This window comes from Ruegeria sp. AH7 (genome assembly GCF_056541325.1).
Map to the genome: position 1 here is coordinate 335,873 of NZ_JBQFYF010000001.1, position 56,774 is coordinate 392,646.

At 57.6% G+C, this 56,774-nt stretch carries 55 protein-coding genes and 1 tRNA gene (2 of these 56 running past the window's edge); 33 read left to right on the forward strand and 23 right to left on the reverse strand.

Going from position 1 to position 56,774, the window contains the following annotated elements; translation table 11 throughout:
- The 3 genes in view from ACR0JX_RS01710 to ACR0JX_RS01720 are tightly spaced (each overlapping or abutting the next) and all read left to right on the forward strand, a layout consistent with a single transcriptional unit that may run on beyond the window.
- Positions 1-152, forward strand: the 3' end of a protein-coding gene (locus tag ACR0JX_RS01710; protein ID WP_480540856.1) for an RNA polymerase sigma factor. It extends 463 nt beyond the left edge of the window; the window shows 152 of its 615 coding nt (coding positions 464-615); its start codon lies beyond the left edge, outside the window; the stop codon is at positions 150-152.
- Positions 145-498, forward strand: a complete 354-nt coding sequence (locus ACR0JX_RS01715) for a hypothetical protein (protein ID WP_480540858.1) — start codon at positions 145-147, stop codon at positions 496-498. The genes ACR0JX_RS01710 and ACR0JX_RS01715 overlap by 8 nt, the downstream gene beginning before the upstream one ends.
- The gene (locus tag ACR0JX_RS01720; protein ID WP_480540860.1) at positions 495-968 is read left to right on the forward strand and encodes a periplasmic heavy metal sensor; all 474 of its coding nucleotides are present in this window, start codon (positions 495-497) and stop codon (positions 966-968) included. Before ACR0JX_RS01715 ends, ACR0JX_RS01720 begins: the two co-directional genes overlap by 4 nt.
- Positions 969-970: 2 nt before the next feature.
- On the opposite strand, the gene ACR0JX_RS01725 is transcribed toward ACR0JX_RS01720, so the two are convergent.
- Entirely contained in the window at positions 971-2,371 is a 1,401-nt protein-coding gene (locus tag ACR0JX_RS01725) for a diguanylate cyclase (RefSeq protein ID WP_480540862.1), read from the reverse strand.
- 89 nt (positions 2,372-2,460) lie between these two features.
- On the opposite strand from ACR0JX_RS01725, the gene ACR0JX_RS01730 reads away from it, so the two are divergent.
- The 5 genes from ACR0JX_RS01730 (at position 2,461) to ACR0JX_RS01750 (ending at position 6,827) form a co-directional block, all read left to right on the forward strand.
- Positions 2,461-2,742 (forward strand): DUF3572 domain-containing protein, encoded by a 282-nt coding sequence (locus tag ACR0JX_RS01730; protein WP_480540864.1) that lies wholly within the window; start codon positions 2,461-2,463, stop codon positions 2,740-2,742.
- Positions 2,743-2,765: 23 nt separating this feature from the next.
- Positions 2,766-3,458, forward strand: a complete 693-nt coding sequence (locus ACR0JX_RS01735; protein WP_480540866.1) for an HAD family hydrolase — start codon at positions 2,766-2,768, stop codon at positions 3,456-3,458.
- Between the two features lie 119 nt (positions 3,459-3,577).
- The gene (locus tag ACR0JX_RS01740; RefSeq protein WP_480540868.1) at positions 3,578-5,137 is read left to right on the forward strand and encodes a trimethylamine methyltransferase family protein; all 1,560 of its coding nucleotides are present in this window, start codon (positions 3,578-3,580) and stop codon (positions 5,135-5,137) included.
- Between the two features lie 113 nt (positions 5,138-5,250).
- Positions 5,251-5,838: a heme NO-binding domain-containing protein gene (locus ACR0JX_RS01745; RefSeq protein ID WP_480540870.1), complete on the forward strand. Its 588-nt coding sequence runs from the start codon at positions 5,251-5,253 to the stop codon at positions 5,836-5,838.
- Entirely contained in the window at positions 5,835-6,827 is a 993-nt protein-coding gene (locus ACR0JX_RS01750; RefSeq protein ID WP_170532363.1) for a GGDEF domain-containing protein, read from the forward strand. The genes ACR0JX_RS01745 and ACR0JX_RS01750 overlap by 4 nt, the downstream gene beginning before the upstream one ends.
- Before the next feature lie 6 nt (positions 6,828-6,833).
- Here ACR0JX_RS01750 and ACR0JX_RS01755 read toward each other — a convergent pair whose 3' ends face one another.
- Genes ACR0JX_RS01755 through ACR0JX_RS01790 form a run of 8 tightly spaced genes read right to left on the reverse strand, consistent with a single transcriptional unit; the run spans position 6,834 to position 14,250 of the window.
- Positions 6,834-7,532, reverse strand: a complete 699-nt coding sequence (locus ACR0JX_RS01755) for a CbiX/SirB N-terminal domain-containing protein (protein ID WP_480540872.1) — start codon at positions 7,530-7,532, stop codon at positions 6,834-6,836.
- Between the two features lie 60 nt (positions 7,533-7,592).
- Positions 7,593-8,525 (reverse strand): AEC family transporter, encoded by a 933-nt coding sequence (locus ACR0JX_RS01760; protein ID WP_480540874.1) that lies wholly within the window; start codon positions 8,523-8,525, stop codon positions 7,593-7,595.
- A 45-nt stretch (positions 8,526-8,570) separates the two neighbouring features.
- Complete coding sequence (locus tag ACR0JX_RS01765; protein ID WP_480540876.1) at positions 8,571-9,368, reverse strand: MBL fold metallo-hydrolase; 798 nt, start codon at positions 9,366-9,368, stop codon at positions 8,571-8,573.
- Positions 9,365-10,171 carry a TatD family hydrolase gene (locus ACR0JX_RS01770; RefSeq protein WP_480540878.1) on the reverse strand — a complete coding sequence of 269 codons (807 nt, stop codon included), beginning with the start codon at positions 10,169-10,171 and terminating at the stop codon, positions 9,365-9,367. Before ACR0JX_RS01770 ends, ACR0JX_RS01765 begins: the two co-directional genes overlap by 4 nt.
- Positions 10,168-11,289 (reverse strand): DNA polymerase III subunit delta', encoded by a 1,122-nt coding sequence (locus ACR0JX_RS01775; protein ID WP_480540880.1) that lies wholly within the window; start codon positions 11,287-11,289, stop codon positions 10,168-10,170. The genes ACR0JX_RS01770 and ACR0JX_RS01775 overlap by 4 nt, the downstream gene beginning before the upstream one ends.
- A gap of 3 nt (positions 11,290-11,292) precedes the next feature.
- Complete coding sequence (tmk, locus tag ACR0JX_RS01780) at positions 11,293-11,919, reverse strand: dTMP kinase (RefSeq protein ID WP_480540882.1); 627 nt, start codon at positions 11,917-11,919, stop codon at positions 11,293-11,295.
- The gene (locus ACR0JX_RS01785; protein ID WP_480541739.1) at positions 11,916-13,043 is read right to left on the reverse strand and encodes a D-alanyl-D-alanine carboxypeptidase family protein; all 1,128 of its coding nucleotides are present in this window, start codon (positions 13,041-13,043) and stop codon (positions 11,916-11,918) included. The genes tmk and ACR0JX_RS01785 overlap by 4 nt, the downstream gene beginning before the upstream one ends.
- A gap of 55 nt (positions 13,044-13,098) precedes the next feature.
- Positions 13,099-14,250, reverse strand: coding sequence for an SPOR domain-containing protein (locus ACR0JX_RS01790; protein WP_480540884.1), 1,152 nt, complete (start codon positions 14,248-14,250; stop codon positions 13,099-13,101).
- A gap of 201 nt (positions 14,251-14,451) precedes the next feature.
- On the opposite strand from ACR0JX_RS01790, the gene ACR0JX_RS01795 reads away from it, so the two are divergent.
- Positions 14,452-14,541, forward strand: a tRNA-Ser gene (locus tag ACR0JX_RS01795).
- Positions 14,542-14,839: 298 nt separating this feature from the next.
- Here ACR0JX_RS01795 and ACR0JX_RS01800 read toward each other — a convergent pair.
- The 3 genes from ACR0JX_RS01800 to ACR0JX_RS01810 form a co-directional block, all read right to left on the reverse strand.
- Positions 14,840-15,343, reverse strand: coding sequence for a cold shock domain-containing protein (locus ACR0JX_RS01800; protein ID WP_480540886.1), 504 nt, complete (start codon positions 15,341-15,343; stop codon positions 14,840-14,842).
- Between the two features lie 150 nt (positions 15,344-15,493).
- Positions 15,494-16,336: an ureidoglycolate lyase gene (locus ACR0JX_RS01805; RefSeq protein WP_480540888.1), complete on the reverse strand. Its 843-nt coding sequence runs from the start codon at positions 16,334-16,336 to the stop codon at positions 15,494-15,496.
- 99 nt (positions 16,337-16,435) lie between these two features.
- Complete coding sequence (locus ACR0JX_RS01810) at positions 16,436-17,455, reverse strand: hypothetical protein (RefSeq protein ID WP_480540889.1); 1,020 nt, start codon at positions 17,453-17,455, stop codon at positions 16,436-16,438.
- A 199-nt stretch (positions 17,456-17,654) separates the two neighbouring features.
- Here ACR0JX_RS01810 and ACR0JX_RS01815 point away from each other — a divergent pair, with 199 nt between their 5' ends.
- Complete coding sequence (locus tag ACR0JX_RS01815) at positions 17,655-18,779, forward strand: radical SAM protein (protein ID WP_480540891.1); 1,125 nt, start codon at positions 17,655-17,657, stop codon at positions 18,777-18,779.
- A 50-nt stretch (positions 18,780-18,829) separates the two neighbouring features.
- The gene (locus ACR0JX_RS01820; protein ID WP_480540893.1) at positions 18,830-19,639 is read left to right on the forward strand and encodes a hypothetical protein; all 810 of its coding nucleotides are present in this window, start codon (positions 18,830-18,832) and stop codon (positions 19,637-19,639) included.
- On the opposite strand, the gene ACR0JX_RS01825 is transcribed toward ACR0JX_RS01820, so the two are convergent.
- Complete coding sequence (locus tag ACR0JX_RS01825; RefSeq protein WP_480540895.1) at positions 19,632-24,920, reverse strand: beta-ketoacyl synthase N-terminal-like domain-containing protein; 5,289 nt, start codon at positions 24,918-24,920, stop codon at positions 19,632-19,634. The two genes, ACR0JX_RS01820 and ACR0JX_RS01825, sit on opposite strands and share 8 nt — an antisense overlap.
- A complete protein-coding gene (locus ACR0JX_RS01830; protein WP_480540897.1) occupies positions 24,886-25,668 on the reverse strand; it encodes a thioesterase II family protein in 783 nt (260 codons plus the stop codon). Before ACR0JX_RS01830 ends, ACR0JX_RS01825 begins: the two co-directional genes overlap by 35 nt.
- Before the next feature lie 228 nt (positions 25,669-25,896).
- On the opposite strand from ACR0JX_RS01830, the gene ACR0JX_RS01835 reads away from it, so the two are divergent.
- From ACR0JX_RS01835 to ACR0JX_RS01865, 7 genes are all read left to right on the forward strand, one after another.
- Entirely contained in the window at positions 25,897-26,454 is a 558-nt protein-coding gene (locus tag ACR0JX_RS01835; RefSeq protein WP_480540899.1) for a hypothetical protein, read from the forward strand.
- Between the two features lie 9 nt (positions 26,455-26,463).
- Complete coding sequence (locus ACR0JX_RS01840) at positions 26,464-27,234, forward strand: COG1470 family protein (protein WP_480540901.1); 771 nt, start codon at positions 26,464-26,466, stop codon at positions 27,232-27,234.
- A 30-nt stretch (positions 27,235-27,264) separates the two neighbouring features.
- Positions 27,265-27,969, forward strand: a complete 705-nt coding sequence (locus ACR0JX_RS01845) for a hypothetical protein (protein WP_480540902.1) — start codon at positions 27,265-27,267, stop codon at positions 27,967-27,969.
- A 285-nt stretch (positions 27,970-28,254) separates the two neighbouring features.
- Positions 28,255-29,205, forward strand: a complete 951-nt coding sequence (locus ACR0JX_RS01850; RefSeq protein ID WP_170532402.1) for an ABC transporter substrate-binding protein — start codon at positions 28,255-28,257, stop codon at positions 29,203-29,205.
- An 84-nt stretch (positions 29,206-29,289) separates the two neighbouring features.
- On the forward strand, positions 29,290-30,327 hold the full coding sequence (locus ACR0JX_RS01855; RefSeq protein ID WP_170532404.1) for a glycine betaine/L-proline ABC transporter ATP-binding protein: 1,038 nt from the start codon (positions 29,290-29,292) through the stop codon (positions 30,325-30,327).
- Entirely contained in the window at positions 30,320-31,909 is a 1,590-nt protein-coding gene (locus ACR0JX_RS01860; protein WP_480540904.1) for an ABC transporter permease, read from the forward strand. The genes ACR0JX_RS01855 and ACR0JX_RS01860 overlap by 8 nt, the downstream gene beginning before the upstream one ends.
- A 53-nt stretch (positions 31,910-31,962) precedes the next feature.
- On the forward strand, positions 31,963-32,937 hold the full coding sequence (locus tag ACR0JX_RS01865; RefSeq protein ID WP_480540906.1) for an arginase family protein: 975 nt from the start codon (positions 31,963-31,965) through the stop codon (positions 32,935-32,937).
- Here ACR0JX_RS01865 and speB read toward each other — a convergent pair.
- Together speB and ACR0JX_RS01875 are read right to left on the reverse strand one after the other, a co-directional pair.
- Entirely contained in the window at positions 32,934-33,902 is a 969-nt protein-coding gene (gene speB / locus ACR0JX_RS01870) for an agmatinase (protein ID WP_480540908.1), read from the reverse strand. The genes ACR0JX_RS01865 and speB overlap by 4 nt on opposite strands.
- Before the next feature lie 73 nt (positions 33,903-33,975).
- Positions 33,976-35,496 carry a trimethylamine methyltransferase family protein gene (locus ACR0JX_RS01875; RefSeq protein ID WP_480540910.1) on the reverse strand — a complete coding sequence of 507 codons (1,521 nt, stop codon included), beginning with the start codon at positions 35,494-35,496 and terminating at the stop codon, positions 33,976-33,978.
- Between the two features lie 185 nt (positions 35,497-35,681).
- Between ACR0JX_RS01875 and ACR0JX_RS01880 the strand changes: the two genes are divergently transcribed.
- From ACR0JX_RS01880 to ACR0JX_RS01890, 3 genes are all read left to right on the forward strand, one after another.
- Entirely contained in the window at positions 35,682-38,117 is a 2,436-nt protein-coding gene (locus ACR0JX_RS01880) for a GcvT family protein (protein WP_480540911.1), read from the forward strand.
- A 126-nt stretch (positions 38,118-38,243) separates the two neighbouring features.
- On the forward strand, positions 38,244-39,215 hold the full coding sequence (locus ACR0JX_RS01885; RefSeq protein ID WP_170532415.1) for a LysR family transcriptional regulator: 972 nt from the start codon (positions 38,244-38,246) through the stop codon (positions 39,213-39,215).
- 179 nt (positions 39,216-39,394) lie between these two features.
- Positions 39,395-40,282 (forward strand): sterol desaturase family protein, encoded by an 888-nt coding sequence (locus ACR0JX_RS01890; protein ID WP_480540913.1) that lies wholly within the window; start codon positions 39,395-39,397, stop codon positions 40,280-40,282.
- Here ACR0JX_RS01890 and ACR0JX_RS01895 read toward each other — a convergent pair whose 3' ends face one another.
- Complete coding sequence (locus ACR0JX_RS01895) at positions 40,283-41,302, reverse strand: LacI family DNA-binding transcriptional regulator (protein WP_480540915.1); 1,020 nt, start codon at positions 41,300-41,302, stop codon at positions 40,283-40,285.
- A gap of 135 nt (positions 41,303-41,437) precedes the next feature.
- On the opposite strand from ACR0JX_RS01895, the gene ACR0JX_RS01900 reads away from it, so the two are divergent.
- The 11 genes from ACR0JX_RS01900 to ACR0JX_RS01950 all read left to right on the forward strand — a co-directional run bounded on the left by ACR0JX_RS01900 (position 41,438) and on the right by ACR0JX_RS01950 (position 50,465).
- Complete coding sequence (locus tag ACR0JX_RS01900; RefSeq protein WP_170532418.1) at positions 41,438-41,623, forward strand: hypothetical protein; 186 nt, start codon at positions 41,438-41,440, stop codon at positions 41,621-41,623.
- Positions 41,624-41,647: 24 nt separating this feature from the next.
- Complete coding sequence (locus tag ACR0JX_RS01905; RefSeq protein ID WP_480540916.1) at positions 41,648-42,793, forward strand: TRAP transporter substrate-binding protein; 1,146 nt, start codon at positions 41,648-41,650, stop codon at positions 42,791-42,793.
- Between the two features lie 111 nt (positions 42,794-42,904).
- Positions 42,905-43,417 carry a TRAP transporter small permease gene (locus ACR0JX_RS01910; protein WP_170532422.1) on the forward strand — a complete coding sequence of 171 codons (513 nt, stop codon included), beginning with the start codon at positions 42,905-42,907 and terminating at the stop codon, positions 43,415-43,417.
- Between the two features lie 11 nt (positions 43,418-43,428).
- The gene (locus ACR0JX_RS01915; protein WP_170532424.1) at positions 43,429-44,757 is read left to right on the forward strand and encodes a TRAP transporter large permease; all 1,329 of its coding nucleotides are present in this window, start codon (positions 43,429-43,431) and stop codon (positions 44,755-44,757) included.
- Between the two features lie 12 nt (positions 44,758-44,769).
- The gene (gene hisD, locus ACR0JX_RS01920; protein ID WP_480540919.1) at positions 44,770-46,077 is read left to right on the forward strand and encodes a histidinol dehydrogenase; all 1,308 of its coding nucleotides are present in this window, start codon (positions 44,770-44,772) and stop codon (positions 46,075-46,077) included.
- Complete coding sequence (locus ACR0JX_RS01925) at positions 46,070-46,831, forward strand: SDR family NAD(P)-dependent oxidoreductase (protein WP_480540921.1); 762 nt, start codon at positions 46,070-46,072, stop codon at positions 46,829-46,831. Before hisD ends, ACR0JX_RS01925 begins: the two co-directional genes overlap by 8 nt.
- A complete protein-coding gene (locus ACR0JX_RS01930; protein ID WP_480540923.1) occupies positions 46,828-47,805 on the forward strand; it encodes an alcohol dehydrogenase catalytic domain-containing protein in 978 nt (325 codons plus the stop codon). Before ACR0JX_RS01925 ends, ACR0JX_RS01930 begins: the two co-directional genes overlap by 4 nt.
- A 23-nt stretch (positions 47,806-47,828) precedes the next feature.
- Positions 47,829-48,239: a universal stress protein gene (locus ACR0JX_RS01935; protein WP_480540925.1), complete on the forward strand. Its 411-nt coding sequence runs from the start codon at positions 47,829-47,831 to the stop codon at positions 48,237-48,239.
- Positions 48,240-48,289: 50 nt separating this feature from the next.
- A complete protein-coding gene (comD, locus tag ACR0JX_RS01940) occupies positions 48,290-48,796 on the forward strand; it encodes a sulfopyruvate decarboxylase subunit alpha (RefSeq protein ID WP_170532433.1) in 507 nt (168 codons plus the stop codon).
- A complete protein-coding gene (comE, locus tag ACR0JX_RS01945; protein ID WP_480540927.1) occupies positions 48,793-49,347 on the forward strand; it encodes a sulfopyruvate decarboxylase subunit beta in 555 nt (184 codons plus the stop codon). Before comD ends, comE begins: the two co-directional genes overlap by 4 nt.
- Entirely contained in the window at positions 49,347-50,465 is a 1,119-nt protein-coding gene (locus ACR0JX_RS01950) for an alpha-hydroxy acid oxidase (RefSeq protein WP_480540929.1), read from the forward strand. Before comE ends, ACR0JX_RS01950 begins: the two co-directional genes overlap by 1 nt.
- On the opposite strand, the gene ACR0JX_RS01955 is transcribed toward ACR0JX_RS01950, so the two are convergent.
- Positions 50,462-51,562: a Hint domain-containing protein gene (locus ACR0JX_RS01955; RefSeq protein WP_480540931.1), complete on the reverse strand. Its 1,101-nt coding sequence runs from the start codon at positions 51,560-51,562 to the stop codon at positions 50,462-50,464. The two genes, ACR0JX_RS01950 and ACR0JX_RS01955, sit on opposite strands and share 4 nt — an antisense overlap.
- Before the next feature lie 361 nt (positions 51,563-51,923).
- Here ACR0JX_RS01955 and ACR0JX_RS01960 point away from each other — a divergent pair, with 361 nt between their 5' ends.
- Positions 51,924-53,327: an MATE family efflux transporter gene (locus ACR0JX_RS01960; RefSeq protein WP_480540933.1), complete on the forward strand. Its 1,404-nt coding sequence runs from the start codon at positions 51,924-51,926 to the stop codon at positions 53,325-53,327.
- A gap of 5 nt (positions 53,328-53,332) precedes the next feature.
- Here the strand turns inward: ACR0JX_RS01960 and ACR0JX_RS01965 are convergent, their stop codons facing one another.
- The 5 genes from ACR0JX_RS01965 to ACR0JX_RS01985 form a co-directional block, all read right to left on the reverse strand.
- Positions 53,333-54,430 (reverse strand): M56 family metallopeptidase, encoded by a 1,098-nt coding sequence (locus ACR0JX_RS01965; RefSeq protein ID WP_480540935.1) that lies wholly within the window; start codon positions 54,428-54,430, stop codon positions 53,333-53,335.
- Complete coding sequence (locus ACR0JX_RS01970) at positions 54,417-54,812, reverse strand: BlaI/MecI/CopY family transcriptional regulator (RefSeq protein WP_170533094.1); 396 nt, start codon at positions 54,810-54,812, stop codon at positions 54,417-54,419. The genes ACR0JX_RS01965 and ACR0JX_RS01970 overlap by 14 nt, the downstream gene beginning before the upstream one ends.
- A gap of 65 nt (positions 54,813-54,877) precedes the next feature.
- Positions 54,878-55,279, reverse strand: a complete 402-nt coding sequence (locus ACR0JX_RS01975) for a DUF2160 domain-containing protein (protein WP_353008023.1) — start codon at positions 55,277-55,279, stop codon at positions 54,878-54,880.
- A gap of 8 nt (positions 55,280-55,287) precedes the next feature.
- Positions 55,288-56,085 carry a carbohydrate ABC transporter permease gene (locus ACR0JX_RS01980; protein ID WP_058280831.1) on the reverse strand — a complete coding sequence of 266 codons (798 nt, stop codon included), beginning with the start codon at positions 56,083-56,085 and terminating at the stop codon, positions 55,288-55,290.
- A protein-coding gene (locus tag ACR0JX_RS01985; protein WP_480540937.1) for a carbohydrate ABC transporter permease crosses the window boundary here: on the reverse strand, positions 56,082-56,774 show its 3' portion. The gene runs 171 nt beyond the window's last position; the window shows 693 of its 864 coding nt (coding positions 172-864); the start codon falls outside the window, past its right edge — the gene reads right to left on this strand; it ends in the stop codon at positions 56,082-56,084. The genes ACR0JX_RS01980 and ACR0JX_RS01985 overlap by 4 nt, the downstream gene beginning before the upstream one ends.

The following is a 56,774-nucleotide window of genomic DNA, read 5'->3' on the forward strand; positions in this document are numbered from 1 at the left end:
TGCGCCATATCGAGGAATTGTCCAACCCCGAGATTGCCGGGATCATGGAGATTTCGGTAGAAGCGGTTGAAAGTCTGACCGCGCGGGGAAAACGCAGTCTGGCCGCACTTCTGGCCGAACGACGGGATGAACTGGGGTACAAGAATGGCTGATAAGGATATGGAACTGGATCACCTGTTCGCCGAGGCCCGACAGCGCCGGGATGGGTTGCCGGATGATCTGGTTGTGCGGATACAGACGGACGCCGAAACGGTTCGGCTGGAACGTCTTTCAATGCTATCGAGGCCGACGCAAGGCCTCTGGTCTCGCGTCACGGATCAGCTTGGAGGCTGGCAGGGTTTGGGCGGCTTGGTCGCTGCAAGTGCTGCCGGGGTTTGGATCGGATTTTCAGCGCCTGCATTTCTGCCTGATCCGGCCAGCTTTGTTGGGGGGCAGGATGCGGCCTATCTGGTTTCGGATCTGGGATTTGACACAAGTTTTCTGGAGGCTGCGGAATGAGCGCGGAAACCAAACCGAACCGGCGTTGGATGCCGATTGTTCTGGTCATCTCGCTGGCCTTGAATCTGCTGGTCATTGGAATGGCCGCAGGGACTGCTTGGCGCCTGAAAGGAAGCGATCACGCCAAGGCGCCGCCGGGCTTCGGGCCTGCCTTGTATCGCGCGTTGCCGAAAGGCGAGCGCAATGCCATGTGGCGGGAATTGTCTGCGCTGCACAGAAAGGGGGCCAAGGAGCGGGCCGAGGATTTCGCCGCCATGTCGCAAGCTTTGCGGGCTGTTCCGTTTGACCCGGCTGCGGTTGAGGTTCTACTGCAGCAGCAGACCCGCTCGATGGTCGACATTCAGGACGAGCTGAAAACTCGCTGGCTGGCGCGCGTAACCGCGATGTCAGATGCCGAGCGACAGAAATACGCCGATCGCCTGCAAGAGGTGGTCGCACGTGGCCATAAGGGAAAAAAGGATAGAGACTGAGATTAGGCTGCGCTTTGCCTGATCCGGACTTGATTGCGCCCGGCTTTCTTTGCAGCATAAAGCGCTTTGTCCGCGGATTTCAGTAACCCGTTTACAGCTTCGCATTGTTCCTCTGCCGACAGGTCCGAAGGCAAGGCGTACTTCAGGCCAATGCTGATCGTAACAGAGACCGGGGTCTTATGATCAGACAAGTGAAAGGGCTGATCGCAGATACTGTCGCATACCGCTTCGGCAAGCTTCAGCGCGCGGGCGCGCGACATGTTTGCTGCGCCGATCATGAATTCCTCGCCGCCGATACGGGCGACAAAGCCTGCGTCTCCCAGCACGTGTTGCATACGTTCGGCAGCTTGTTTCAGCACCAGATCGCCGCTGGCATGCCCAAAACGGTCATTGATTGCTTTGAAATGGTCAAGATCGGCCAGCATCACGACAAACCCACGTCCGGACTTGGAAGACTGACGCGCCATTTGTGCCATTGCGTGCATTCCAAAGCGACGGTTGTGCAAGCCGGTCAGAGGATCGATCCATGAATCCGCGATGCCGCGTTTCAATGAAGCGCGCATCTTGTCGATACGGGTTTTTCGCGCCAGTTGATTGGCCAGTCGCAACTGGATCTCCTGCGCGCAGTAACCCCCGAGGCAAACGGCATCTGCTCCACGATCCAAGGCCTCGGATGCCATGGCAGCGTTCTTGTCGGTCAGAACCCCGATCAGAACCGTATGACGCGTTGCACCGCGTGACCTGAGATCAGCCAGGATGTTCAACCCCGATGGGCTGGTATCCAGTTCGATGATAATCGCGTCAGACGGGGGGGCGGACAAAAGCGTCTGCAAACTTGATTGCGTGTGCCAGCCAACGGAATGCGGTGACTTGTCTGCAAGGTCTTTAGACCAAGAAGCGCCGGTCCGGGGGGACAGGGACAGAATGTCAACTCGCGCTGGTTTGAAAGGTGCGAGGAAGGCGCTCGTTTCTTCTGCAAATCCAATGCTTTGGGTCCCGTGATTGACGCGCAGATCCTGGGTATCCGCGCGCGCGCGCAACAGGCTTCGAACGCGGGCCAGCAGCAACGTGTCCTTGAACGGATGGGTCATAACGTCATCAAGACCATCCTCTAGCGCGCGCAGGCGGGCGGCTTTGTCATTCTGCGGGGCAAGGGCAATCACCGGCACATCGCCCAAGTCGGGTTCGCTCAGGATCAGTTTCTTGACATCTGCCGCCGTCCCATCTGGCAGGGATTGCGCAGTCAGCACCAGATCAGGCCGGGTCCGCCGCAAGAGTGCCCCAAGTCCCTTAAGCCGTTCCCCCTGTACCACATGGTACCAGGCCGCTGTCAGCTGAACCTTCAGCATGATGCGGTTGGTTGATACCCCGTCGAGGACAAGGATGGTTCCTTGTACGGACATTGTTGCTCACCCATTGATTGCATGCGTCAACAAAGTGTTTATGAGTCTGGTTAACAAACCCTTTCCAAGATCGTTTTCAGGGCCTGTTCATGTCACTTTCCGCCGATTCCGCCGAAACTCTGGCCCTAACCGCCTTGGGGTGGCTGGTCGGAAATGAGGAGCTTTTGCCGGTCTTTTTAGGCTCAACCGGCGCCGCATCCGAGGATTTGCGCAGCAGTGCGGGCGATCCGGCCTTTCTGACGTCAGTGCTGGATTTTCTGCTCATGGATGATTCGTGGATCGTTGCGTTTTGTGACTCGCATTCAATTCCCTATGAGCATCCAGCCCAGGCGCGCGCCGCGCTTTCGGGTGGCGAAATCCACTGGACTTGATCCCATCCCTGCAGGAGCATCTGATGCCAATTGACGCTATTGTCTTCGACAAAGACGGTACTCTGTTCGATTTCGCCAACACTTGGGGCGCGTTTGGGCGATCCCTTGTGATGCGCCTGACAAACAATGATGAAACACGGGCGGCTGCGCTGGGCGATGTGATCGGCTACGATCTTGCACAGGATCGATATGTTGAGGATAGCATCGTGATTGCCTCAACTGTCGAAGAGATTGCGGAATTCATGCTGCCACATGTCGATGGCTTCACGCTGACTGGGCTCATCGACGTTATGAATGTCGAAGCCGCCGCTGCCACGCAATCCCCAGCCGTGCCGCTCAAACCATTTCTAGAAGGCCTTCGAAAATCTGGGCTCAAACTTGGGGTGGCCACAAATGACAGTGAACACCCAGCTATGCAGCATCTGACGTCGGTCGGAATTCAGGATCATTTTGACTTTATCGCGGGCTATGACAGCGGCCATGGCTATAAGCCGGGGCCAGGTCAGTTGTTGGCCTTTGCCACGCATGTCGGGATCGATCCGTCGCGCATCGCGATGGTGGGGGACAGCCTGCATGACTTACAGGCCGGGCGCGCCGCTGGTATGGTCACCATTGGTGTGCTTACCGGGGTTGCCAAGACCGAGGCGTTGGCCCCGATGGCGGATGTCGTCTTGCCGGATATCGGGCATATCCCGGCCTGGTTGGAAAGAAACTGACAACACCAATTAGAAATTCGGCACATCGGGACTAAAAACCGACAACTTCTGTCGCAGATAGAACGGCTGAGATGCGGTCTTCAAGGCTTGCTTAGAAACTAGCAAAGCAGGAGAGGACTATGGCCGATACCAATACACGCAGACGTCGTGGCGGCGGTCGCGCAGGTGCAGCGGCTCGTCGTGGTAGTGCTGTGATTGATCAGATGCCATGGAATCCGCCGGTTAATATCGACCGCCCGACCGAACCTTTGGGTCCAGAGGGAGTGGAAGCGATCCATGATGGCGCGATGCGCATCCTCGAAGAGATCGGGATCGAGTTCTACAATGATGAGGCCATCGGCATCCTGCGTGAAGCCGGGTGTACCATCGATGGTGACAATGTGCGCATGGGCTGCGATTTCGTCATGGAGATGATCGCCAAAGCCCCCAGTCAGTTCTCGATCACGCCCAGAAACCCGGACCATACGATTCAAATTGGTGGCAAGAACCTTCTGTTTGGAAATGTATCGTCCCCTCCGAACTACTGGGATATGGAGATCGGCAAGAAGGTTCCGGGCAATCGCGAGATGTGCCGAAACCTGCTGAAATTGACCCAGTATTTCAATTGTATTCACTTTGCCGGCGGGTATCCGGTTGAGCCGGTCGATCTGCATGCCAGCGTCCGACACCTGGACGTGCTCTATGACAAGCTGACGCTGACAGACAAGGCGATGCACGCCTATTCGCTGGGCAAAGAGCGGGTCGAAGACGTGATGGAGATGGTGCGGATCGCGGGTGGGTTGAGCCACGAGGAGTTCGAGGCGACTCCGCGGATGTACACCAACATCAACTCGACCTCACCGCTGAAGCATGACTATCCGATGATCGACGGGTGCTTGCGTCTGGCACGGCGTGGTCAGGCGATTGTTGTGACGCCGTTCACCTTGGCTGGTGCTATGGCGCCGGTGACAATGGCGGGCGCTGTAGCTCAGTCGCTGGCAGAAGCCCTGTGCGCAATTGCGCTGTTCCAATATGTGCGTCCGGGCACGCCCTGTGCCATTGGAACATTCACGTCAAATGTTGACATGAAAACAGGTGCGCCTGCCTTTGGTACGCCAGAGTACATCCGTTCAACCCAGATGACGGGGCAGATGGCCCGGTACTACGATCTGCCGATGCGGTCTTCGGGTGTTTGTGCCGCCAACGTCCCGGACGGGCAGTCGGTTTGGGAGACGTCGAATTCCCTCTGGGCAGCTGTGCAGTCGGGTACGAATATGGTTTATCACGCGGCAGGTTGGCTAGAAGGGGGGCTAATCGCCAGCCCCGAAAAATTCATAATGGATTGTGAGGTTCTACAGCAAATTCAACGCTATATGGACCCCCAACTTGTGGCCACGGGCCCGGATGAAATTGCGCTGGACGCCATTCGTTCTGTCGGAAATGATGGCCACTTCTTCGGTATTCAGCACACCCAGGACCGCTATACCACGGCGTTCTATCAACCCTTCCTGAGCGATTGGAAAAACTACGAAGGCTGGGAGGTTGCCGGAGGTATCTGGACGGCTGAGCGTGCGCATCACATGTTCAAAGAGATCATTACCAGCTTTGAACCCCCGGCTTTGGACGATGGCATCCGGGACGAACTGGCCGATTTTGTTACCCGTCGTAAGGCCGAAGGCGGGGCGCCGACTGATTTCTGACTTGAAAACTATCGCTTTGATACTCGGTTGCATTCTCCGCAAACAGCGGTGGATTTTGGGTAATTGTTAAGATTTATCCGACCAAAGTGAGATGGAACCAAATGGGGCATCTTATGCATGGTCTGATAAATCGGGCGATCCAGTCTTTTGTTTGCGCGACCTATGGTCAATCGTGCTGGCTGCGCGTGGCTGAGACTGCGCGACTGGGCTTTGTCGAATTCGAGGCCATGTTGACCTATGAGGACGATGTCCTGTTCCGGGTTCTGGAGGCGCTAAGCGCTGAACTTGGCCGCCCGCAGCCCGAAATACTCGAAGATGTTGGAACTTATCTGGTCTCGCATCCCAATATGGAAGGGCTGCGGCGCCTGTTGCGGTTTGGCGGTGTCAGCTATGTCGAATTCCTGCACTCGCTGGATGATCTGCCAGATCGCGTCCGCCTGGCAGTCTCAGACCTGACCCTGCCCGCGCTGGAATTGCGAGAGCTTTCGGTGACTGAATATCAACTGCTCTGCCATCCCGGTCTACCGGGCTATGCCAGCGTCATGGTTGGGGTACTGCGGGCGATGGCGGATGACTATGGCGCTTTGGTGATGCTGTCGGAGGATGGTCAACAGGACAGAGCTGAGGTCATATCCATCATGTTGGTCGAGACTGCTTTTGCCGAAGGACGTCACTTTGATTTGGGGGCGCGAAACGAATGACTAAGCCTCAGGATCTCGCACAGCTGCTCGAGACCCTTTGCCCGATGTTCATGCTGCTGGATGACAAAGGTCTTATCCAGAAGGTCGGACCGACATTGCAAAAGCTGCGACCAGATACGCCCCTGATCGGCAAAAGCTTTCTGGATGTGTTCCAGTTGATCCGACCACGGACCGTCACGACCATTCCGGCGCTGATGTCCATGGCCGGTGCAAAGCTGCATCTGAAGTTCCATGATGAGCCACGCACCGCTTTGAAGGGCCTGGTCGCCCCATTGCCGGATGGCGGCGGGGCAGTGATCAATCTGTCTTTCGGGATTTCAATTCTGGATGCGGTGCGGGATTATGCCCTGACTAGTGCCGATTTCTCGGGCACCGATCTGGCGATCGAACTGCTGTATCTGGTCGAGGCAAAATCTGCCGCGATGGAGGCGTCACGCTCGCTGAACCTGCGGCTGCAGGGGGCGATGCTTGCCGCTGAAGAGCAGGCGTACACCGACACATTGACTGGCCTGAAAAACCGCCGCGCGATGGATCACATGTTGGCGCAGCTCAGCGCGGCAAATGCGACATTTGCACTGATGCATTTGGATCTGGATTTCTTCAAATCCGTCAATGATCGCTTGGGGCATGCAGCCGGGGATTATGTGCTGCAGCAGGCCGCCCAGATCATGGTCGAGGAAACCCGGTCGAACGATATGGTGGCGCGAGTTGGGGGTGATGAGTTCGTCATCATCTTCAAGGGTCTGACCCAGGAAGAAATTCTGTCATCCATAGCCGATCGTCTGATCAAACGTCTTAACGAACCGATGATGTTCGAGCAACAACCCTGCCGTATATCCGCAAGCATCGGAACTGCGCTATCGACGCAGTTCGAGACGGTAAAGGCGGCTGACATACTGCATGCCGCCGATCTGGCCTTGTATCAGGCCAAACGAGAAGGGCGGTCACGTCATCGGTTGTATTCTAGCCTGTCACAGGCCCGCACCTGATCTGTGCTACGCTGCTGCAAAGACCGCTTCGAGCTTGCGGGCGATCTGGCGTTGAATGGGTGGAAGCTCTCCGACCACCGGCAGGGTTGCGCCTTGAAATCCTGCGCGATCCAGCTCCTGTGGGACATCTTCCAGCACATGGCCTCCGGTGCAGGCGAAAAAGGGCAGACAAAGAGACTGCGCACCGGCACCGCTTGCCGCATCTGCGATGGATGGGGGTTCTTCAACAAACCCGGCTTTCAGGGTCCTGAAAGGCAGCAGCCCGCCCAAATTTTCGGCGAACTCCAATGTCACAGCGGATGGATTGCGGCTGCGCCCAGATCCATGGGCGGCGATCACCAGATCTGTATCTTCGGTGACCCAGTCCTTTGACGTCAAAGCCTCGCGCAGGGCGGTGCACACCAAAGTTGGCAACTCAGGATCGACGCCAAGCGGGTCCAGAATCCGAAGCCCACGGTTGCCGACGCGTTTGGGCAAGGCACTGGTCACAAACCAGCCTTTGGCCATGAACAAAGGATAGATCACCGCATCAGATGGCAGTTCGTCCATCACCGCCTCAAGCCGGCCAGGGGCTGCCAAGGTGGCCGAATGCACCGAGACATCCTGGGTCAGAGCATCGACCTGAGCCGCAAATCGGGCAAGAGACGCCTCTGCCGGATCCGGGTCCGAGGGTTGACCATGGGCAACGATAATGGCCTGCGGCATATGTGGTTCCTTCTGTTTGCCCGTTAGGTGTCGCGCCGGACGTGTAAGTCAAGGCGGGGATTATCCCAAAAGGGTCAGCCAAAGCCAGACGGTTATGATGGACGCTGCAGTTCCGATCAGTACAGATGACGCGGCGACCCGCTTGGCCCGGCCATACATATTGGCAAAGATATAGGCATTAAAACCCGGCGCCATCGCTGCGTTTAACACGCCCGAGCGAAACAGGTCCTGTGGCAGGCCCGTGGACGCGCCAAAGATCCAAACCAGACTAGGATGCAGCATAAGGGAAATGCAACAAACGTAAGCAATCGTCCTTAAATCGCCCTCGGGTTTGTACTTAACCAGCACGCCCCCCAGCGCAAACAAGGCGCCGGGCAAGGCCGCACGGGTCACAAGGCCAAGGGCCTCATCGACCACCCGAGGTATGACAATACCCGACAGGTTCACGACAAACCCAAGCGCGATACCCAGAATCAGGGCATTCTTGAACATCGCAGACAAAACCGACCGCGCCATGCGTATGCCGCCATGACCGCGATTTCGAACAATCTCCATCACCGTGATGCCGACGCCGTAACAAAAGGGCGAGTGGAAGGCGATGATGGCGTAATTGCCAGTCAGATTGTCAGGCCCGTAGGCGCGTTCCGTGATGGGCAGGCCCAACAGGACCGAATTCGAGAACAGGCAGCAGAAGCCGATGGCAACGCAATCCTCCCAATCGCGCCCAAAGACCAGCCGCGCGCCGAACAGCCCTGCGGTAAAGCACAGGGCAGCGGCAGAGTAGAAGCTGATCAGCAGGCGCGGATCGAAACTGGCGCTGAGGTCCAGATGCGCAATGGCCAGAAATAGCAGGCAGGGGATGGCAAACCCCTGCGTAAACTTCATCAAACCGTCGACATGAATTTCTTTGAAATAGCCAGACCGTGTCGCTGCATAGCCTGCGCCGATGACCAGAAACACGGGTAGGATGACGTCGATCAGGCTTTGAAGCATATCGCCCCACGCTTTAGCGATATCTGGCTTGCGCGGGGCAGCGGCTTACAGCGCCTGTTCGATCACCATCCCGTCATAGGCGGGGGTGATATGGTCGGGTGTCTCGGCCTCGACCGTCGCATAATCCAGATCGATATGCATATTGGTCAGAACCGCGCGTTTCGGGCCAAGCCGCTCGATCCAACCCAGTGTCTTTTCGAGATGCGCATGGGTGGGGTGAGGTGACCGGCGCAGGGCGTCAATGATAAGGCAATCCAGCCCCTCCATCTTTGGCCATGCGTCGTTATAGATTTCCGCGACATCCGGTAGGTAGGCGAGGTTACCCATTCGAAAACCCAGCGAGTCGATCGAGCCGTGGTTCACCTTGAATGGCTCAAACGGGATCGGGCCGCCGGGACCGTCGACTTCGAAAGCGCCGTCAATGGATTTCAGATCCAGGATGGGTGGATAGGGTGAGCCTTCGGGCTGGATAAACGCATACCCAAACCGACCCAGCAGGGCGTTTTGCGTATCACCATCGGCCCAGACTGGAACGCGGGTTCGCATGTTGAAGACGATCATTCTCAGATCGTCGATCCCATGCATGTGATCCGCGTGCGAGTGGGTATAGACGACCCCGTCCAATCGCCCGGTTCCCGTGTCCAGCAACTGGCTGCGCATATCCGGTGTGGTGTCGATCAGCACCGATGTAGTGCCATCCGGCCCGTCCCGTTCCACCAGCAGAGAGCAGCGGCGGCGGATATTACGCGGGTTCGCGGGATCGCAATCACCCCATTGCCCGCCCAGGCGCGGCACGCCGCCCGAAGATCCGCAGCCCAGAATGGTGCAACGCAGTAAGTTCATGCAGCGGCCTTAAACTGGGTGACCTTGGAAAACAGGCGGTCGAAGTTCAACTGAGTTTGTGCGGCGAATGCGGCGTAATCCATGCCGAACACCTCGGCCCCTTTGCGGGCTGTATGCGCGGTATACGCGGGTTCGTTGCGCTTGCCGCGATAGGGTGGTGGGGCCAGATAGGGCGCGTCGGTTTCCACCAGAATGCGATCGACAGGGGCTGCAGCAAAGATGTCGCGCAGCTCTTGGCTTTTGGGGAAGGCAACGATGCCGGACATGGACAGGTAGAACCCCAAATCCAAAGCGGCGCGGGCCAGTTCGGCGGACGATGAAAAGCAGTGCATGACGCAGGAATAGGGCGCGTTGCGGTATTCCTCGGTCAGGATGCGGGCCATGTCGTCATCGGCGGCGCGGGCGTGGATGATCAGCGGCAGGCCCGTGCGCTGAGCAGCCTCGATATGGATGCGCAGCGATTGTTTCTGCACCTCGGCACTGTCGGCGGTGTAGTGGTAATCCAGTCCGGATTCACCGATGCCTACGAATTTTGGGTGCTGTGCAAGTGCGACCAGTTCGTCAACTGTCGCCATCGGCTCATCCGCCGCGCTCATCGGATGAGTGCCTGCGGCGTAGAAGACCGGAGCGTGGGCCTCGGCTATGGCGCGGACCATGGGTTCATTGCGCAGGCGGGTACAGATGGTGATCATTCGGGTTACGCCTGAATCTGTGGCGTTGGCGATGATCTGGTCCAGCTGCCCTTCGAAATCGGGGAAGTCCAGATGGCAATGGCTGTCGGTGATTTCGGGCGTATCGCTCATCTGCTCTGACCGGCGGTTTCCTGTATCTTGAACACCGTATCTAGAACCAAAGCGGCAGGGTCAAGGTTCACAGCCTGACCATGGCGTGCGCGGGCTGTGATTGTCGCGGCAACCTCGGCCCAGCGGCGGGCCTGATGAGGCGAGGCGGACAGGCGCGCAAGCGTTTCTGCCTCGTTTGGGGCGGCTTCAGGCGCGGGCGGCGCACCGGTTGCCCCGGTCAGGGCCAGGCGGGACAGGGCGATGTCAATCAGGGTCAATAACAGTTCGAACCGCTCGGCCGCGCCGCGCTGGGCCGCGGTTTCGGCCAGCTTCAAAGCGCGTTGGCGGTCCATGCGGGGCAGCGTGCCCAGAATAGCGATCAGTTCGGCATAGAGGTCCAATCCGCCCACATTGATCAGACGCACCGCATCGCCGACCGATCCGGCAGCCAAAGCGGCCAGATGATCGGGCTGCGTTGGCAATTCTGCCCCACTTTGCGCAAGTGCGGCCTGCATGTCCTCAGGTCCTAGAGTCGACAATCGCAGCGTCCGACAACGTGACCGGATCGTCGGCAACAGGCGCGAAGGTTGGTGCGAGATCAGCAGAAGCGTGGTTCGCGCGGGTGGCTCCTCAAGCATCTTCAACAGAGCATTTGCGGCGCTGACATTCATCTCATCAGCGGAGTCGACAATGACCACGCGCCGCCCGCCATCTGCCGAAGATAGACCGAAAAACTTGCCCAGTTTGCGGATGTCATCCACGACAATCTCACCACGTAACCGCCCTTGATCGTTCAGAGAACGTGTGATGGCCGCCAAACCGGGTTCCGCACCCGCCATGATGCGGTGCGAGACCGGGTGGCCCTGATCAATATCCAGTGTTTCAGGGGGTGGAGGTGCGCCGAATAACCCACCGTCCTCAGCCGGAGGCGTTGCCAGAAGAAACCGCGCAATCCGCCACGCCAACGTGGCCTTTCCAACGCCGCGCGGGCCGGTCAGAAGCCAACCGTGGTGCAACCGGTCTGAGGTGTAGGCAGTGAGAAACGCCTGTTCCGCCGCGTCTTGTCCGAAAAGGCGCGAGGTTTCACGCGGATGCGGCGCGCCGGGCGCCTGATCTGGGGTTGGGGTGTCGTCGCTCATCGTCTATCGCAAAGCTGCCTGGGCGATATCTCTCACATCCTGTGCAACGCTGTCCATGTCGCGATTGCCATCGACGACGCGGAACCGGTCGGAAAACTCGTCGGCCAAAGCCAGAAACCCGGCGCGCATCTGTTTTTGCAACGCAGGGCCGAAATCTTCAAACCGTTCCTCGGTGCCCTGGCGGCCTTTGGCGCGGGACAGGCCGATTTCCGGGTCCATATCGACCAACAAGGTCATATCAGGTTCGCGTCCGATCATGAGACTGTGCAACTGGTCGACAATGCCTCTCAGATCACCACGCGAGAGGCCCTGATACATGCGAGTGCTATCGGCAAAACGGTCGCAGATCACCACCTTGCCATCGGCCAGCGCTGGTTCGATGGTGCGTTCTAGGTGGTCGCGGCGGGCAGCAGTGAACAGCAGAATTTCGGTTTCAGCCGACCAACGATCCGGGTCGCCTTCCAGCACCAGCCTGCGGATTTCCTCAGCTCCGGGCGATCCCCCAGGTTCGCGCGTCAGAATAACCTGGTGGCCCGTCTCGCGCAGAAACTCGGCCAACATCCGGGCCTGTGTTGATTTGCCTGATCCATCAATGCCTTCAAAGGTCAGGAACACCCCGCGTTGCGTCACATCGACTCCAGCGGGTTATTGATCACGTCTTTCAGAACAATACCGCCCACGGTCATCATGCGCACCATGAACCCACCCAGAGGCACATCTTCGGCTGCGACCAGCGGGCGGCGAATTTCGGGCAGGCCTTCGGGTTTGATGACCAGTTCCGCCAGTTGATCGCCCTTGGCAACAGGGGCGTTGATCGGGCCGTCATAAACGACCTCTGCCTGCACATTCTGAGTGCCCAGAACCGGGAACAGAACGTTCAGATCGCCCTCGGGGACCAACCCCACGGTCTTCTTCTCACCCATCCACAGCTTGGCTTCGGCTATTGGCGTTTCTTCGGTGGCAACTGTCCTCTCGACAAAATTTCGAAACGACCAGTTAACCACGGCCTCGGCCTCCTCTGCCCGCTGAGCGGTACTGTCGAGACCGGTGAGGACAAAGATCACCCGGCGGTCGCCTTGTTTGGCCGATCCGACCAGGCCATATCCCGCTTCTTGCGTGTGGCCGGTTTTGAGCCCATCGGCCCCGATGTCCAGCCGCAGCAGAGGGTTCCGGTTGCGTTTGTTCGACGGTGCGCGCCCGTCGAATTCGAACTCTTCTTCCGAAAATAGCGGGTAGTATTCCGGGAAATCGCTGATCAACCGATCCGCAAGAACCGCCAGATCATGCACCGACATCATATGCCCTGCGGCGGGCCAGCCGTTTGAATTGGCAAAGTTGGAATTGTCCATGCCCATCTGTTTGCCGCGTTGGGTCATGTAACGGGCAAATCCCGCCTCGGTCCCATCGGGGCTCAGCGCTTCGGCGATCACCACGCAGGCATCGTTGCCCGACAGAACGATAATACCGCGCAACAGATCCTCGACCGTCACACGATCTTGCGTGTTCAGGAACATGGTCGAGCCGCCATAGCTCATCGCGTGTTCAGATACGGGCAGAGTTTCCTGCAAGGTCAAACGCCCATCGCGCAGCGCTTCGAACGCGACATAGAGCGTCATGAGCTTCGACATCGACGCGGGCGGCAGCGGTTGATCAGCGTCTTTCGACAGAAGTACAGTTCCGGTTGACTGATCGATCACATAGGCGGCACGCGCCGTGGTATCAAACGCGTGTGCGGGCAGGGCCAGGACAGCCATCCCTAGGGTAAATACGGATGTGCGAATTGCGGATAGCACGGGGCGCCTCCTGTTATCAGTTGGACACGGTGAATGCGTCGGTAAAGCCCAGGTCTTTGACATCGGTCTGAATCGCCTTGCGATCGGCGCGTGTTGTGGCAGGGCCGACCAGAACGCGCCAGACGGTTTTGTCTTCAGCCTCAAGCGCACGGACCTCGGCAGCCATACCATTCTTACGGATTTTTTCTGCGGCTGTGTTTGCATTGGCTTCAACACTAAACGTGCCGATCTGAACATAGGGCTTTGTCAAGTTCGATGCAGCAGGGGCGGCAGCTGCGGCCGCTGCCGGGGTGGCTTCGGCCGCGTCAATTGCGGCTGCTGCCCCTTCGATTGGGTCCAGCGGTGTGGCCGTTATCTCTTCGGGTTGCTTTTTCTGCCACCATTTGCGTTTGGCGGGCTTATCAGCCGGGGCTTCTACAGGGGCGTCTGAAAGGCCCGGTGCGGCGGCGCCAGCGGCTGAGGCGCTGTCTACCCCAGCTTCCGCAGCCTCTTCACTGGCCGAGCCAGCCGCCGCTGCAGCAGCGCCCGCTGCGCCCGCGGCAGCAGCCGGTTCTTTCTTTTGCCACCATTTGCGCTTGGCCGGCTTTTCCGGTGCAGCAGCCTCGGTTTCTGTTTCAGGCGCAGCGGCTGCAACTTCGGTTTCTTCTTTCGGAGCTTCGGCCTCGGGCGTCTGTTCCTCAGCTGGTGGTTCTTCTTTGGGTTCTTCTCGGCGCAGGGCTACAACGCTGACCCGCGTTGGCGCACCGGCCAGCATTCCCAGTTTTTCCGCCGCGGCGGAGGAGACCTGCAAGGCAGGCCCGGGCAAGTTCGCCTGACGCCGGAACAGCGCGCCAGTGACGCTTTTGTTGTTCGCGGTGTTCTTGATCAAAACGCGTTCTGGTTGGTTAACATCAGGATGCGCCACCCAGATGCCGCCCAGCGAAGGTCGCCCATCCCAAAGCCCAGCTTCGGTTACCGAAAACACATCCGGTGCCTCAATGTCGCGCTGCGAGCTGTTGGTGACCTGAGGTACGAGTTCGATTGTCGAATTGTCCGCGCTGTCGCTCTTGGGCTTCGTTGATCCGTCCTGAGATTGAAGAACTTCGTCACACCCGGACAAAACTGTCAAAGTCACAGCTAGTACAGCCAGTCCTCGCGGATTTGCGCGTGTCTGTGTCGCTCGCTTCATCTTTTGTTCCCTTGCCTGAAAGGGCTTCGTTTTTTTCCAGCCCCGCCGAATGACCGGTTCTGAGCGCCAGTCTGCTGCGATCTTAAGGCCAGATCATAACGTGGCTGAAGGGCCAAGGAAAGGCTGCTGCGCAGGCTTGAGCAAGTTTTCCCGATTTCGGCTTGCCTCTGATCTCAGTTGGGCTTAGACCGGGCCTCCGACGGGGAGGTGGCAGAGTGGTCGAATGCGGCGGTCTTGAAAACCGCTGAACGTGAGAGCGTTCCCAGGGTTCGAATCCCTGTCTCCCCGCCACTTGGCCTTTGCAATCCAATCACTCCAAGAACGGTTCTGGCAACTATTGCGACTTCAGGTCACGCGACCTGAGCCGAGAGTTGAAGCTGCGTGAACTCCGCATGGCCCTGAGTTTATCAGTTTGAGGGAAGCGTAAAATGAAGCGAGTTTTGCCTCCACCGGATACAACTGTGCTCGCTGTGTCGAAGCACCTTTCCCATCGTCGCACAATGACTGCAATGATAAGGACGTTCACTACATTCTAGGTAACTAGGATTCGCGATAGTCGGCACGGCGTCCGTTTGTTTTGGTGTGCTGACTAGCTCCAGGACTTAACGGATACGACAACTCTGCCGTCTGGGCCATCATCCAGTTCCACGCCAAGCGCCTCGCCGACATTCACCATCCCAAGTCCTGTTTTTGCCAGAGTGTTCAAGTGTAAAAAACAATCGCGGGGATCATCAAACACATTTACGAACCCGTATTGCTTTTTCTCGCAGAACCATTTGACCCGTGCGGGCAGGTAAGTTCTACCTTCCCGTTCGCTGGTTCCGTCAGGCAAAAAATCTGGCACCGGTTCAGCCTGCAGCTCAAGGATCTCGACGATTTGTGTACCCTTGGATGTGCGGCGCGCGAGCGCTTTGATTTCACATCCGGGTGCTATGGATGTTTGGCCAAACTCGTTGAGCGTGTTCTGATGGAGTAGTGCATCTTTGCCCGTCTCGTCGCAGGTGACAAATCCGTACCCGTGTTTGGCAGCAAACCATTTCAAAATACCTGAAAACTGGACCAGAGCGGGATCGCCAAGCGTCGAACCATCCATAACGAGCAAACCTTTGAACATCACTGTCTTGAGCTAAACCCTTCATAGTAAATATGGTATTTATTAGTCATGTTTTAGGAGACTTGTGGTAAACCACAGATTAACACCCGCAGCGTTCGCAGCTGTGTATCTACTAAGATCAATGGCGCCTCAGCCCGCCACCACCATCTGTCGTTGAACGCCTAAGCCTTCGACACCAAGTTCAAGAATGTCTCCGGGTTTCAGGTAGACGGGAGGGTTTTGCCCCATGCCAACACCGGGAGGTGTACCGGTTGAAATCACGTCACCCGGTTGCAGCGACATGAACTGAGACAGGTGAGATACCACAGCAGCCACGCCAAAATGCATCGTTCGGGTTGAACCATCCTGATATCGGTGGCCGTTCACCTCGAGATAGATGGATAGGTTTTGTGGGTCCGGAACCTCATCCCGGGTGACCAGCCACGGGCCAATGGGGCCAAAGGTGTCGGCTGATTTGCCTTTGGTCCATTGGCCCGAGCGGTGTAGCTGAAAATCACGTTCGGACACGTCGTTGACCACGCAATATCCGGCGACATAGTCTAATGCATCAGCCTCCGAGACATACTTGGCTTCTTTGCCGATGACGACGCCCAATTCGACTTCCCAATCGGTTTTGGTCGACCCGCGTGGGATCTCGACCGAGTCATTGGGCCCCGTGATGGCCGAGGTTGCTTTGAAAAAGATCACCGGTTCGGCGGGCAAATCCATCCCGCTTTCCACCGCGTGATCGGCATAGTTCAGGCCGATGCAGATGAATTTTCCAACCTGGTCGACGCAAGCCCCAATGCGCGGATTGCCGGTAACAACGGGCAGAGTTGATACGTCAAGCGCGCGCAGCCGGTCGAGGGAAGCTTTGTCCAGCATCTCACCCGTGATATCATCGACCATGGCAGATAGGTCCCGAATGGCACCGTCGTCATCTAGAATCCCCGGTTTTTCTGCGCCCGTTGGGCCGTAGCGAAGCAATTTCATAGTTTGCGGATATCCTGATTGGTAGTGGCGTCGAGCGTTGGCTTTCGAAGCCTGCAGCCTGTGGGGCTTTGGGTCAACCGCTCTGTACGCTTTGAAGCCTCACAAGCTTAAGGGTGAGATTCCCCCCGCAAAAGCCGCAAGAATGGGCGCGGCCAGCGCGATGCCCGCACGCATGAAATCGCCGGGCCCATCTGACAGACCGTGTGTGGATCGCCAGTCATCGACATCGAAGTCATCCTCTGTGTCGTCTGACTGCCGGGCCGAAATGGCCAATTGTGTCACCCGACCATCCAAGATCAGTGCCACCGGCAGATAGAAGCTGAGCATCAGCAGACAGAAATAGGTTCCGGTGAACAAAGCTGATGCTGTGACCAAAGAGCTGAATGCGGCCTTTTCGGCCTCTGCAATGACGGGTAAGGGCCAGTACATCCAACTTGACGCAAAGAACATCCCAAAGGTCAGGATCAGACTGGACAGATACAGCTGTTGCTTCATTTGGCGGATGCTGCGGGCCAGGCTGGCGGCCGTATCTTCGAGATCGTCACCGCCGCCAAATGACAGGCACAAGATCATCCCAGCAATCAGCGCGCCTATGGCCAGACCGGCCAGTGCGGTGACAATATCCATCACCCGCCGAAAAAGCGAGAAGACGGGGATATCTCCACAGGTGCCCAGGGCCCAAAGATCATCAGGGCCATCGCAGCCCGGCAACGTGCCTTTGGACAGGGCCATCTCAAATAACTCTTTGCCGACTTGCCCATAAATCTGCGGTGGCGTGCCGGTCATATGCTGCTGAATGACCGGGATCATCGCAAGGCAGAAAACCGTGATAACCGTCAGAATTGCGGCCAGTCTGGTAGCACGCTCCATCGGTCTCCTGAGGTTGCGTACCAATACCGCGACCGGAAGAATAGCCAGCGCGACAAAGAACCATGACGCGGCAAGGAACCGGTACCGGCCAACGGTTTCCAACCAATCCTGATCTGCGATCAGAATGCCAACAGACAGGTCCAGGTCTTTTGGCAGCATGTGAGTCTGGACAAACTCATGGACCAGAAACACGCAAATCGGCAGCGCGACGATCGAAAAGTAATGCAGTTCTACGCGACGTTCGGACACGAGGGCGCCCCTTTGCGAGAAAATTCCATAAAAAACTTAGCATAGCATGGAATGAGGCTGGTTTCACGGGGTGGATGGATGCTGACCTCTGAATGCCCGCATCCGAGTTGCCCGGCCAAACTGCGCTGGATGGCGGTTTTTAGCCAACAGAGACGTGGGATGTGATAAGATCAGGCGCAAGAGATGTTTTGGTGGGGCCATGATTAACCCAGTTCAGAACTATCACTACAACCAACAGCGCCGCGCCGGACCCCGGCCTTTGTTATGCTACAGCCCGTCGACCAGCCTGTATTTTGGGACCGAAGGCAAGGTTTCAAGCTGTTGCTATAATCGTGAACCGCTGGGCCGATATCCGGATCAATCCATCCGCGAAATCTGGCAAGGGCGTCCAAGGCAAACTCTGTGCCAGCGCGTGGCGCAGGGTGATCTGGGCGGCGGGTGCAATGGCTGCGGGTCGCAGATTGAAACCGGGAACTATGGCGCTGTCGTCGCACAGCATTTTGATCGCTGGAGCATTGATCCCGATCACCCGACCTCGTTTTCATTCGAGCTCCACAATGCGTGCAATCTGGAATGCATCATGTGCAACGGGGAACTGTCTTCGCGTATCCGGCGCTACCGCGAGCTGCGCCCGGCGATGCCGCAGGCCTATGGGGGAGAATTTGTTGAGGAATTAGAAGATTTTATTCCGCATCTTGAAGGCACAACCTTCTATGGGGGCGAGCCCTTTGTGATGCGGCTTTATTATCAAATCTGGGAGAGGTTGATCGCCCTGAACCCAGAGTGCGAGATTACCATTCAGACCAACGCAAGCCTGCTGCCGGATCAGGCCCTGTCTGTGCTTGAGCGGGGCAATGTACATATCGGCATATCGCTCGACTCTGTCCGGCGTGAAACCTATTGCTCGATCCGCCGCAACGCGGATTTTGATGAAGTGATTAAGAACACCCGCTGGCTGGCCGGGTATTCGCGGCACCATGACCGCCCGTTCGGCATTTCGGCTTGCATCATGACGGTGAACTGGCAGGAACTGGCAGAGCTGATGGCTTTTGCCGACGATCTGGGGGCGGTATTATACTTCAATACGGTCTGGGAGCCGGAACACTTGTCGCTGGCCTATGCTGCACCCACTATGATTCATCAGGTAATCGACCTGTATGGCAGGCTTGCCGTTGAACGGGGCTTGCACGGACCAATGAATGCGGCGGGTGCTGTGACATCGACCAATTTGGCGGGGTATATCGCCTTGCTGGGCACTTGGTATCAGGCCGCAATTCGCCGGGAAAGCGAAGCGAAATTGGCGAAATTCAAGAGTTTGGTGTAAGCTGTCCGCAACAGTGACCGAAGCGAAACCGCAGCACAAAAGGGGCTGAGATGGCTAAGGCAACCCGCAAACAACCCGCAAAACGCGCGCGCCCCAAGGCGAAACCAGCAACGCCAAAGCCGCAGCCAGAACCCGTTGAACCAGTCCAGGAGGTATATGACAACAGGGCCAGCTCTACGGGCGGGCAAGGTACGCCCCATGGCCTGGGCAAGCAGGCCGAATTGCAGGCCGCGATGGAGGAAAGCTATCGCCAGTTGCAGTCCATCTACACGGCCTTCACGCAACAATACACGGATGCTGGGACCCAGTATCAGCACCTGACTGAACAGGGCTATGTGCCGGAAATGGCCGATCTGTACAAAGAGTTCACCGAGACGCGGGGGGCCGAGATCGCGCAGGAGGGTCTGCAGCTTGCGATCCGTTATGCAGCATCAGCTCAGGTTCTGTCGAAGCGCTATACGGATGAGCTGTTTCAGTTTCTCAACAGTCGTGGCGTGAACGGATATGCAGCCGAAGGGGCAACCACCCCGCAGGCCGCGGCAATCACATTGTCTGGGCCTGCTGGCAGCACGCTGTCGGCCAGTTTCGAGGTAGAGAACAGCACAGCGGTCGGCGTCAGCCCGCGCGTGTCGACCACGCCGGTTTTGGATGAAGACGGTGTTGCGGTCGAGGGAGCCATGATCGATGTGATCCCGGACCTGATCAATCTGGCACCGGGCCAAAAGCAACTGGTCAAGGTGATGGTGCCTGTTGACGCTGATCTGTACCGCGCCGGGCATTGCTATTCAACGGCGCTGGTCATCATTGGATTAGGACAGGCGCGTAATCAATTAATAACGCTAGAAATTGATATCAGTTGATCGGGCGTTTCAAGCGCCATATCCGATAGCTCCATTCACCGGATTTCATGGACTCGTAGACCACTGATCCAGGGGCTGCCAGGAAATTGCTCATCTCCTGATCGCCTCCGAACGCGCCCAGACGCGCGGCCGCGATTTCATCGCAGGACAGCAGCACGTTCTGCGTGATATCGCGCTCGTCTTCGAGCTTAAAACCTAGGTCCTTCAACAGTTCGAGACATTGGTTCAGCTTTCCCAAAGGTAGAAGGTCGGTGTACAGAAACGCCCCGCCAGGTTTGAGGACCCGCATGACCGAGGCATAAAAGCGCTGTATCGCGGGGTAGGTGTGCGAGCTTTCGATATTGGTTACCGCGTCGAATTGCCCATCATCGAAGGGCAGGTTTTCTGCATCACCCTGAACAAAATTCAAACGCGGATCTGTATGCGTCTTGCGGCAAAACTCGATTGCCGCGCCAGACAGATCCAACCCGGTGACAGCGGCGGGATCGAAGAACTCAACCAACGTGCGGGCAGTGCCGCCGCGCCCGCAGCCCACATCCAGAACCGACGACCCATCAATGGGGTGGGCACCAATGACCTCAAGCGCCAGTTTGACCGAGTTCCGGTTCATCATCTTATCGCTCAGCAGGATATCAGACGCCTCGGGCGCTCCGTTCGGTGTGTAGCCATAGTTCAGAAAATGCGCGAAGGTTCCGAAGCCTGAGCTGTCCAGCTGCTTGGTGACACCATCATACATGTCCTGAAAGCTCTTCTTCGTGCCCTCTAGGTTCAGGTCGGGCTCTGGCGGCGGTGGTGGTTCAACCTCAGCTTTGACCGTTTCAACAGTGGATGCCCCCATATTGGCCTCGATAATCGGGGCTAGCCCCGCAATGGTCGGAGTGTCGAAGATCTGGCCAACCTCGGGGTTGTAGCCAAACCTCTCTTCGATCCGCATGGTCATTTCAATGGCCAGCAGGGAATGCCCGCCCAGCTCAAAAAACTTGTCGTTTATGCCAACCGGGGACAGGCCCAGCAGGTCTTCCCAAATCCCGGCAAGGATGGTTTCCATGTCCGTTTTCGGTGCTTCGAACGGATTGCTCAGGTTGGGGCGGCTGTGGCCTGTTGGTGTGGCTTCCGTGGCTTTGGGGGTGGCGGTGAATTCGACCCATTCCGCAAGCCTAGTGTTCAGCGGTGTGGTCGATATGGCGATCTGATCGGTATCCAACGCGGATAGGCGGTTCAGCGCCTCAACCCCATCTGCGGGAGAGATCGCATCTTCCCCATGCGTCTGATCGGCAAAGGCCCATTGATCCCAGTTCACGCTGATCCAGCGCGTTGGTGTCGGCTGCGACGCGGCAAATGTGTCCAGCATCTGGTTTGCCACCGCGTAGTAGCCAAGGTTCAACCCGCCCAGAACAGCCGACAGGGATGAGCCCAGCAGGACAAAATCCGGGGTATGGTCCTGCAAGACATGTGCAAGTGCGCGGGCACCGTTGATCTTTGGGGCGATATGGCTGTTTAGGTCTTCGGTCGTCAGGTCGCTGAGTTTGCCAAACCCGCTACCCACATTTCCAGCCATATGGAAGATGCCGTCTATGGGGCCGAAGGCTTTGGTGGCTTTCGACATCGCCACTTGCAGGGCGTTTGCGTCACAGACGTCGGTCTTCAGAACCAAGAGATCTGTCTTTCGATCCAAATCCAGCAACCTGCGTGCCAGCATCGCCGTTTTATCGAACTCATTGGGACCGGCGGCCAGCGCCTTCCAGTCGGGTTTTGCAGGCGCACCCGAGCGAGACAGAAGTACCAGCTTGGCCTTGTAGCGCTCCGCCAACATATCAGCCATCGCCAGCCCGATATTGCCTAAACCGCCAGTTATGACGTAGACGCCACCGGGCTTGAACAAAGTGGAGGTTTCGACCGGTTCCAGTGGTTGCGCCTGATAACTGAGGCGATGCCGTTTCCCTTTGATGTAAGCAACCGAAGGAACGAACTGTTGCGCTTGCAGCTCGTTTATAAGCCAGCCTGCAAAGTGGTCCGCTGAGGGCTTACTTCGATCGCTTTCCGCGATGTCGACCGAGGTGACGCGCAGCGAGGGAACCTCCTGTCCCAACACCTTCGCCAGCGCAAGGGTGGCCGAGCTTTCCACCCCCATCGTCTTGTCGGACCGTCCGGGCTGCGCCTGCGCAGTCACCGAAATCATCCGAAGCTTGGCAAGCCCACTGGCTTTGGTGACAGCCATGGCCGCATTCTGCATCGCAACCACGTTGGCCTCGGCGTCCTCAAGCGCGAGAGGCCACAGGTAAACGATGTGCGAAATAGGGTTGTTATCGTCCCGCAGCGCGCTGGCGAGACGGGTGAAATGCTCTGAAACTGTTGGATCGACCGAGAATGCGCCATCCTTGCGGTGCATGAACCGTGATGAGGCCGTGATGGTGGTAGCTGCGATGCCCTTGTCCCTAAGCGTTTTTTGCAAAACTCGGGCTGCTGGGCTTTTGTCGCTCAAAATCAGAACGCGCGCGTTTGCGGGCAGGTCTTCTATGTCCCTAATCGGAGCGTTTTTCCACTTTGGCACGTAGCCCCAATCGACCATTGCCTTGCGTGATGCTGCGGCGTCCACGCTGGGATCTTCCGCGCCGCCGACCCAATAGCTGTCCCGCTCAAACGGGTAGAGGGGCACCGGGACTTTGCGTCTCACCTCCTCGGCATAGTATCGATGCCAATCGATCTCAGCCCCATGCGCCCAAAGCTGACCCAGCGTATCAGTCACCAAATCAGCCTCAACCTGCGGGCCGGAATTAATGTCCATTGAGGACAGGGCGACCGAACCGCTTCCACTCAGTTGCAGCCCGGCAAGATTGGTCAGCGATCGTCCGGGGCCAACCTCAAGGAAAATCGCATCGGGCAGATCCAGCCCAGCTTTGACGCAATCGGCAAACCGCACCGCGCTGCGCAGATGCATCGCCCAATAAGCGGGATCGGTTGCGGCGGTTTTGGTCAGGACGGTGCCGGTGAGGTTCGAATAGATGTCGATCTGCGGTGCGCGCAGCTGAATGCACTGAAATACATTAATGAAGTCGTCCAAAATTGGATCCATCATCGCCGAATGGAAGGCGTGCGAGGTGCGCAGGAGCGTGGCTTTGATCTTCTGGTTTTCCAGCCGCTTTGCCAGCCGTTTGATAGACGGGCTTGGTCCGGCCACAACTGTCATTCCTGGGGCGTTCACAGCGGCGATCGCGATGTCATCCGGCAGCAGCGGGCGCAGATAGGCTTCCTCTTTCGGAACGGCGAGCATCGAGCCCCGCTTACATGAGGCCATGAGCGCCCCGCGCTGCGCCACCAGTGTTGCGGCATCCTTAAGTGTCATCACTCCCGCCATCGCGGCCGCAACATATTCGCCAATGCTATGCCCGATCATGGCTCTGGGTCGTACGCCCCACGACATCCACAGCTGTGCCAAGGCATATTCGACAGCAAACAGTGCGGGCTGTGTGAACTGCGTCTGTTTGAGCTTCTCAGCCGCGCGTTCACGATCCATCTTCTTGTGAAAAACTATCGGTTTCAGATCTAACCCGCTGCCATCCCGAAAGGCGCGGCAGCACCGGTCAAAGGCCTTGCGGAACATCGGCTCTGATCGATACAGACCATTGCCCATATCCGGATATTGGGCACCTTGGCCCGAGAACATGAAAATGACGGGCCTATCCTCGCCACTAGCTTCTATGGTGCGCACCTTGTCGCTGTTATGCGCCAGCAAGGCCAACGCGCTGCCTGCGGGGTTGTCGGCGTCTACGCGCACGTAACGCCGATGCGTAAAAAGCGTGCGGGAGGTTTTTGTTGTGAAAGCAATGTCGGCCAGTTCAGACGGCGTGGCAGTCATAATACGACGTGCATGGGAAAGGGCCAACCGGTCCAGCGCAGCCTCATTGCGGGCGGACATAACGATCAGATGCTGCGCGCGCCCCGGCCTGGATGGAGCCGGTTCGGGAGGTTCTTCCAGCAGCATATGCGCGTTGGTCCCACCAACACCGAATGAACTGACACCGGCGCGTCGCGGACCGTCACTTGCCGTCACGTTAGTCGCGTCACGGTTGACGTAGAACGGGCTGGTGGGGAAGTCGATGCCCGGGGCGGGCACGTTAAAATGAGGGTTCGGGGGAATTGTGCCGGTCTCGGTTACTAGGGCGGCCTTGATCAGCCCCGTGACGCCTGCGGCGCAACTCAGGTGGCCCACATTGGCTTTGACGGAACCGATGGCGCAGAACTGCGTATCCTCGGTCGATTTGCGGAATACGCGCGATAGTGCCGCGACCTCGATCGGGTCGCCCAGCATGGTCGCGGTTCCATGCGCTTCGATATAGCCGACCGAGCGGGGCGGGATTCCCGCCATCTCGAACGCGGTCTCAATCGCGCGCGCCTGACCTTCGGCGCTGGGCGCGGCATAGCTGACCTTGTTGGACCCGTCGTTGTTGTGGCCGAACCCCCGGATCACGGCGCGAATGCGGTCGCCATCGCGCAGCGCCTTATCCAGCCTTTTGAGGACAACCAGACCCACGCCGCTGCCAACAATCGTGCCCTGAGCCGCCGCATCGAAGGGGCGGCACTGACCGTCCGGGGACAGGATGCCACCTGCGGCGAACAGGTAGCCGCGCCGCTGCGGAACCTTGACCGTGACACCCCCAGCCAGCGCAATGTCGCAGCTTTCCTCCAGCAGGCTCTGGCAGGCCAGACAAGTTGCAACCAGCGAGGTCGAGCAGGAGGTTTGAACCGTGATCGCTGGACCGGTCAGGTTCAGCTTGTAAGCCACCTGAGTGGCCATGTAGTCCTTGTCATTGGTGATCATCAACTGCATGCCGTCCAGAAAACCCAGGCGGTCAATGTTGCGGTTGATAAGGTACAAATAGCCCGACAGTTCACAGCCCCCGAAGACACCGATATCGCCTTTGTAGCGATCGGGCACATAGCCCGCATCCTCGAGCGCATGCCAAGCGCATTCCAGAAACAGGCGGTGCTGCGGGTCGGTCAGTTCCGCGTCACGGGGGCTGAACCCGAAGAATTCGGCGTCGAACTTATCGACGTCCTCCAGCAGGGTGGCTTTGTTGACGTAATTCGACAGCTCGTGCAGCTCTTTCGGAACCTGCGCGCCTTCCATTTGCTCGGGTGTCAGAGTCGTGACCGCCTCGTGCCCCGTCAGCAGGTTCTGCCATAACTCATCGACACTGGCCGCGCCGGGAAAGCGGCCCTGCATGCCGATAATGGCAATCGACGCCTCATCCGGCGCGATAGAGGTCCTTTGAGTGTTCATTCAGGGCATCATCAACGTAGTCGAAAAGGGTGTCGGCGAAATCCGGGTTGGTAAAAGGAAAGAAATGATCACCTGCAAACAGGCGGCATTCAAAACGGCTGCGCGTGCGGTGTCGCCAACCCAGAATGCTGTGGAATGGCACCTGTGGGTCATTGTCCGAGCCGATCGCAAGGATTGGGCAGGGCAGCGGAGGATGCTTGCTGACGTGGTCAGCCTCATAGGTTTCGAGCAGCGCAAAATCAGCGCGCAAGGCGGGTAGCATGCGGTCCATCAGATCGGTATTGGCTAGCACTTCGGGCGGCGTGCCATTTATGGCTTCAATCTCAGCCAGAAACGCGGACCGAGGCAATCCGGATACATTGCGATCACGCCGTGCCATCTGCGGGGCAGGGCCTGCTACGATCAGCAGGTTGGGCGCATGTCCCTTGGCCGCCAAAACATGGGCAACTTCATAGGCCAGCAGAGCCCCAAAACTATGACCGAAGATGGCAAATGACCGGTCTGTCAAAGGCTGAATCTCGGCAACAATCGACTTGATCAGGTCCGGCCAACTCTCCACGGGCGATTGATCCAAAAGCCGCCCATGTCCCGGCAGGGTGACAGCCCGCACATCCAGAACCGGCGCAAATCCGCTCATCCAGTCGTGAAAGCGCTCAGCCGCGGCGCCTGCATGCGGGAAGCAGACCAACCGACCCGACAGCCCGGCATGGGTAGGGTTCTGCGGAGTCAATGCGATTTCTACACTCACAGCGTCTGTCACCTCTGGTGATACCCACATGCGCGGCGCGCACCCAACCACTGATCTGGCCCAATCATAACATGAAATCAGCGTTTTGGCGTGGCCCGCCTTGGCCCACCTAGGTTCTGGCGTGAATTGGCGGGTAAAATATGCTAGCCTAGCGACACTTTTTGCACAGTTTTCGTGCCAAACGCTTACTCAGGTGCAGCCCGCACCAGAATGGATTTGGAGGTGACTATGCCAGGCGGCGGCAAAGGTGGCGGTGGCAGAAGCACCGTAAACGTCAACAACGGACCTATTAACATCGACTCTGACACAGACGCGGATGTCACAATCAATGGTCTGGACGATATCGGTCTCACGCTGAATGGCGGGCAACGCCCGATTAAGACCGAGACGAAGCTGGAAGGTGGCGATCCGATTAAGACGGAGAGCATTCAGGACCTGAAAATCTCGGAGCCGATTGTCAGCGAAAACACCACCGACCTGACGCTTGAGATCAAGCCTCTATCGGTTGATCTGAAACCCGTAGCGTTGGATCTGTGCACGACTGTCAACTACGGTAAGCTTCCAACCGGCATCATCCGGCAGCCCTATCATCACCATATCGGCGTGACCTATATGGGCGTCGAGTATTACGGCGTGACCTTTAGCGGCGAAAGCAAACAGGTCTACGAAGAACTGCCCTTCCGCCCCTCGGTACAACTGCCGGCGCAAAGCGCGGCCCCTTCGGGTGGCGCAGCTGCGGCCAAACCGAACCCATCTTCGGGCGGCGTGAAAATCCACATCAAATAGGGATGCAAGATGGCGACGGCTGCAAAGAAAAAGACCCCAGATGTCTCACTTCTAGAGCCGCTTGTTCTGGTAGGCGCACCCAGCGCGCTGCATGGTACCTTAGCTCTGGCGAATACAGGTGCCGAACGCAAAGCCCTGCGGGATTTGAAGCTGATAGAGGTTAAGCCCAAGACGCGAGGCGCGAGGGCCCAGCCACTGCTCTCAGCAGATTTGCCACGGGTCAAACTGCGTGCAGGTGCTAGCAAAACTGTTCCGGTCACTGCAGCGCTTAACCCATCAACCCCGCCGGGGGTCTATAAGATGTCCCTGCCGGTTGATGGCACAGACCATCCAGTCGAGGTGATCGTCACCGAGGTTGTCGATTTCGAAATCACACCGGATGAGGTGTTTCTGGTCGGCAAACCGGGGGCCAAGATCAAAAAACTGATGGTGTTCCGAAATCACGGCAACGTTCCGATCGATGTCCCCGCAATCGGCGCGATCCAACTGGATCTGGACCTGCTGCATTGCCGGGCGCAGCGCGAGATGCTCAAGAAACTGCGCGATACGGATCGCACCTTAGATGACGTGATGCGCGCGATGTCGCTGAGCTATGATGCCGAGTTGGAAAGTTTCACGCCGCTGAAGGTCAAGAACGATGCTGCGACCGTTGGCGCGGGAGAGACGGTCTCACAAATCTGGGAATTCTCGATACCGGGCACCATTCCAAAAGGCGTCGATGCCACGGCGATGATCCGGGTTTCGTCTGAAACCGTGACAGTACATATCTTGGCGGTTTGAACGCAGCGCCCGGAATAAGGAGACAAGACCATGCAAAGGACAATCACACGACATTCTGGCGGGTACGATAAAAAGCCCGAAGTCTTCTACGGGTACTGCTATCAGACTCGCGGCATGCGGATGATGGATTTGGATGACTATCTGGGCAATCTGCGAGAAGGCTATGTTCAATTGCAGGCCTATACTCAGGGGGTCTACCGCGTGCCAGATGGAAGGTATTCGGGCGCTTGCAAGGAAGAAGATTGCGGCTGCGACTGCGATACCAAATCTTATGACAGTTGTTGTGATTGCTGCATCTGTGAGGGTGATGTGCTGATCGAAGCCCGCTGTTCGGAACGCCGGGTGATTTCTCTGACTTTCGCCAATGATACACGCCGCACGCGCGAGGTGACGCTATCGCTAAGCAGTTTCACCACCGCCAGTGGGCACGATTTGGGGTGGACGGCCGCCCTGTCTGACACAAAGTTCGAATTGGGCCCCTGCGAAGAAAACGTGGTGCAGTTGGTGGTCAATGTCGATTGCGCTGCCTTCCACAAAAACGGTGGCTCTGGATCCGCGGCGGCGGGGCGAGGCGACAAGAACAAGGAAAGACATCTGGATGTCGATCGATGCGAGGTGGCATATGCCCGGGTCAGTGCGGATGGCTGTATCTCGCGCCCTGTTTTGGTTGCTGTTGCTGTCTTGCCGAACCATTGCGACAGCTATGTCGCTGCATGCAAGTGCGGGTGCTGCTAGGCGGGTATTGCTGGCACCGAATAGGTCCCTTGCCCGTTCGTCGGGCGAAGCCGTACATGTATTTCGGAAAAATCATAGGTCTGTTTGGATAAAGTAGAATCTTACCGATTCCGGCTATGTCGACCTTGAAGCGCGATAGCTTCGCATGTTTGTCTTTTGGAGCATGTGTTTTGCTCACAATCAAACGCTAACAATCTGAGAACGCACATGTTGTCAATAGAATAAGCGCGCGCGCCGGAACGCACCGGAAGACTGCGCGCTACATGTCCAACATGGAGAGACCTGATGAACAAATTTTCGATGCTACTGGGTGGCGCATCTGCAGTGGTCGCTTTGCCCGCATTTGCGGCCGACATTGTGATCGGCGTTCCAAACTGGGCCTCGGTCAACGCAACGGCGCATATCCTTGAGGTTGTGATCGAAGAAAACCTGGGGCTGGATGTCGAGCTTCAGAATGGAACGAACCCGATCGTGTTTGAGGCGATGGACAGTGGGTCCATGCATGTCCACCCCGAGGTTTGGATGCCAAACCAGCAAAACCTGCATGACACTTACGTAAAAGATAACGGCACGGTCGTTATGAACCAAAACCCGGTTCAGGCCGAACAAGGCATGTGTGTCCCGACCTATATTGCCGAACAGCATGACATCAAATCAATCGATGATCTCAGCGATCCGGACAAGATGGCCATTTTTGACACTGATGGGAACGGAACTCCAGAAGTGTGGATTGGTGCGCCTGGCTGGGCGTCCACTGTGGTCGAGAAAATTCGTGCAAAATCGTATGGCTACGACCAAATCTTCGATCTGACTGAGTATGAAGAGACCATCGCCTACGCAAATCTGGCCAACGCCACCAAGGCGGGCGATCCTTGGATCGGCTTCTGCTACAGCCCGCACTATATCTTTGTGACACAGGAACTGACCGTTCTGGAAGAGCCCCCGCATGATCCGGCAACCTGGACCATCGTACAGCCCACGGATGATCCCGATTGGCTGGCTAAGTCTGAGGCGTCCTCGGCTTGGAATGGAGCGACCCTGCACCTGCACTATGCCAAGGAACTGGAAGAGGCATATCCCGAGGTTGCGGCTCTGTTTGCCAACTATCAGATGCAGGGCGATGACCTGAGCGCGATGGGCAAGGCGCTGGCCGTGGATAACGTCGAAGCGGCAGATTTCGCGCGCCAATGGGTGTCTGACAACGAAGACACGGTGATCGGCTGGTTGACCAACTAAGCCAAACACACCCGGGCCGTTGCGAAAAATCGCAGCGGCCCATTTCCTATCTGCCTGGCGCAACGACGCCTTCATGGGGGGCAAATGGACGAATCTGTCGTAAAACTTGAAAATGTCTGGAAAATCTTCGGCAATCGCGCTGCCGAAGCCATGGACGCCGTTCTGAAAGAAGGGCTGACCAAAGCGCAAGTCCTGGAACAATATGGCTGCGTGGTTGGTGTGCAGGATGCCAGCTTCGAAGTCTCGCGCGGCGAGATTTTCTGTATCATGGGTCTGTCCGGGTCGGGCAAATCCACACTGGTCCGGCATGTTAATCGCCTCATCGAACCCACGGCGGGCAAGATCGAAATTCTGGGTAAGGACGTTTCCGCCATTTCCGAGACCGAGCTGCGCCGCATCCGGGCGCAACAGATCGGGATGGTGTTCCAACACATGGCGCTGATGCCGCACCGATCAGTGCGCGACAACGTCGCATACCCGTTGGAAATCCGGAAAGTCTCAAAATCCAAGCGCTGGGCGGTATCCGATCACGCGCTGGGCCTTGTGGACCTGACCGGGTACGAAGACCGCCTGCCCAAAGAATTGTCAGGGGGGATGCAGCAGCGTGTGGGGATTGCACGGGCGCTTGCCTCAGACCCTGAAATTCTACTGATGGACGAGCCGTTCTCGGCCCTCGACCCGCTGATCCGTTTGCAATTGCAAGACCAGTTCAAGGCGCTTGTGGCGCAGTTGAAGAAGACAACGCTGTTCATCACGCATGACCTGGACGAGGCCATTCGCATCGGACACAGGATCGCCATCATGAAGGATGGTGTCATCGTTCAGATCGGCACCCCGGAAGATATCGTGATGAACCCGGCCGACGACTATGTGCGCGAGTTCGTGCAAGGCATCTCAAAACTGAAACTGGTCAAGGCACATTCAATCATGGAGCCGGTCGCTAGCTATTCGGGGTCGCTGGATGGTGCGCCCCGCGCGGATGAGGGCGCAGATCTCGATCAACTGATTGATTTGGCCGTCAACACCGAGATGCCAGTAGTCATCACGGATGCAGGTGCAGACGTGGGTGTCGTAACCAAACCGCGTCTGCTGCGCGGAATTCAGGGGGGCAAAAATGACTGATACAGCCATGGAAATGAAAGTCACCGCCGCCTCGGATATCGAAGTCGACCGCGAGACGCTGGATCAATCGATCCACGAGTTCGCAGGGCCGAACGGCGACTATTACGTCAATGCGTTTCACAAGATCCACGACGCAACCAGCCCGGTCCCGAATACGTTCAACCTTTGGGCTGCCGTTCTAGGGCCGTTCTGGTCGGCCTCGCGGGCCATCTGGGGTATGTTCTGGACCTTTCTGATCCTTGAGATCATCGCCTGGGTTCAGATCGGACGCGGTGCCTGGGGCAATCCCGGCGCGGATTTCGCCGACCGGGCCGCGCGCCAGCAGGAACGCGCGGACGAGTTGCTTGGTCGGGCCGCTGAAGCGACCGCGCAGGCTGATATCGATCGTTTCACCAAATTGGCTGAGAACATCCAGAAAGCGGCAGACACCAGCCTTGAACGCGCGCTTGCTGCGCAGTCTGAAGCGACGGGTATCCTGTTGACCGGACTTCTGATGCTGCTTGTCTTCAAGGTGGTTCAGGGGTTCTATGCCGACCGTATTTACGAGAAGCAGTATTCCAACTGGCGGATCAATCCGGACAGCGTTGAAAGCGGACGTTCGACCCGAAACATCATAATGGGGGCGATCCTAATTGCCGCGATCGGCCCGCTGATCGTTTACAAGTTCACTGTAAATGCATCGCTGCCATTGCTTGATGCCTTCCCAGAACAGGAAGTGTCCGCTGTGTTCTTGGGTGAGGGCGGAGGCACCTTGTTCTCAGCGCTTGCCAACTGGATGGAGGCGCGGATCGATGCTGCTGCCGCCGCTGGGGGCGATGTGTTTGACGGGATCGTTGCAGGTGTCCGTTCGGTTCTGGATGCGCTGACCATTGCGCTGATCGGATCACCTTGGCCGGTGGTCATGCTGGTCATTTGCGTGACCGCGTGGCGCGCGGCTGGTCCTCGGGTCGCGATCTTCACCGCGGCGTCGTTGGCGTATATCGCACTGCTGGGATACTGGGATGTAGCGATGGAGACGGTTGCGCTGGTGGGTGCAGCGGTGATCCTGTGTGTCGTGTTCGGCATTCCACTGGGCATTTGGTTCGGCAAGTCGAAGCGCGCCTATCGCGCAGCTGAGCCGGTGTTGGACCTGATGCAGACACTGCCCGCTTTCGTCTACCTGATCCCGATTATCGCTTTCTTCGGCACGGGCAATCCGCCGGGCATTCTGGCCACGATCATCTTTGGTATGCCCCCCGTGATCCGCCTGACGGCGCTGGGGATGCGCGGAGTGCCGGACAGTATCAAAGAGGCTGCAGTCGCCTTTGGTGCCTCGAAATGGCAGTTGCTGAAGGATGTGGAAATTCCGCTGGCCTTGCCCTCGATCATGACAGGGGTAAACCAAACCATTCTGATGTGCCTGTCGATGGTCGTGATCATCTCGCTGATCGGTGGCGGAGGTCTGGGCAAGGAAATCCTTGAGGCACTGCAATACGCCGCCAAGGGTCCGGGTCTGTTGGGCGGCTTTGCCATCCTGTTCTGTGCCATGGTCATCGACCGGATCGTACAGGGGGCCTTCCGGCGAGAAGACGAAAAAATCTGAACATGCGCGCCCCCGGTTCCCGCCGGGGGCGTTTTTCTGTGAGGGAGAGCGAAATGGTGGATCGTTACGAACAGTCCATGATGGACAACCTGTATTGGTGGGGCGTGCCAACGCTGTTTCGCTGCCCCAATATTGGCCCCGAAGGGCAGGATATCGCCCTGGCGGGCGTACCCCATTCCACTGGCAACGGCACAACCGAGCGGGATCAGCATCTGGGCCCGCGCGCGTTACGCCATGTCTCGGCCGTGCAGCGCCGGGTTCATTCGCTGTTTCAGATCGACCCGTGGACCAGTGCGAAAATCGCAGACGTGGGCGATGTGCCGTTTCCGCGAGCCAATGATAACGAAGCCTGTATCGAGCAGATCACCAAGTTCTACAAAGATATTGATGCAGCAGGTGCGCGCCCGGTTTCGATTGGTGGCGATCATTCGATCACCGGTGGAATTGTTCAGGCGCTGGGCTGTGGCAAGCTGGCGGGGGGCGAGCCGGTGAGCTTTCTGCATTTTGACGCGCATACCGATGTATTTACCAAAGTGGATCACTTCCTGGGCGCCAAGAAATCGGCCGCGCATTGGGGCGCGTATTTGGCTGATCAGGGGCAGATCGATCCAAGCCGGTCCATGCAGATCGGTCTGAGGGGGCATCCGCGTAGTCTGGACTGGCTGCAACCGTCTTATGATTACGGTTATAACATCGTCACGATGCGCGAGTTTCGGCAGCGCGGTCTTGCTGACGTCGTAGCGCAATCGCGAGAGGTTCTGGGTGACCGCCCGGTCTACATCACCTTCGATCTGGATTGCCTCGACCCAACCGTAGCGCCTGCGGTGTCCAATCTGGAACCCGGCGAGAAAGGCTTCGATATTGATGAGGCTGTGGGCCTTCTGCATGCCGCGCGCGGCTTGAACATTATCGGAGGCGACGTGGTCTGCATGATGCCCACCAAGGACAGCCCGAACAACATTACCGCGCTGACAGCGGCTGCGGTGATGTTCGAGATGATTTCGATGATTGCCGAAAACGTCAGTTAGCGCCGCGCATCCACGGCCTGCGCCAGCACACAGAGCAGTTCGAACATCAGTGAAATACCAAGCCATGCCGTGCCCCCGTTTGGATCGAACGGGGGGGCGACCTCGACCAGATCCGCGCCGACAAGGTTCATGCCCGACATCTGGCGAATGACCTGCTGCGCCTGAAAGCTGTTGGGCCCACCGATTTCAGGTGTACCTGTACCGGGGGCGTAGGTTGGGTCGACAAAGTCTATGTCATAGGTGCAATAGGTCGGGGCCGTGCCGACAATCTGCCGAACCTCGGTCATCACGTCGTCTATGCCGCGGTCGAACAGTTCCTCGATGCGGATGATGCGAATGCCTTGCGCCTCGCCCCATTCGATATCCTCGGTATTGTAGGCGGTGCCGCGAATGCCGACCTGAACAAAGCGGTTGGGATCGACCAGACCCTCTTCGACGGCGCGGCGGAACGGGGTGCCGTGGGTGAATTTGTGGCCGCCGAAATAGGTGTCAAACAGGTCGGTATGGCTATCGAATTGTATCAGACCCAGCGGGCCGGACGTAGCAAGCGCGCGCAGCACGGGCAGGGTGGTCAGATGATCGCCTCCTGCCGTCAGCGGGGTGATGCCATCTGCAACCAAGCGGCTATAGAACGTGGTCACGCGATCCAGCGTGTCATCAATGTCCACCGGGTTGGGCGCAACATCGCCCAGATCGGCGCAGTTCAACAAGGAAAACGGGCTGAGGCCGGTCACCGGGTTCATGGCGCGGATCATGGTGGAATAGTCGCGCAATTGCCGGGGACCATGCCGCGCGCCAGGTCGGTTTGTGGTGCCGCCATCCCATGGGATGCCGACGAGTGCCAGATCGACGTCTTTGTATCGCTCATGCTCTGGCGTCAGGCTTGGCAGGCGCATGAAGGTTGGAACACCTGCAAATCGTGCAAGCTCCATCGCTGATACCGGTTGAAAAAATGCGTCTGCCATGGTGCCCCCCGTGATCCTTAACGTCGTGCGACCCTAACCGGCTGGCGATGTGTCGCCAATCGATTGTTTGGGGTTAGTAAAGAATACGAAACCGCTTGCGAATCTCTGCATCCTGCTCGGGCGTCAGATAGGTGGGGTGATGCGTTTGCAAGGTCTCGATGGCCTGCTCGCGGGCATTGGTCCAGGCGTCCTTTGCACCGTCCTCTTGCCACGTGCGCGGCTCGGTTCGGTCTGCAAGGGCGGGGTAGAAATAATCCCGCTCCATCGCTTCATAGGTATGAGAGCTGCCGAGGAAGTGACCATCACCCAGAACCGAATGGCAGATCGCGTCAAACCCAAGGTTTTCCTCAGTCACTTCGATCCCCCGCAGCGCGCGATAGGTATGAGAGTGCATTTCGTTGTCCAGCACAAAGGCTTCAAAACTCGCACCCAACAGCGACGCGGTCATGCCCGAGCTTTCATAGATCAGGTTTCCACCGGCCAGAGCCGCCGCCAGCGAGGTCATGCCCTTCTCAACCCCATATTGCGCGTCAATCGCCTTGGCGTCTGTCATCGAAGCCGCAACGCCCGACGGTAGGCCCAGCCAGTTGATGATCTGGGCCGAGGCGGCGTTCAGGATGGCGGTTTCGCCACTGCCGCCCGCAAAGGCCCCGGTCCGCAGATCGACGATGAAGGGCCAGTTCGAGAACACCATCGGAAAGCCGGGCTGGATCGTGTTGACCATAACAAGGCTCGCCAGCGTTTCTGCCAATGATTGCGCCAGAAACCCGGCCAGCGTCGCAGGCGCGGTTGCTCCGGCCTGTGCGGCGGTAATGCAGGACATCGGGATGTTGTGACGGACGCATTCATAGACAACGTCCACCGCATCTTCGCCATACCGCAGCGGAGAAATAACGGGACTGATATGGGCCTTCAGGAACGGGCGTTCGGAAAACGCTCCGGGACCGCCTGCGGCAATGTCCAAAAGCGAGACAATCGGGGCGACATGCGCGGCCAGGGTGAATGAGGTTGCGACGGGTTTCGTGGTGTTTTTGACAAGCGCATAGGCGGTGTTTACGTCCAGATCCAAAACATCGGGTACGTCTGTCGCAACGCAACAGCGGGTGAACCAACTGACATTTGCAAGCGTGTCCTGCAGGCGGGTGAAATCATGCAGATCGGCAAGGGTTGAGGGGCGATAAACACCGCTCTCAAGGTCCAGCGTCTGAACCGCAGCCCCTCCGGTACCGAAAAACACCCGATCGCCACCGACTGCGATGGATCGTGCTTCGTCTCGGCCATGTAGGGTAAAGGTTTTGGCGGCTGTGCCGATTGCGTTTTCGACCATGCCGCGCGGAAGCAAAACGCGGTCTTGTTCAGCCTCCAACGCGCCCGCCGATAGTAGATCCCTGCACAGCCGATCCGGAACTTCACCCATACCGAGCGTTTCCAACAGGCGAAGCGCGGTATCATAGACGCGGGAAATCTCAGCTTCGGTCAGCGGTTTGTAAAACCCGCCGACCTGTCCCGGTGCACAGGGATCAACCTCGGGCTTGCCGGCCCGTTGCGCATGGCGGGCCTTGCGGCCGCTTCTTCTGTTTCCGTCCGATGCCATGCGCAGGGCGCTCCTCCGTCTTATCTGGGGTCACCGTAGAACTCAGAGATGGCTACCCGCAAAACCAGAAATCAGCCTTTTGAAATCTAAAACCATAGTTTCGATTTTTTCAAACTCACAAAACCCGCGTTGCTGACAGGCCGGGATTGTCGCCACCATCTGAAAGACGCAGGAGGGAGCGCGCGATGAAAACACGCACAAAGGTCGTTGTGATCGGAGGAGGGATCGCCGGATGTTCCACCTTGTACCATTTGACGCAGGAAGGCTGGAGCGATGTGGTTCTGGTTGAACGGAATGAGCTGACATCGGGCACCACTTGGCATTCTGCCGCGCAAGTGACGAATTTCGGCATGAACCAGACGATGGTTGGGCTGAAATCCCACTCGATCCGTTTGTACAAGGAATTGGCCGACGATCCGGATTATCCGATCAACTACCACCACGCCGATGGGGGCATTAGGCTGGCTAATACCGAAGCGCAGATGCAAGGCTATCGCCATTTCACGTCGATGGCACGAGGTATGGATGTCTATTTCGAGGTGATCGACGCTGAGGAATGCGCCCACAGGCATCCTTTGATTTCGACCGACAATCTGGTCGGAGGGCTGTGGGATCCGCTGGATGGCGATATTGATCCGGCGCAACTGTGTCAGGCTTTGGCACGGCGTGCCCGCAAGACGGGGGCCGAGGTCTATCGCAATACACCGGTGACAGGGCTAATCCAGCACAGCGATGACACCTGGACCGTGCAGACAGAACATGGCGATATCGACTGCGACATCGTCGTGAATGCCTGCGGCTATCGCGTAAACGAAGTCGGCGCGATGATGGGGGTTCAGCACCCGGTCGCATCGATGGAGCATCAGTATTTCCTGACAGAAGAGATCGCAGCCATTCGCGATGCAGGCCACCGGATGCCGCTGCTCAGATGTCCGATCAGCGACTACTATTGCCGTCAGGAAAAGAACGGCTTGCTGGTTGGGTTTTACGAACAAGATTGCAAAACCTGGGGCATGGACGGGATTGATCCAAATTTCGTCAACGCCTTATGCCCAGATGATCTGGACCGCGTAACGGACGTTCTGGAGGGGGCCTTCGCCCGGATGCCCGCCCTGATGGAGGTTGGTATTCATACTGTCGTTAACGGCCCGATCACCTACACGATAGACGGCGCGCCTTTGGTTGGGCCGATACCCGGCAAGCGCAATGCATTTTGTATTATCGGCCTACGCGCTGGCCTGGGCGAAGGGGGCGGGCACGGCTGGCTGTTGGCTCAACAGATCGTGCATGGTGAGGCCTGCTATGACACCTGGTGTCTCGACCCGCGGCGGTTCACCGGTCATGCCAATGCCGAGCTTACGGCGCTTAAAGCAATTGAGGATTATCAAAACGAATTCCGATTTCATTTTCCACACGAACATCGCCCCGCGGGACGTCCGGCCAAAACCACGCCTTTAACCCCGGTTTTGGCGGCGGAAGGGGCGGAATTCACTGTGGTGAATGGGTGGGAACGCGTCGACTATATCAAACCCCATCCTGAGTTCGAACCGACCCTCGGTTTCGACTTTGACGAAAGCTTCGACATCGTCGCATCCGAAGTCCAGAACGTGCAAACCAATGTTGGACTGGCGGAGGTGAATGGGTTCAACCGGATCGAGATCACCGGATCGGACCGCCATGCCTTTCTGGACCGCATGTTCTGCGGCACGGTGACGAAACGCGAAGGCCGGGTGGGGCTGGGATACCTTCTGAACCATCACGGAATGATCAAAGCTGAGGCGACGGTTGCAAACCTGCCCGCCAGTGATCGCGGCCCTGCGCGCGTCTGGTATGGCTCGGCGGCGGCCAGCGAATATCATGACATGGATTGGCTCAACCAGCATCTGCGCGCGGGCGAAGATGTGCAGATCAGAAGCCTGACCAACGACCAGACGATCCTTGTTTTGGCAGGCCCAAATGCCCGCGCGGTCTTGGCCGGATGTGCCCGGGGTGATTGGTCAGCAGACGCGTTTCCATGGCTCAGCGTGCGGGAGTGTTTTGTCGGTATTGCACCCGCGACGGTAATGAACTTGAGTTTTTCGGGCGAGCTTGCCTATGAAATCCATGTACCCAATTCATCGCTCTATGCCGCATACTTAGCTTTGCGCCAGGCTGGGCGCGCGTTTGATATGCGCCTGTTTGGCGCGCGCGCGGTCGAGTCGATGCGAATGGAGAAAGGCTTTCTGCATTGGAAAGCCGATCTGATCACTGAATTCGATCCTTATGAGACCGGTTTGGCCCGGTTTGTAAAACCTCAGAAAGGTGATTTTATCGGGCGAGAGGCCTTGGTAGAGCGGCGCGAAAAAGGGCCGTCCAAATGCCTCGTGACGCTTGCTGTGCAAACCGACCAAGCGCCAGCACATGGCGGGGCCTCCGTGATGCAAATGGGGCGTGTGGTCGGGACGGTGACGTCGGGCGAATGGGGGCATCGGACAGGGCTGAACCTAGCCTATGCCTTTGTCGAGCCCGACTGTGCCGACATCGGCACCAAACACGAAATCGACATGTGTGGAACGCGAGTTGACGCAATGATCATCGCGCCTTCGCCCTATGATTCACAGTTTGAGCGAATGCGGAGCTAGGCACTAAATTGCGCAATTTGGCAATTTAAGCCGCCTTCTTGCCCTCAAATTCAACTTCCGCATTGCCGTCTCTGCGATTCTCTGTTTCGGTTTTTCCGAAACAGAGAGGCGGGAGGAGACACGCGGATGTCGAAATCGCTAAGTTTGCGCTGGCTGGAGGTGTTCCAGTTGATCGCCAAGTCCGGATCCATCCAGCAAACGGCGTCTGAAACGGGGTTGTCGATCAGTACCGTTTCGAACCATCTGCGCAGTCTGGAAACCGCGCTGGGGATCGATCTGGTTGATCACGGGCGCCGCCCGATGGGCCTTACCCCTGCAGGCGAAGTGTTCGCGCGATATGTGCGTGAGGGGCTGACCGTACTGAAACGGGGCGAGGCGGAAATCCGGTCTGGGAACTGGCTGCACGCCACATCTCTGCGATTGGCGTTGGTTGATGATTTTGACAACCAGGTCGCGCCGGAACTGTTCCGCTATCTGGCGCAGACGCTTCCCCGGTGTAACTTTCGGCATTTCACCCGTCCGAGCCATGAAATCATTGTTAAGTTGCAGGAGCATAAGCTGGATGCCGGTGTTGCCACACGCCCACCGGGCCGGACAGACGGGCTGATCGAATACCCGTTGCTACGCGATCCGTTCCTGGTCATCCTGCCAAAGACCTATTCCGGCACGGTAGAAGACGTTCTGAAACCAGATGCTGATTTACCGTTCCTGCGGTATTCCCGCGACTACACGATCGGAAAGCAGATCGAAATTCAGCTGACGCGCAGTAAAATTAATCTGCCCAACCGGTTCGAGCTAGAGTGCAACCAGTCCATCGCCGGTCTGGTTGCCGAAGGCAGTGGATGGGCCGTGACCACCGCCGCCAGCTTTCGGCGTGCGCGCAGGTTTCACGATAACATCAACGTGCAGCCCTTTCCCGGCAGAAACTTTGCGCGCACCGTGTCTTTGTTCACGACCGAAGTCTATCCGTCCTCAACGTCGATGCTGATACACCGCGTGCTGAGCAAACTGATCAAGCAAAACTATTGTGACCCAATCTGCACCAGATATCGCTGGATCGAACAGGACTTTCGCGTTTTGCCGCTCGAATCCGCATAGCAAGAGCAGGCGCAGAACCGAACAATCCCTTTGTCCACGGCTTGGTTCGTGCCAGACTGACACGCATACGCAGCGGGATGGCGCAGATGTCTGAACCGAAGTTGAAAGGCTGGAACCATATCCCAGAGGTTCCGATACAGGTTTCCCCCTTTTTCAGGTGGCCGCTCAGACCGCTTTCTATGCTGCGCTGGGTTTGGGAATCCTGGCTGCTGATCTCTGAAAAGCTCATCATCCTTGCAATCTCCTGCGCCTGCTACCTGTGGCTCAGCCCCAGCTTAGAGGAGGCGGCGCAGCTAGAGTTCGGGTGGATCGCGCGGATCTACATTCGAAATCTGGTTCTCATCTTTTGCATCGCGGGACTGCTGCATTTGTGGTTCTACAAATACTCGGCGCAGGGGGACCAGCTAAAATATGATCCTCGGCCTTTGATGCTGAAGGGCAAGCAATTTACCCTGGGCGGGCAGGTACGCGACAACATGTTCTGGACGTTAGGGTCAGGAGTGTTTTTCTGGTCGGCTTACGAAGTATTGATGTTTTGGTCGCTGGCAAATGGCTACGTCCCTTTGGTGACATGGGGTGCGAATCCGATCTGGTTTGTGGCGATCTTCCTGCTGATACCGCTTTGGGAAAGCTTCTATTTCTATTGGATTCACAGGCTGATCCACATCCCGTTTCTGTACAAACACATTCATGCGGTCCACCACCGGAACATCAATGTGGGGCCGTGGTCCGGGCTGTCGATGCATCCGGCGGAACATGCGATCTACCTTGGTTCGGTCCTGATCCACTTTGTGGTCGGAGCGCACCCGCTGCATATCATCTTTCACCTGCAATATTACACGCTGACGGCGGTGACGACGCATACAGGCTTTCAGGGGTTGGTGATCAAAGACAAGAACCGGTTGGCCTTGGGCACGTTCCACCACCAAATGCACCACCGGTATTTTGAATGTAACTACGGCTCGCTCGAGATACCTTGGGATAAATGGTTCGGATCGTTCCATGACGGCACGGTTGAGGCGAACGAGCGTATGCAGGAACGCCGCAAGTCGATCATGGGTAAATAGTCAGGTGGCCCGGCCCAATGACTCTCGGTTGATCACATTGGTTTCCAACCGCAGCGATTGGCCGGTTGAGCCTGTTTCGATCATATCAATCAGCTCGATTGCCGCTTTGCGGCCCATTTCACGATGGGGGACATGCACGGTGGTCAGCGATGGGCGTATGATCCGCGCCAATTCGATGTCATCAAACCCGGTGATCGAGACTTCGTCCGGTATAGAGATGCCCATCTTTTCTGCCTGACGTACTGCACCGACGGCCAAAACGTCGTTGCCGCAAAGAACGGCGGTCGGGCGCTGAGGCAGGGACATCAGCTGCTCGAAAGCGGCCGCGCCATTTTCGATCTCGTAGGTCGTTTCGATCACGTTCAGCGATGTCTCTGGCAGGCCGTTTGCCCGCATTGCATCCCTTATCCCTTCAATCCGAAACCGCGCGCGGTCATTGCCCTGCGTCAGCGCAGATATCGTCGCAAGGCGCGTATGGCCAAGTTGTATCACCTGTTCTGCCAACGCCTGCATCGCCTCACGGTTGTCGAACCCAACCGATGGGGCGCTCTGGTTCGGGGCAAATGACCAGGCCACAACCACCGGGATTTTCTGCCGATCCAGATAGTCAAAGATACGCGGATCGCGGTCATGACCGATCAACAACAGCCCGTCTGCTCCACGTGCGACCAGGGTGCGGATCTGTTCTTCTTCGGCCTCGGGTTGATATGCTGAGCTGGACACCAGTAGGGTATAGCCTTGGTTATGAATCTCTTCCTGAAAGGCCTGTAACCCTCTGGCAAAAATCGCATTTTCCATAGTTGGGATGATTGCACCAATGGTGAAGGATCGCTTGGCGGCCATGACCCTTGCTGCAAAATTGGGGGTGTAGCCCAGTTCGGAAACCGCAGTCATCACCCGGGCGCGCGTCGCCTCGACCACGCGCTTTGGGTCGTTCAAACACCGGGACACCGTGGCCGTAGACACACCTGCCTTTCTGGCGACGTCATCCAAGGTAGGCGCTGACCGGGTTTTTGACATTTTCAAACTCAAGCTTCGATTTCTTTGAACCTTATCTTCTTCGTGGGCCTTGGGGAAGCGCTAATGTAAGCGCTTGCATTTGTGATGTAAGCGCTTACAAATGAAGATGGGCCGATTCTATAGGGAGTCCCGGAAATGTTTCTTGCAGCCTCGATTGTCGTGTTCGTCATCTATTTTGCGAACGTTGCCTTGGGGGCCTTCGCAAATGCTGCAGTTTTCGGGGATGTCGGAGAAATGTTGGTCCTGTTCGCGGCGTCGATCCTGTTCGTTGTCGCAATTCTGAAAAAAGAGGCTGACCGCGATACCGAAAACGGCGGCTGAATTTTCTGCTTGGGAGGGCACTTAATGCACAACGACAAAAACGATCTGGCGTCCGCGGAGCGCCGCAATTTCCTGAAACTGAGCGCCAGTGGCGCATTCACAGCCGCCCTCGTCGCGGGCGCTGGCGGGGTGCTTTGGTCATCCGAGGCCGCAGCACAAACCGCCAAGGAAGAAAGCGAGCGTGAAAAGGCGGCCGATCATGTGATGACCGTTGCAACCGCTTATGTGCTGGGCGCATCGCGCAGCTATCCGATCATGCAGTTGGACCTGAAGGAAAACATCCAAAATGCAACCAACGGCAAAGTCTATGTCAAATTGGCGCCGGGTGGTCAGCTGGGCGCAGGTGGCTCACTTGTACAGAAAGTGCAGGGTGGAACCATTCAGGCCGCGCAGCATTCGCTGTCGAACTTTGCGCCGTTTGCCTCGACGGTTGACCTGATCAACATGCCGTATCTCTGCGGCTCGAACCAGCGCTTTACCAATCTAGTACACTCTGACACCTGGAAGAATGAGGTTCACCCGAAAGTCGAGGCTGCGGGCTTTAAGGCGCTGTTCTATGTCGTCATCGATCCTCGCGTGGTTGCAGTGCGTCAAGGCGGCGATGCCGTGATCACGCCCGGCGATATGAGTGGGATCAAGTTCCGCGTGCCAGGCTCGAAGATGCTGCAGCAATACTACCGAATGGTCGGTGCCAACCCGACGCCTGTCGCCTGGGGCGAGACCCCCTCGGCCATCAAGCAGGGCGTGGCGGATGCGCTCGACCCATCGGTGGGCGCGCTGTTTGTCTTTGGCTTCAAGGACATACTCAGCCATGTGACCTTTACGCAGGCAGTTCCAGACAGTCAGGTTTATTCCTGTAACCTGGAATGGTTCAACTCGATGCCCGCCGATGTGCAGGAAGGCATCATGTGGGGTTCGGAAATGACCAGCCACCAAAACCTGTCCAAGGTTCCTTCAGCACGCGCCTATGCCATGGCCGAGCTGAACAAGGCGGGCGTCCAGTTTCACTCACTCAGCGACGATCAGCTGGCCGAATGGCAGGACGCAGGCGGCTATCAGAATGCTGACTGGGATCCGTTCAAGACCGAGCTGGCAGGATCGATGGACAACTTCGAGAAACTGGTCGAAGCAGCCGGTACGCAGGGCAAATACTACGTCCACGACGCCTAAGGCGATCTAGGCGGGTGCGCCGTGGCGCACCCGTTTGCTCCACAATAAGTAGCATGTTGAAGCTGTTATCGTGACCGCATTCTGAAGTGCTGCCAAGAATTGGAACCGGACATGACTGTACTTCAGAAAATAGACCGGGACGCCGAGCGCTGGCTACTGCTGGTGTTCTACGTGATGCTGGTAATCACCATGGCAATCGAGGTGCTGCGACGCGAAATTTTCGCCTATTCCTCGATCTGGGGCGAAGAGATCGTCCGGTATTCCTTTATCTACCTCGCATGGATCGGAGCCGCCGCCGCCGTGAAGGAACGCGCGCATATCCGCATCGATGTGATCATGCATTACCTCGGGCCGCGTCCCAAGGCGCTGCTGTATATCTTTGGCGATCTGGTCATGTTCGTTGTCGCGATCATCGCCCTTTATTGGTCTTACGAGGCGGTGCATGTCTCGGCCAAGTTCGGCTCGGTCACTGATGGTCTGCGGATTTCGAAAGTTTGGTTCCTGATGGCGGTGCCCACCGGATTTGCGCTGATGATCTGGCGTCTGATCCAATCCCTGATGCGCGACCTGAAATCCCTTCGTGACGGCACACCCGTCTTCGAAGGCGACAAGCTGTTTGACTGAGGAGATCTGAGATGCTTTGGAATACCCTCAATCAAACGGTCGAATTGGGCTGGGATTTTTATCTGCCCGTGATCCTGTTCGTGGGTCTGATCGCCATGGCAGTGCCCGTCTGGGCGGCGATCGGGTCTGCTGCGATCCTGATGCTTGTCATGTCCGGCGACCTGCCGCTGAGCCTCGTGGGCGAAAGCCTGTTCACCGGCATTGATGCCTTTGCCCTGACTGCTGTGCCCTTGTTCATTCTAACCGGGGATGTGCTCGTGCGCACCGGGTTATCGCGCAAGTTTCTGGACGTGGCCGAGGCGCTGACCTGTTTCGCCAAGGGCGGCTTCGGCTCGGCCACCGTGCTGGTCTGCGGCATGTTCGCGGCGATCTCGGGCTCGGACGCGGCAGGTGCTGCTGCCGTGGGCCGGATGACGATCAACCGTCTGGTCGAAAGCGGCTACCCGCGCCCCTATGCCTGTGCACTGGTTGCGGCGGGGGCCTGCACCGGCATCCTGATCCCGCCGTCGATTGCCTACATCATCATCGGGCTCGTGCTGGGTATATCTGCCTCGACCCTATTCCTTGCGGCGCTGATCCCCGGTCTGGCCATTCTGGTCTCGATCCTGATCACCAATATCATCATGAACCGCCTTTATGCCTATGAAGGCGGCGGCATGATGACGATGGGTGAATGGCTGGCCAATCTGGGCAAGGCGCTGAAATCCGGCTGGTACGCCTTCATCGTGCCGGGCATCATCTTCTACGGCATCTTCTCGGGCCGTCTGACCCCGACCGAGGCCGGTGCCACGGCAGTTGTTGTCACCATTATCATGGGCTTCATACTGCGCACGCTGACGCTGGCCGATTTCCCGTCAATGCTGGTCAGCTCGGCCAAGGTCAACGGGGTGATCCTGCCGATCATCGCCTTTTCGGCCCCACTGGCCGAGGCGCTGGCGATCATGGGTGTGCCGCAGGGCTTTGTGACCTCGGTTACCAATCTGACCGATGACCCGTACTTGCTGATCTTGCTGATGATCGGAATTCTGATCGCGGCAGGCTGTGTGATGGAAACAACGCCGAACATCGTGATCCTTGCGCCGATCCTGAAACCTCTGGCCGACAATATCGGCATGAACGAGATTCAGTTCTGCATCATGATGATCACCGCCCTGGGCGTGGGCTTCATCACCCCGCCGCTGGGCCTGAACCTGTTTGTTGTTTCCGGGATAACCGGAGAATCAATCCTAAAAATCGCAGCCCGTGCCGTTCCCTTTGTCTTGACCATGCTGATTGTGGTTCTGTTGATCGCGTATGTACCCGCAGTTTCAACCACATTGCTCCCTGAAATCTACCAATAGGATTTGCTGAATATGCCGCGTGACTATCTGAAAAAGGCAACCCTGACGGCGCAATCTCATGCGTCCGAGGTGCACGATACGGTCAAAACCATCCTGTCCGATATCGAGGCCGGGGGTGACGCCAAAGCGCTGGAATATGCCGCCAAATTCGACAAGTTCGAAGGCAATGTCCTGATGACTCAGGACGAGATCGACGCGGCCATCGCCTTGGTGCCCGAGAAACTGAAGGCCGATATCCGATTTGCCCATGACAACGTGCGCCGCTTTGCTGAAACGCAAAAAGCCACCGTGTCGGATGTGCAGACCGAGATCGTGCCGGGCGTTGTCGCGGGGCAAAAAGCCATCCCTGTAGATGCGGCAGGGTGCTATGTGCCTGGTGGACGCTACAGCCATATCGCCAGTGCGATTATGACGGTAACCACAGCCAAAGTAGCAGGGTGTCGCCATATCACCGCGTGCTCTCCGCCCCGTCCGGGCGAAGGCGTCGCACCTGCGATCGTCTACGCCGCGCATATCTGCGGAGCCGACAGCATCTTGGCGATGGGTGGTGTACAAGGCGTGGCTGCCATGACCTATGGCCTGTTCGGATTGCCACGCGCGAATATTCTTGTCGGGCCTGGCAACCAGTTCGTGGCCGAGGCAAAGCGTATTCTCTACGGCAAGGTCGGTATCGACATGATCGCGGGCCCGACGGACAGCTTGATCCTGGCCGATGGCAGCGCAGATGCACATGTGGTCGCGACCGATTTGGTCAGTCAGGCCGAGCACGGGTATAACTCGCCCGTTTGGTTGGTGACTGATGATCGGGAACTGGCGCAGAAGGTGATGGAGCTTGTGCCCGCGCTGATCGAAGACCTGCCGGAACTGAACCGCGAAAACGCATCTGCTGCTTGGCGCGACTATGCCGAGGTGATCGTTTGTGCGGATCGTGAAGAAATGGCGGCCTGTTCCGACGACTATGCGCCTGAACACCTGACCGTTCAGGCTGAGGATCTGGATTGGTGGCTGAACCGGCTGACTTGTTATGGCTCGCTGTTTCTTGGCGAGGAAACCACGGTGTCCTACGGTGATAAAGCCACCGGGACCAATCATGTTCTGCCCACTTCAGGCGCGGCCAGCTATACCGGTGGCCTGAGTGTTCATAAATATATGAAAATCGTGACATGGCAGCGGGCAACGCGTGAAGGGTCCAAGCCTATCGCAGTCGCTACCGCCCGCATTTCGCGTCTGGAAGGGATGGAGGGTCATGCCCGTGCCGCTGATGTGCGTCTGGCCAAGTATTTCCCGGATGAGCAATTCGACCTGACCGCAGATGGATGACCCACGCGCGCTCTTTGATCTGACAGGGCGCGTGGCCTGTGTCACCGGTGCAAGCTCGGGGCTGGGGCGTCGCGTTGCTTTGGTGCTGGCACAAGCTGGTGCTAAAGTCGTCGGCATTGCACGGCGAGCCGATGCGCTGTTTCAACTATGCGATGAGATAGGGGCAAATGCCGCCGCCGTGACTGCCGATGTTGCGGAACGTGAGAATGTTGGGGCTCTGGTGGACGAGATCTCGTTGCAGTTCGGCCCGCCCGACATTGTCGTCCACGCCGCCGGGGTGAACACGCGCGAGGCGGCGGATGATGTGACCGGGCAGGGATGGGATGCGACTCTGGCCCTGAACCTGAGCGCGCCATTTTTCCTGAGCCAGGCGATGGTGCCCGCGATGAAGGAAAAAGGCTGGGGCCGGATTGTGAATTTTGCCTCGCTGCAAACCACACGCGCCTTTCCCGCCGGCATCGCCTATGGCGCGACCAAGGCCGGGATCGGGCAATTGACCCGCGCGATGGCCGAGGCATGGTCGCCCTACGGCATCACCGCCAATGCCATTGGGCCGGGGTTCTTCCCGACTGAGCTGACGCAGGCTGTGTTTGATAACCCGGATCGTGCCGCGCGAAACGCCGCTCAAACCTGCACTGGGCGCAACGGCCGTATGGAAGATATCGACGGGCCGATCCTGTTTCTGTGCTCGAAAGCCTCGGATTATGTCACTGGGCAGGTCCTCATGGTTGATGGGGGGTTCACTGCGAAATGAAAGCGCTTGTGTATGAGGGGGTCGAAGAGGTTGCGTATCGGGATATGCCCGACGCTGTACCCGGCATGGACGAGCATCTTATCCGTGTCCAGGCGGTTGGCATCTGCGGCTCGGATATGCATGCCTATCTCGGGCATGATGCCCGGCGTCCGGCACCGCTGATCCTCGGCCACGAGGCCGCGGGTGTAATCGTCGGCGGCCCGCGTGATGGTACGCGCGTGACGATCAACCCGCTGGTGTCCTGCGGGCTGTGTCCGGCTTGCACCTCGAGCCGGGAAAACCTTTGCCCGCAGCGCCAGATTATCTCGATGCCTCCACGCGAAGGGGCCTTTGCGCAATATGTGTCGATGCCCAACCGCAATCTGGTTGAAGTGCCAGATGGTGTGCCATTGGACAAAGCCGCCTTGGCCGAACCCTTGGCCGTCAGCTGGCACACTGTTCGACTGGCCGTTGAAGCGTTGCATCCGGCCAGCGAAAAACGCGCATTGGTTTTGGGCGGCGGCGCCATTGGTCTGGCTGCAGCATTGGCTTTGAGAGCGATGAGCATTGAACATGTGACGCTGGTTGAGCCGAACGCTGGACGACGCACATTCTTGCAAGGGCTAGGATTTCGCGTCCTAGATGAAGCCGCAGGAACCTATCCGATTGTGATCGATGCGGTCGGTTATGCAGCGACGCGCGCGACGGCGTCGGCCTGTGCAGAACCTGGTGGGGTAATTGCGCATGTCGGCTTGGGTGAGGATACAGGCGGGCTGGATATCCGTCGCATGACCTTGCAGGAAATCACCTTTATCGGCACGTATACCTACACCGCCGAAGATTTCCGCCAAACGGCCCAGGCCATATTCGATGGGCGTTTGGGTGACTTAGACTGGACCGAAGCGCGCCCTCTGTCCGAAGGGGCGCAGGCGTTTCGCGACCTGCGCTCTGGCGTGGTTACCGCGCCAAAGATTATCCTGGACCCGTGGGAATAGACCGGGCTGAAAAGGAGATTGATATGTATAAGAAAGTTCTTGTTCCTATGGCGCTGGATCACGGCATCTCGCAGCACACGCTTGAGGTTGCCCGCGCCCTGTCTGAAGACGGGGCCGAGATCATTGCCTTGCATGTCTACGAGATGCCTCAGGGCTCGGTCAGCGCCTATCTGGACAAAACACTGGTCGCTGAAGGGTTCGAGCGTGCCCGCCGCCAGTTGCTGGACAAGGTCGAAGGGCTGGATGGTGTGACTGCCGAGATTGTCAAAGGACACACGGCACGCACCATCATCGACTATGCCGACAGCAACGGTATCGATTGCATCGTGATCGGCTCGCACAAGCCGGACCTGAGCGACTATTTTTTGGGATCGACCGCCTCGCGCGTCGTTCGCCACGCACACTGTGCGGTGCATGTGCATCGCAGAACCTGAATATCGTCAATCGCGCATACCGCGCCCTAAACAGGACCAAAAGCTGGACCATGAACATAGACAAGAAGATCACTGACGATCTGGTGGCGAACGACATCTCGTTCGTGACCACCGTCCCCTGCAAGCAATTGGCTGGAGTGATAGAAGAAATCGACCAGCGCGATGAGATTTTTCACATCCCGTCGAACAAGGAAGACGAAGGCATGGGCCTGTGCGCAGGTGCCTGGATGGGTGGCAAACGCCCTGCCATCATCATGCAGAACACGGCCATTGGTGTGACGATCAACACACTGGCCACGCTGATCCAATATTACCGGATGCCGCTGCCCATGCTGATCTCGTATCGTGGGGAATTGCGTGAACCGGTGGCCTGTCAGGTCGAAATGGCTGTGCATACCAAGGCGTTGTTGGCACAGATGAACATCCCGACCTACCACTTCCACAATCAATCTGATGTCGAAGAGCTCGACATGATCCTGAAATACACATTCATGTGCAACAAACCGGTTGCCATTCTGACCGATGCGAACTTTTGGGGAGGCTATGGCGACCAATGATCCGTTCTGAGATTCTGAAAGAAATCGCCCCGATCCTGCGAGACCAACTTGTGGTCTGCAACATTGGTATTCCCAGCCAGGAACTGCACGCCATAGATGATCAGCCTACGAATTTCTACATGCTGGGCACCATGGGTTTGGCTTCATCCATTGGTCTGGGTCTGGCTTTAGCGCAGCCTAAACCGGTGATCGTGATTGATGGGGATGGCTCGATCCTGACCAATCTGGGTACGTTGCCGACGATCGCCAACAACGTGGCGGATAACTATATCCTGCTGATCGTCGACAACGGCTCATACGGCTCAACCGGGGATCAGCCAACCTATGCGGGTCAGAAAACCTCTCTGACGAAAATGGCGCAGGCTGCCGGGTGTGAACGCGTTATCGAATGTGCCGCCGAGGATACGGGGCGCGTGCTGCAAGAGGCGCTGGATAGCAAACAGATGACCATTATCGTCAGCAAATGTGAAAGCGGCAACGCCAAGATGCCGGTTATCACGATGGACCCGGTGGTGATCCGTGACCGCTTTATGAAAGCTGTCGAGGCCTGATGGTCGCAAGCGACATTCATTCAGCCGAAGACGCCCGCCGCCTTGCGCGGCGGCGTTTGCCTTGGATGGTGTTCGACTATATCGATGGTGCTGCGGGGGCTGAGGTCGGGGCCGCGCGCAATCGGTCCGCCCTGGATGCAATGACCCTGCGCCCACGTATCCTGCGGGATGTGAGTGAGCGGTCATTGGCAAGCTCGGTCTTCGGCAAACTCGCACAACGTCCCTTTGGCATTGCGCCCATGGGGATGTGCAACCTGTCGGGCCCGGGGGCTGATCTGATGCTGGCCCGTTTGTCTGCCCGCTTTTCGGTGCCGTTGGGCGTATCGACTGTGGCCTCCACCCCGATGGAAAAGATGCTGGAGGTGTCCGAGGGCAATGCCTGGTTTCAGCTATATTTCAGCGGGGATGGATCAGGAACCTCTAAGCTTGTGGATCGGGCGAAGGCTGCGGGATACGACACACTTGTTCTGACTGTCGATGTCCCCGAGGTTGGGCGCAGGCCCCGAGAGTTGCGGCACGGGTTCCGTATGCCGTTCCGGTTGGGTCCCCGTCAGTTTCTGGACTTCGCGCTGCATCCGCGCTGGTCCTTGTCGACCCTGGTGCACGGTAAGCCGCAAATGGCCAATTTCCTGATGGACGGGTACGAGTTTGACCGAACCGAAAGCCGCGCCAAAGCAGATTGGGACACGCTGGCAAGCCTTCGGGATCGGTGGTCGGGGCATCTGGTGGTCAAAGGTGTATTGGATGTCGAAGACGCGGTTGCTCTCAAGGCTGCCGGGGTGGATGCCATTCAGGTCTCCAGCCACGGCGCCCGGCAACTTGAAAGCGCACCGGCCCCATTTTCCATCCTGCCCGAAATCCGCACCGCAGTCGGAGAAACATTTCCGCTGTTCTATGATAGCGGCCTACGTTCCGGCGAGGATGCGTTGAAAGCCCTTCTCACAGGCGCGAACTTCACTTTCTTCGGCCGGATCCTGCAATTCGCCATTGCAGCGGGGGGCGAAGAGGGGCTGCACCAGCTGTGGCAGGTCCTCAGCGATGAGATGAGCATTGCCATGGCCCAGATCGGTGCCACTCAGATCGCGCAAGCGGCAGATCAGAACGCCCGTCAGCCTTAGATCAAAGTGCGGTCGTTCTTAAGGTGTCGCTGCACCATATTGCGAACTTTACGACCTTTGGATGGAATGTGTCGCGCGGATCGTGCAACATACCCGGGCAGCCTAAGGTCGGGGAAAAGCTCAAGAATCTCGTCGCGTGCAGCTTGGGGTAAGCTGTCCATGGCCTGCGGGCCCGTAAACAGGCTTTCTGACGGAGCTCCTTCAGCAAACACAACCTCATGGCGGTCAAATAGCATGTGGTAGTAAGTGACCGACTGGGCGTTGTCTTCACGGTTGATACCCGGCAGGTCGGTCAGCATATGAGCGGGCACCAGAACTTCTGCGGCGTCGAACATCCGGGTGGCAATGGGCGAACGCACCAGCATTCTGTGTTGAGGCGACACCAAGAGGTCTCGGCATGGCAACCCTCGGCCCAAAGCACCAGCCTCAATGCGTATCGGTTTGAGCTTGGGTTTAGCCGCCAGCGCTGCCCGATCCAGTTGAGTTGACCCAATCCAGCGAATGATCTGATCCCCGTGATCAGCTGTGCAAACCAAATCACCAGCACTTAGGGAGTCGATCGGTTTCAGCCCCGACGGCGTTGCAATCAGAGTGCCAGCGGCAAAACAGGGCACATCGATAATTGAGGTTGGATCGGTCGTATCAGGCGCGTTTGTTGGCGTGACATTGACGACCTGAATGTTGTAGGTCACGCCCGGGTCCAGTGGCTCAGACGTGATGTATCCGACCAGGGTGCCCTCGACTTCAACGGCATAGACCGTGATGTTGCCGCCACCGGGCACCGTCAGGATATAGGATTCCTCGAGATAGATGTCGCCGCTGGCAAAGGTTGTCGACCCGTCCAGATTGGTAACAACGCCTGTTTGCGTCGCGTCATCCCCGTTTTCGTCGCTGAACCGATCGCCGTTAAACACGGTTCCCGTGTCGGGCAGCGGGTTGCCCCCGTTCAAAATGGTGCCACCTGCCGCGTCCTCGACATCAAAGATCCTGCGATCAGTCGCTGGGTCATAGCTTGTGGATAAGGTGATGGTATCCTGGCCGAAAAAATTTACTGAAATGACATCCGGCGCGTAGCCGATATATGAATAGTTTGCCATGACTAAACCTGAAACTCTTCCACTGGGTAAAACTTTGTCATTGTTTGGCTCTCTAAGATGTTGCGGGATGACATCCAAAAGCAACCAAGCAGCGCCACGCTTATAGCTTGTTTAAGGCGAATTATAGGCGGCATTCCTGAAAAATTGGGTGGGCCAGTCAGAAATCCCATAACAATTTGTAAACAAATTGAGATCGACGACTGCGATCTTGGACCCTCGGGTGGGATGGACGGGGTAGAAATCACTCACGCGCCACACGCTGGCGTAAAAACCTCACACTGAGGGTTCGGATTGGAATATGTGTTTCACATCACCGGTGTTTCGGAACACGATTACAAAACCGCAATAACAGGACGGGACCTTGGCCGAGACTTCTGCACGTGAGGCAATATTTCTGAACGGCAGTCTGATGCGCCACGTGACGCGCATGTCGCTGACCACCAGTATCGGATTGATGGCCATTTTCGCCGTTGATTTCGTCGACATGATCTTCATTTCAATGCTGGGAAATGACGCCTTGGCTGCGGCGGTGGGATATGCGGGTACGCTGCTGTTTTTCACCAACGCGATCAATATCGGGCTGTCTATTTCAGCAGGCGCGCTTGTCGCGCGTGAGCTTGGTGCTGGTCAGCCTGAACAAGCCCGCAACTATGCCTCCAGTGTGGCTGTGATTGGTCTGATCCTGGGGTTGGCAGTCTCTGCTCTGGTGCTGTTAAACATCAGCTTTCTGCTATCTTTGCTTGGAGCCGAGGGCGAGGTTCTGAGGCTGGCAACCCGCTATGTCTCGATCATTCTGCCCACGATGTGGGTGATGTCGATTGCGATGGCATCCATGGCGGTTCTGCGAGCGCACGGGGATGCGCGCCGGTCGATGATGGCGACGATCTATGGTGGTGTCGTGAACGCGGTTCTTGACCCGATCCTGATTTTCGGGGTCGGGCTTGGGCTGGATGGTGCGGCGATTGCATCCGTGATCGCGCGCGTTTGTATGCTGGCCGCCGCCCTTTGGCCCGCCTTGCGGGTGCATCAGGCCTTTGCGCGACCCTCTGTGAGACAAGTGGTACAGGATATCCGGCCTGTTCGGGCCATTGCGATTCCGGCGGTGCTGACCAATGTGGCCACACCAATCGGCAATGCCATTGTCGTGCGCGAGATTGCACAATACGGAACAGACGCCGTCGCCGGTATGGCAGTGATCGGGCGGTTGCTACCCGTGGCGTTTTCGGTGATTTTTGCGCTGTCGGGCGCCATTGGTCCCATTATCGGACAGAACTACGGGGCCGAGAAATTCGACCGTGTTCGTGCAGCTTATCTGGCGGGTATCAAATTTACTGCGATCTATGTTCTGGGTATGGCTGCGATCCTGTTTCTGCTGCGCGCACCGATTGCGGATTTGTTTGCAGCCCAGGGTGAAACCCGCACGCTGATTTACCTGTTCTGCGGCCCGCTGGCCCTCGCATCGTTCTTCAACGGGGTCATCTTTGTCGCAAACGCCAGTTTCAACAATCTGGGCCATCCGGTTTATTCAACCTGGATCAACTGGGGTCGTCACACGTTGGGCACCTGGATATTTGCGACGATCGGGTCAAGCCTTGCCGGGGCATCTGGTGTTCTGCTGGGCCAAGCATTCGGTGGTGTCATTTTCGCCGTGATCAGCTGGGGTCTGGTCATGCGCGTGGTGTCCGGTCTGCAACGGACGCAAAGGGCCGAGCCCTTCGCGGATCAAAACCGCATCCATTCGCTGTTTGGCCGTCGGGGTTGGTAGCTGCCTCAGTTCCCCTGATTGCGTGCCTGCAGACGCTCAAGGTTCACAACGGTCGACAGCATCAGCCGATCATGGCTCCAGTCGTGCCTTTGCTGAACGGACGCCGACCCAACGGCTAGAAGACTGGCAAAGATCAGCGTCATACCCAGGAAGAAAACGGGCAGGGGGGCCACGGCCTGCGGCGCTTCGGTCAGGGCCAGAACCCTCTGACGCAACACATGTTTGGCTTTGCCGCCGCTGACCAGGGCAACGTTCAGGACACGTGGGTGGCCGACTGACACGGTGCGGGCACAATAGTCCAGCAAACAGGTGGTGTATTCGCGCGAGTCGATCCGTTTGCGTGCGACCACGGACTGATCACAGGCCAGCTCGCGCAGGCGATCAAACTGGTATTTCAGGACCAGATAGGCCGGGTTCCAGAACAGAAGTGGACGCAGCAGTTCGAACCCAAGCTCCCACTCTACATCTCCCGCGCGGATGTGCTGAAATTCGTGTGCCAACGCAAAGCGTAACTCGCGGGGGGTATCCAGTAGATGGCTGGGAAGCACCACGTGACGACGGCGCAGGCCGCGCACGGCGAACGGAACGGTGATACGATCAGATAGGCGGATATCAACCTTGTTTGACTGCCGCCAGAGAAAGCTGGTCTCGACCGTGGCGCGAATGGCAAGCGCGTCACGTGTGACACGCAGCGCCAGCACAACTGCTACACAGGCCAATACGGACAACACAAAGGTGATGGCGGTCGATTGACCGGACAGGACCTGATCCAACCAACGCTCGCGGGTGTTCAGCAACGCTTCGAATTGGGTAGCGGGCATTGCAATCTCGCCGCGCAGATAGGCGGCTACCGCAATATCGCCGAGTGCTACAGCCCGATCCGGCCAGATGAGGCTGGCCATGGCGGACACGCCAAACGCCAGCAGCGGGCTGGCCAGAACGCAGAGACACAACACCTTGAACGCGCGCAGCTGAGCGATATAGCCGCCGCGCAGTGATGTGCGGGCCAAAGCAGCGCGTGCGATCACCCAGATCACAGCGGACAGGCCCAAAACGATATTCATTTCTAGATAAGCGTCGAGTACCGGTTTAACCGCGGTCATGTTGCAGTCTCCTCTCTACCAGTGCTCGAATCTCCTCCAGATCGGTTTCGCTCAGACCTTCATCATCCACCAGTCGCGCGACCAGTGAGGCGGGCGTGTTGTCAAACAACGTCCGCGACAGGTTTTGAAGTGAGCGTGCCTGATACCTGTCCTTGTCCAGAAGCGGCCGGTAGATCAGGGTCTTGCCGTCCTTGCGGCTTTCGACAAATCCCTTTTCGTCGAGTATGCGCAGGATCGTGGCGCCTGATGTATAGGCCAGATTCCGTTCCGGGGGCAGGCGACCTAAAACATCACGCACCGAACCTTGCCCAAGCGCCCAGAGCTCGTTCATGAACTCCAGTTCAACTTCGGTCAGCAGGTTTGTCGTCTTTTTCTTACGCATTGATCTCGGTGTCGTCATGTTTGGTCTGCCTGTCAGACAAGCATCCTTTCGCTGTTTCGCAAAGCTTAAACTTTCCAGAAGACGAAGATGCCCCAGCCAATGGAGAGGAAAAGCGGGGTCCAGACGGGCTGACCGACCAGCCCGAGCCAGGCGAGGAAGATATAGGCCGAACCCAATAGCGTGATAAACAGCCTATCGCCCAGCGTGGTTGTCAGGCCCAACACGCCACGCCGTTCGATCCCATCGCGGTACTTGAAACCTTCAAGCAGGCCGATCAGCGCGATGGCCGAGAAAATGCCGACGAACAGGGCCAGTGTTGCCGGTGTCCAGGCCATCCAGAAATCGGGCCAAAGGGGATCGGTCCACGAAAAGCCTTTTTCCTCTTGTTGGCCAACGCTGCCCCAGCCAGCTTGCTGGGCGACGGCGATAGTTGGGAGGAAGGGGAGGGCAAGAAGAAGTTTGCGCATATCGAACCTCACACGCGTCCCATCGCGAACCCGCGCGCGATGTAGTTGCGGACAAACCAGATGACGATGGCGCCGGGAATGATGGTCAGGGTCCCGGCGGCTGCCAGCAGACCCAGCTCATATCCCGCGCTCGAGGCGGTGCGGGTCATCACAGCAGCGATGGGTTTGGCCTCAACCGCGGTAAGTGTCTTGGCCAGCAGCATTTCCACCCACGAGAACATGAAGCAGAAGAAGGCTGCTACACCCACGCCCGCTTTGATATTGGGCAAGAAGATCGTCACGAAAAAGCGTGGAAAGGAATAGCCGTCTACATAGGCGGTTTCGTCCAGTTCCTTCGGGATACCGCGCATGAAACCTTCCAAAATCCACACCGCCAGTGGCACGTTGAACAGCGTATGCGCCAGCGCCACAGCCAGATAGGTGTCGAACAGGTGGATCGACGAATAGAGCTGAAAGAACGGCAGCGCGAACACCGCCGCCGGGGCCATCCGGTTGGTCAGCAGCCAAAAGAATAACTGCTTATCGCCCAGGAACCGATAACGCGAGAATGCATAGGCCGCAGGCAGAGCCACACAGACCGAGAGCACCGTGTTGATCGTCACGTAGATGATCGAGTTGATGTAGCCCCAGTACCACGTGGGATCGGTGAAGATGGTGATGTAGTTTTCCAGCGTAAAGGTCTGGGGAAACAGGGAAAAGCCCGACAGGATCTCGTTCGTGGTCTTGAAGGACATCGCCACCAGCCAATAGATCGGCAGCATCAGAAACGCGATATAGAGGATCGGGATAAGGGACCGCTTCTTCATTGCGCGTCATCCTTTGTCATCAGAGTGTAGAAGACCCAGCTGACCAGCAGCGTGATGGCGAAGTAGATCAAGCTCATCGCCGCTGCAGGGCCAAGGTCGAACTGTCCCAGCGCGATCTTCACAAGGTCGATCGAGAGCAGGGTGGTCGAGTTTCCGGGGCCGCCGCCGGTCAGAACGAAGGGCTCGGTATAGATGTTGAAACTGTCCATAAAGCGCAGCAGAACGGCGATGGTCAGGACGGTCTTCATCTTGGGCAGTTGGATATAGCGGAACACCGACCATGGGCTGGCACCGTCGATCTTCGCGGCCTGATAGTAGGCATCCGGGATCGATACGAGGCCCGCATAACACAGCAGCACAACCAGCGACGTCCAGTGCCAGACATCCATGACGATGACGGTGATCCAGGCCGATAAAGGCTGTTGCGTCATGTCATAGTTGATGCCCAGAATATCATTCAGGAAGTAGCCCAGCAGGCCGATCTTGGGCAGGGTGAATATGTTCCACATCGAGCCAACCACGTTCCACGGGATCAGCATCGGCAGGGCCATCAGGACCAGACAGACTGGAACCCAGAATCCTTTGCGCGGCATGGACAGGGCGACGATGATGCCCAGTGGCACCTCGATCAGCAGGATCAGAAAGGTGAACAGGAACTGCCGCCCCAACGCGGCTTGGAACCGGTCGGA

Bases quoted from the DNA above. Each gene is read 5' to 3' on its own strand.
- ACR0JX_RS01715 (WP_480540858.1), top strand. From the start codon at position 145: ATGGCTGATAAGGATATGGAACTGGATCACCTGTTCGCCGAGGCCCGA.
- ACR0JX_RS01720 (WP_480540860.1), top strand. From the start codon at position 495: ATGAGCGCGGAAACCAAACCGAACCGGCGTTGGATGCCGATTGTTCTG.
- ACR0JX_RS01725 (WP_480540862.1), bottom strand. From the start codon at position 2,371: ATGTCCGTACAAGGAACCATCCTTGTCCTCGACGGGGTATCAACCAAC.
- ACR0JX_RS01730 (WP_480540864.1), top strand. From the start codon at position 2,461: ATGTCACTTTCCGCCGATTCCGCCGAAACTCTGGCCCTAACCGCCTTG.
- ACR0JX_RS01735 (WP_480540866.1), top strand. From the start codon at position 2,766: ATGCCAATTGACGCTATTGTCTTCGACAAAGACGGTACTCTGTTCGAT.
- ACR0JX_RS01740 (WP_480540868.1), top strand. From the start codon at position 3,578: ATGGCCGATACCAATACACGCAGACGTCGTGGCGGCGGTCGCGCAGGT.
- ACR0JX_RS01745 (WP_480540870.1), top strand. From the start codon at position 5,251: ATGCATGGTCTGATAAATCGGGCGATCCAGTCTTTTGTTTGCGCGACC.
- ACR0JX_RS01750 (WP_170532363.1), top strand. From the start codon at position 5,835: ATGACTAAGCCTCAGGATCTCGCACAGCTGCTCGAGACCCTTTGCCCG.
- ACR0JX_RS01755 (WP_480540872.1), bottom strand. From the start codon at position 7,532: ATGCCGCAGGCCATTATCGTTGCCCATGGTCAACCCTCGGACCCGGAT.
- ACR0JX_RS01760 (WP_480540874.1), bottom strand. From the start codon at position 8,525: ATGCTTCAAAGCCTGATCGACGTCATCCTACCCGTGTTTCTGGTCATC.
- ACR0JX_RS01765 (WP_480540876.1), bottom strand. From the start codon at position 9,368: ATGAACTTACTGCGTTGCACCATTCTGGGCTGCGGATCTTCGGGCGGC.
- ACR0JX_RS01770 (WP_480540878.1), bottom strand. From the start codon at position 10,171: ATGAGCGATACGCCCGAAATCACCGACAGCCATTGCCATCTGGACTTC.
- ACR0JX_RS01775 (WP_480540880.1), bottom strand. From the start codon at position 11,289: ATGAGCGACGACACCCCAACCCCAGATCAGGCGCCCGGCGCGCCGCAT.
- ACR0JX_RS01785 (WP_480541739.1), bottom strand. From the start codon at position 13,043: ATGGCTGTCCTGGCCCTGCCCGCACACGCGTTTGATACCACGGCGCGT.
- ACR0JX_RS01790 (WP_480540884.1), bottom strand. From the start codon at position 14,250: ATGAAGCGAGCGACACAGACACGCGCAAATCCGCGAGGACTGGCTGTA.
- ACR0JX_RS01800 (WP_480540886.1), bottom strand. From the start codon at position 15,343: ATGGATGGTTCGACGCTTGGCGATCCCGCTCTGGTCCAGTTTTCAGGT.
- ACR0JX_RS01805 (WP_480540888.1), bottom strand. From the start codon at position 16,336: ATGAAATTGCTTCGCTACGGCCCAACGGGCGCAGAAAAACCGGGGATT.
- ACR0JX_RS01815 (WP_480540891.1), top strand. From the start codon at position 17,655: ATGATTAACCCAGTTCAGAACTATCACTACAACCAACAGCGCCGCGCC.
- ACR0JX_RS01820 (WP_480540893.1), top strand. From the start codon at position 18,830: ATGGCTAAGGCAACCCGCAAACAACCCGCAAAACGCGCGCGCCCCAAG.
- ACR0JX_RS01825 (WP_480540895.1), bottom strand. From the start codon at position 24,920: ATGAACACTCAAAGGACCTCTATCGCGCCGGATGAGGCGTCGATTGCC.
- ACR0JX_RS01835 (WP_480540899.1), top strand. From the start codon at position 25,897: ATGCCAGGCGGCGGCAAAGGTGGCGGTGGCAGAAGCACCGTAAACGTC.
- ACR0JX_RS01840 (WP_480540901.1), top strand. From the start codon at position 26,464: ATGGCGACGGCTGCAAAGAAAAAGACCCCAGATGTCTCACTTCTAGAG.
- ACR0JX_RS01845 (WP_480540902.1), top strand. From the start codon at position 27,265: ATGCAAAGGACAATCACACGACATTCTGGCGGGTACGATAAAAAGCCC.
- ACR0JX_RS01850 (WP_170532402.1), top strand. From the start codon at position 28,255: ATGAACAAATTTTCGATGCTACTGGGTGGCGCATCTGCAGTGGTCGCT.
- ACR0JX_RS01855 (WP_170532404.1), top strand. From the start codon at position 29,290: ATGGACGAATCTGTCGTAAAACTTGAAAATGTCTGGAAAATCTTCGGC.
- ACR0JX_RS01860 (WP_480540904.1), top strand. From the start codon at position 30,320: ATGACTGATACAGCCATGGAAATGAAAGTCACCGCCGCCTCGGATATC.
- ACR0JX_RS01865 (WP_480540906.1), top strand. From the start codon at position 31,963: ATGGTGGATCGTTACGAACAGTCCATGATGGACAACCTGTATTGGTGG.
- speB (WP_480540908.1), bottom strand. From the start codon at position 33,902: ATGGCAGACGCATTTTTTCAACCGGTATCAGCGATGGAGCTTGCACGA.
- ACR0JX_RS01875 (WP_480540910.1), bottom strand. From the start codon at position 35,496: ATGGCATCGGACGGAAACAGAAGAAGCGGCCGCAAGGCCCGCCATGCG.
- ACR0JX_RS01880 (WP_480540911.1), top strand. From the start codon at position 35,682: ATGAAAACACGCACAAAGGTCGTTGTGATCGGAGGAGGGATCGCCGGA.
- ACR0JX_RS01885 (WP_170532415.1), top strand. From the start codon at position 38,244: ATGTCGAAATCGCTAAGTTTGCGCTGGCTGGAGGTGTTCCAGTTGATC.
- ACR0JX_RS01890 (WP_480540913.1), top strand. From the start codon at position 39,395: ATGCTGCGCTGGGTTTGGGAATCCTGGCTGCTGATCTCTGAAAAGCTC.
- ACR0JX_RS01895 (WP_480540915.1), bottom strand. From the start codon at position 41,302: ATGTCAAAAACCCGGTCAGCGCCTACCTTGGATGACGTCGCCAGAAAG.
- ACR0JX_RS01900 (WP_170532418.1), top strand. From the start codon at position 41,438: ATGTTTCTTGCAGCCTCGATTGTCGTGTTCGTCATCTATTTTGCGAAC.
- ACR0JX_RS01905 (WP_480540916.1), top strand. From the start codon at position 41,648: ATGCACAACGACAAAAACGATCTGGCGTCCGCGGAGCGCCGCAATTTC.
- ACR0JX_RS01910 (WP_170532422.1), top strand. From the start codon at position 42,905: ATGACTGTACTTCAGAAAATAGACCGGGACGCCGAGCGCTGGCTACTG.
- ACR0JX_RS01915 (WP_170532424.1), top strand. From the start codon at position 43,429: ATGCTTTGGAATACCCTCAATCAAACGGTCGAATTGGGCTGGGATTTT.
- hisD (WP_480540919.1), top strand. From the start codon at position 44,770: ATGCCGCGTGACTATCTGAAAAAGGCAACCCTGACGGCGCAATCTCAT.
- ACR0JX_RS01925 (WP_480540921.1), top strand. From the start codon at position 46,070: ATGGATGACCCACGCGCGCTCTTTGATCTGACAGGGCGCGTGGCCTGT.
- ACR0JX_RS01930 (WP_480540923.1), top strand. From the start codon at position 46,828: ATGAAAGCGCTTGTGTATGAGGGGGTCGAAGAGGTTGCGTATCGGGAT.
- ACR0JX_RS01935 (WP_480540925.1), top strand. From the start codon at position 47,829: ATGTATAAGAAAGTTCTTGTTCCTATGGCGCTGGATCACGGCATCTCG.
- comD (WP_170532433.1), top strand. From the start codon at position 48,290: ATGAACATAGACAAGAAGATCACTGACGATCTGGTGGCGAACGACATC.
- comE (WP_480540927.1), top strand. From the start codon at position 48,793: ATGATCCGTTCTGAGATTCTGAAAGAAATCGCCCCGATCCTGCGAGAC.
- ACR0JX_RS01950 (WP_480540929.1), top strand. From the start codon at position 49,347: ATGGTCGCAAGCGACATTCATTCAGCCGAAGACGCCCGCCGCCTTGCG.
- ACR0JX_RS01955 (WP_480540931.1), bottom strand. From the start codon at position 51,562: ATGGCAAACTATTCATATATCGGCTACGCGCCGGATGTCATTTCAGTA.
- ACR0JX_RS01965 (WP_480540935.1), bottom strand. From the start codon at position 54,430: ATGACCGCGGTTAAACCGGTACTCGACGCTTATCTAGAAATGAATATC.
- ACR0JX_RS01970 (WP_170533094.1), bottom strand. From the start codon at position 54,812: ATGCGTAAGAAAAAGACGACAAACCTGCTGACCGAAGTTGAACTGGAG.
- ACR0JX_RS01975 (WP_353008023.1), bottom strand. From the start codon at position 55,279: ATGCGCAAACTTCTTCTTGCCCTCCCCTTCCTCCCAACTATCGCCGTC.
- ACR0JX_RS01980 (WP_058280831.1), bottom strand. From the start codon at position 56,085: ATGAAGAAGCGGTCCCTTATCCCGATCCTCTATATCGCGTTTCTGATG.